The following is a 57671-nucleotide window of genomic DNA, read 5'->3' on the forward strand; positions in this document are numbered from 1 at the left end:
CGGCATGATCACCGCCTTCGCCCGCAAGCAAAAGCGTATCCGCCTGCGCATTGCCCTTCACGCCAGCTGCTGGGCGGACCGCGATCACAGAGCCCGGCTGAGCGCACGCATCGAGACCATGCCGGCACCGGCCCGCAAGTCGCTGCTCGTACGAATCGACGGGCTCACCGACCAACCACAGAGCCAGGCCGAGGCGCTGGCGGAACTGGGAGAGCTGGGGGTCGGTCTGATGGCGGAGATCCCGTTCGGCGAAACCGAGCTTGAGGCCTTCGCGGCCTGCCCGGTCAGCCTCTTTTCCTGCGCCTCACCCGCACCGACCAATGCCAATTCCGAAGGCATGATGGACCATGATGCGAGAGCGCTGAAACAGATGGTCAAGGCGGCAGCAGCCCGCAAGGCCGCGACCTATCTGCATGATGTCCGGGATCTGCTGGTACTCAAGGCCGCCATGGCCAGCGGCGTCCGCTTCTTCTCCGGCCAGAGCGTGGTTCCGGACAGAACCTCACCCGCTCCCGGTCAGGCGCTCTCCATGGTCGACATCTACCGGATGCACAAGGCCGCCTAGACGCGCGGGCCCGGTCTGCCGATAGTGCCGTGATGAGCCAGACCGAAGATCGTAGCGGGATCGATTGGGAAACCCGATTCCTGAATGATGACACGCCCTGGGAACGCCCGGGTCTCCACCCGGCCGCTGAAGCCTGGCTGAAAACCGGCGTCCTGGCGCCCGGCCAATCGGTCATCGTGCCGGGTTGCGGTCGCTGTCCGGAAGTTACCGCCTTTGCACGCGCCGGCCTGACGGTCACCGCAGCCGATTTGTCTGATACCGCGATTGCCTGGCAGGAAGCCGCATTGCGCGAGGCCAAGCTTGCGGGCCAGTGCATCGCAGCCGACATCCTGCGCCCGGGTGACCAGCTCTGGCGTCCCGAGGAACCCGTCGATCTTGTCTATGACCAGACGTTCCTGTGCGCCATCCATCCGCGCCTGCGCAAGGATTACGCTTTCGCCCTCGCGAATCTCTGGCTGAAACCGGGCGGGCAATTCCTCGCCCTTTTCATGCAGAAGGATGAGCGCGGCGGCCCGCCCTTCGGCTGCCCCCTTGAGGCCATGCACGAGCTGTTCAGCGAGACGGCGTGGATCTGGCCGGACCCGGACGAGATCCAGGCCTGGCCGCATCCCAGTTTGAACGGGAAGCCGGAACTCGCCGCCATGCTGACGCTGCGCTAGGGCGCTTCCTCGGTCGCGACAGGATCGACAAGCGGCGCCCGGCGCTTGCGTTGCTTGCCATGTTTCGCCGTCATCGGCGCCCGCGTCAGGACGAAAAGCGCCGTGGCGCCACCCGCGAGAATATTGGCGAAGGCCACACCCCAGATGACACCGCTCGGCGCGCCCATGAGGTGAGCGCCGATGATGACGGCGGGGATCATCAAGCCCAGCGCCCGGGACGCGGTGATCACCATGCCGTGCGCCGGTCGGCCAAGCCCGTTGAAGCCGGCCGACGCGGCAATGGTGATGCCATAGCCGACAATGGTCAGCGGCACGATCCGCCAGTAGGCGATGGCCGTCGACTGGCCGGCTTCACTTGGCAGAAACGCCATCGCCAGCCAGGGCGCCGTCACCCACAAGATGGCGGCAATGGTCAGGCTCCACCCCATGCAGAAGAGGAAGCTCGAGCGGAAGGCTTCGCGGACCCGGTCGAGACGGTCAGCGCCGCCATTCTGGCCTGTCACTGCGCCGATACAGGCCGAGAGCGCAAACAGCGGAACGATGGCAAAGGCCTCGATCCGGCCGGCAACACCGAGCCCGCCGACTGCGGAATCGCCAAAGCGCGCCATGGCAAGACCGGACATGGCCACCGTCATTGCCAGCGGATTGAAGACATTGGACAGGCAGGCCGGCGCTCCGACGCGTGCAATATCCACCCAGTGATGCCAAACCTCGCCGAGATCTTCCGGTTTGAAATCAATAAGTTTTTCCTTCACGCCCAGATACCAGGCGACCATCACGAAGGTCACCGCATTGGCGGCAACCGTTGCCAGCGCGGCGCCGGACACGCCCCAACCCAGGCCGGGAAACAGTCCAAAGACATCGTCGAGGATAAAAATCGGATCGAGTATGAGATTCACGAAGGCGGCCGCGATCATCATCAGGCTTGGCACGACGGCATTGCCGAGCGCGCGCAGGATATTGCTGGCGACCATCGGGCCAACAATCAGCACAATGCCCGAGAACCAGACCGTCATGTAATCGACGACGTGCGGGAGCATCGTCTCGCTCGCCCCCAGGGCGGTAAAGATCGGTTCCACGAAAACAACGCCGAGCAAGGAAACAGCGCCGACGTATATCAGGGCCAGAGCCATTGCATCGGTGGAAATACGGGCAAGGGTCGAGGTTCCGTCATTGCGACCGGCCGCGCGCGAAACCGCCGAAACCGCACCCGCGCCGAGGCCGATGGAAACACTCATTACCAGCATGGTGACCGGGAAGCTCATCTGGACGGCCGCCTGCTGGGCCGTACCGAGCGTGCCGACCCAATAGGTATCGACAATACCGACCAGCATCATGGCCAGAATGCCGAAACTCATCGGCATGATCATGCGCAGGATATGCCCGAAGACCGGGCCTTCCGTCATGTCGCGTGCTGCCCGTCCGGCCATGTCGTCCCCTCTTCACTCGCAGACGACCATAAATAGGTATGGCAGGTCGTGTCTGCAGCACGTGACTGTCAATTCGCTGTGATTTCCGATGACCGGTTCGGCCGGAGAGGCCCCGTAATGGCCAGTCCGGCGCCTCAAGGTCAGTCCGGGACCTTGTTCAGGTCATAGGCCGCGATGCCCGCCAGATTGACGATATCCGTCACATTGGCGCCGAGGCGGGCGATCTGTACCGGTTTTTCGAGGCCAACCAGCATCGGACCGATCACTGTCGCGCCGCCCGCTGCCTTGAGAAGCCGCACCGCGATGGAGGCGGAGTGAATGGCTGGCATGATCAACACATTGGCCGGCTCGGTCAGGCGAGAGAACGGGTAGAGTTTGTGGTGATCCGGATCGAGCGCGACGTCGGCCGCCAGCTCGCCCTCATATTCGAAGTCCGCCCCCTCGGCGTCGAGGATCTCGACCGCCTGCTGGACCTTGGCTGTGCGCTCACCCGGCGGATTGCCGAAGCTGGAATAGGACAGGAAGGCGAGATGCGGCGTAATTCCGAACCGGCGCGCGGCATTCGCCGTCACCACCGCGATCTCGGCCAAGGCCCGGGCGTCCGGGAATTCCGTGACTGACGTATCGCCAATGACCAGGCTGCGCCCACGCGTCACCGCAATGGTCACGCCGACCGGCCGGCTGCCCTCGATCGGGTCGAGGACCAGCTCGACTTCGTTCATGACCACATTGGAGTGTCGCGTCACGCCCGTAACCATGCCGTCGGCATGACCCATTTTCAGCATGCAGGCGGAGAAGACATTTCGGTCGTTGTTCACGCGCCGTTGCACGTCCCGGCGCAGATATCCCTGCCGCTGGAGGCGCTCATAGAGATAGTCTGAATAATCCGCATTATACTCGGAAAGCCGGGCATTGCAGACCTCGAGCGAGCCGGCCGGAATACCCAATTCCTTCATATTGGCAGCCACGACATCCTCACGCGCGACCAGCACCGCCTTGCCCAGTCCCTGGACCTGGAAAGCATGGGCCGCACGGATCACTGCCGGCTCTTCGCCCTCGGCAAACACGATGGTCTTCTGCTCGGCGCGAATGGACGCGGAAATGCGCTGCTGGACGGCCGCGGTAGGGTCCAGACGACGAGCCAGGACCTGTTTGTAGGCGTCATTGTCTTCAAGCGGGCGACGCGCTACGCCGCTATCAATCGCCGCCTGGGCCACAAAGGGGGGCACCCAGGAAATCAGGCGCGGATCAAACGGCGTCGGAATGATGTAGTCGGGACCGTATTGCAGGCGATCGACCTTGTAGGCTTGGGCCACCTCATCCGGCACATCCTCGCGCGCCAAAGCTGCCAGCGCCCGCGCCGCGGCGATCTTCATCTCTTCATTAATGGTTCGCGCCCGCACATCCAGCGCGCCCCGGAAGATATAGGGGAAGCCGAGGACATTATTGACCTGGTTGGGATAATCCGACCGACCGGTCGCCATGATCACGTCATCACGGACCGACTTGACCTCCTCCGGTGTGATCTCCGGGGTCGGGTTGGCCATGGCGAAAATGATCGGATTGGGCGCCAGCGAAGCGACGATGTCCTTGGTGAAGACCCCCGCCGCCGACAGGCCGAGCAGGACATCCGCACCCTGTGCCGCGTCGGCAAGGGTTAGCTTGTCCGTTTTGATGGCATGCCGGTTCAGCCGGTCATGACCGCCCGGGCGGCCCTCATAGACCACGCCATCAATGTCCACGACGATGGTATTCTCGGACTTCACGCCCATCGACTCGATCAGCTCGAGCACGGTAAGCCCGGCCGCACCGGCGCCGCACAGGACGACTTTCAGGTCTTCCATCTTGCGGCCTGTCAGATCGCAGGCATTGATCAGGCCGGCGGCCGCGATGATCGCCGTGCCGTGCTGATCATCATGGAAAACCGGGATGTTGAGCTCCTCGCGCAAGCGCGTTTCGATCTCGAAACATTCCGGTGACTTGATGTCTTCCAGATTGATGCCGCCAAAGGTGTCGCCGAACCCGCGGACACATTCGATGAATTTGTCCGGATCCGTGTAATCCACCTCGATGTCGACCGCGTCGATATCGGCAAAGCGCTTGAACAGCACCGCCTTGCCTTCCATCACCGGCTTGGACGCCGCCGGGCCCAGATTGCCAAGGCCCAGGATTGCCGTCCCGTTCGAGACAACGGCCACCATATTTCCCTTGGAGGTGTAGTCGTAGACGGTTTCGGGATTCTCCGCGATCGCGCGCACAGGCGCTGCCACGCCAGGGCTGTAGGCGAGCGCCAGGTCGCGCTGCGTTGCCATCGGTTTGGTCGCCGCCACGGACAGCTTTCCGGGCGTCGGTTTCATGTGGAAAATAAGCGCGTCAGCATCGAGTTGATTGTCTGCGCGATAGGTCGATTCAGCCATGTTTCACCCCGGGGGAAGGACGTGCAGCGACCCTGCACCGCTCCGCGACAAGTGCCAAGCCCCGCAAACGCTTAGCTTCCATGCGCCAGCAGATGGGTCAGGGCGGACTCGCGCCTGTGACGCGCGATCACGGCCTGCAGCACCTGGGGCAGAATCTCGGGCAGGTCCTCGGCGATCAGGCCCGGACCGAGCCGCCGTCCGGCATCGCCGTGCAGCCACGCCGCGCCGGCAGCAGAATCATGGGGCGAAAGACCGGCGGCAAGCCCCGCCGCAACCATCCCGGCCAGGACATCCCCGCTGCCGGCAGTCGCCAGCCAGGGCGACGCATGCCGGTTGATCCAGGGCAATTGCCCGGGGGTTGCAATCAGCGTCGCCGGTCCCTTGAGCAAAACGGTGCAACCGGCCCGGTCCGCGGCGGCGGCCACCTGGTCCAGCCGGTTCTGCGACGGGTCTTCACGCCCGAAGAGCCGCGCGAACTCGCCGGCATGGGGCGTCAGCACGCAGCGCGCATGGAGGGCTTCGAACAAGGCCTCCGGCGCGCCTTCAAAACTGGTCAGAGCATCAGCATCCAGAACGACGGGCAGGCCCGTCGCAAGTGCCGCGAGAACACTGTCACGAGTCGCCTCTCCCAACCCCATGGCCGGGCCGAGGACGGCGGCCTGGGCGCGTAGATCGGTGAGGACCCGGGCGGTATCTTCGCCGCCGGACCAACGCGTCAGCATGATCGCATCAAGACGGGACGCATTGACGAGGCTGGCTGATGGCGGCGAACACACCGTCACCAGACCTGCTCCGGCGCGCAACGCAGCTCTCGCCGCCAGGCGCGCCGCGCCGCTGGCGCTCGCGCCACCACTGAAGACAGCGACCCGCCCTCGCCTGTGCTTGTGCGCCACCGGATCGGTTTGCGCCCCGGCAGACGGCCAAACCGGTGCCCGGGTCTGGCGCGCAATCGGCGGTACAGAGCTCGCCCAGCCATCGGGTATGCCAATGTCGCAAAGCAAGACTTCGCCGCATTTTTCCGCATAAGGGTCAACGAGATGCGCCAGTTTTCTGCGATGAAATGTGACGGTCAGGTCCGGCGCGACGCAAGGCCCGTCAACCGGGACGGCGTCGCCATTCATGCCACTGGGCAGGTCCACGGAAACCACTGGCACGGATGCCTCATCGACCGCCTTGCACCACGCGGCGGCTTCACCGCTGAGCGGGCGGGACAACCCGGCCCCGAACAGCGCGTCAACAACCAGACCGCCCTTCAGGCGCGTGTCGGGCGAATCCGTGACCAGGCCCGTCTTCCAGACCGACCGCGCCCAGAGCGCGTCGCCGCCCTGCCTGGCCTCATCACCCAGCAGCATGACCCGGACCGGCCAGCCCGCATCGCGCAGCGCGGCAGCGGCGATGAATCCGTCACCGCCATTATTGCCGGGCCCTGCGAGGACCAACACCGGGCGCATCGACCAGCGGGCGCGAATCGCGTCGCTCACAGCCTCCCCGGCCCGCTGCATCAGCGCCTGGGAGCTGAAGCCGTTTTCGACCGCGAACCGGTCACAGCGGCCGCTGTCGGCGGTGCTCAGAATTTCGGTGGCCATGCTCGCTCCATTCTGTAGCAGCTGTGCCTGATTGTGAGGCATATGATCAACCCGCTGCCGAGCAGACCTGTTTCTGTCTTGTCACTGCCTGCGCCACGTCTAGCCTCGACCAGAGATCATGGAGTCCGTGATGAAAAAAATCGAAGCCATCATAAAACCTTTCAAGCTTGATGACGTTAAGGAGGCCCTGCAGGAGATCGGTGTGCAAGGCCTGACGGTCATCGAGGCCAAGGGGTTTGGTCGGCAAAAGGGGCATACCGAACTCTACCGCGGCGCCGAGTACGTCGTCGACTTCCTGCCCAAGATCAAGATCGAACTGGTGCTTCCCGCAGATCGCGTGGACGCCGCTGTCGAAGCCATCCAGACCGCTGCCCAGACCGGCCGCATCGGTGATGGCAAGATTTTCGTAAGCCCGATCGAAAGTGTGATCCGCATCCGGACCGGCGAGACCGGCCGTGATGCTCTCTAATCCAACCTGATCAGTAATCCGGAGCCTGGCCCATGTCAGACGCAATTCTCAAAAAGCTCAAAGACGAAGACATCAATTTTGTCGATCTGCGCTTCACCGACCCGCGCGGCAAGCTGCAGCACGTCACCTTCGACCGTTCGGAAGTCAATGAGGACTTCTTCGAGGACGGCATCATGTTTGACGGCTCCTCGATTGCCGGCTGGAAGGCGATCAATGAGTCCGACATGGTGCTGAAGCCGGACGCTTCTTATTGCGAAGTCGATCCCTTCTACCAGCAACCGACCGCAGTCATTCTGGCCGACATTCTCGAGCCGGGGACGGGCGAAGCCTATAACCGTGACCCGCGCACCACGGCCAAGAAGGCCGAGGCCTTCCTGAAGGCCTCCGGTGTCGGCGACACGGCCTATTTCGGCCCGGAAGCCGAATTCTTCGTGTTTGACGATGTCCGCTATTCGACCAGCCAGCAGGACACGGGCTACAAGCTCGACAGCGAAGAGATGCCCCACAATACCGGCTCGAAGTTCGAGGGCGGCAATATGGGTCATCGCCCGGGTCCCAAGGGCGGCTATTTTCCGGTCAATCCGGTCGATAGCGGCCAGGACATGCGGACCGAAATGCTGACCGTGCTCGATGAACTCGGCCTCAATCCGGAAAAGCATCACCATGAAGTGGCACCGGCCCAGCACGAACTCGGCATGAAATTCTCGTCCCTGACGACGATGGCCGACCGCATGCAGCTGTATAAGTACACGGTGCATATGGTCGCCCATGCCTATGGCAAGACGGCAACCTTCATGCCGAAACCGGTCTGGAACGACAATGGCACCGGCATGCATGTCCACCAGTCAATCTGGAAGGACGGCAAGCCCATGTTCGCAGGCGATCGCTATGCCGACCTGTCGGAAACCTGCCTCCACTATATCGGCGGCATCATCAAGCACGCGCGCTCGATCAACGCCTTCGCCAACGCTTCGACCAATTCCTACAAGCGTCTGGTGCCGGGCTTTGAGGCTCCGGTCCTGCTGGCCTATTCGGCCCGCAACCGGTCCGCTTCAATCCGCATCCCGTGGGTCAACTCGCCGAATGCCAAGCGCCTGGAAACGCGCTTCCCGGATCCGGCTGGCAATCCCTATCTGACCTTCGCCTCGCTGCTGATGGCCGGTCTCGACGGTATCGAGAACCGCATCGATCCGGGCGATCCGATGGACAAGGATCTCTACGACCTGCCGGCCGAAGAGCTCAAGGACATTCCGACCGTCTGCCGCTCGCTCCGCGAGGCCCTGGAATCGCTCGATGGCGATCGCGACTTCCTCAAGAAGGGTGGCGTCATGGATGACGATCAGATCGACGCCTATATCGATCTCAAGATGGAAGAGGTCCTGCGCTTCGAAATGCACCCTCACCCCGTTGAGTTCGACATGTATTATTCCTGCTAAATCAAGCAGTTTCGAACAAATTCCAGGTAAAGTTGGCGGCCGGACACATGTCCGGCCGCTTTCTTTTGCACTCAGCGCACCCGATACGGTCGACGAGCGCGCGGGCTTTCGCTACAAATCGTGTCTCGTTCGACCAACCCCGTTTGGGGAAGTCCTGTCAGGAGTTCGTATGCGTCGCCGTTTCTTGTTCGCCAGCGCCCTTGCCACGCTGACCGTTACAGCTCCTGCCGCTTTCGCAGACCGCGAAATCAACGACGAAATCACATCGCCGATCGCCACCTCCACGGCGGGCGATGGCGGCGTCGCCGACAATATTGTCATCACGGCAGGCGGCCGCGTCACGCTCGTTCCGAACGCGACCGCGGTCACGGTCGACAGCGACAATGACGTGACCAATAGCGGTTCGATCATCATCGAAGGCGATGATGATGGCGGCGTCGGCATTCACGCCATCGGTGGCAATACCGGCAACATCACGAATTCGGGGACCATCCAGGTTGTCGCCGAGACCCGCGCGGCCGACACGGATGATCCCGCCGACGGTATTGTCGATGGCCCGATCGCCATTGGCTCGAACCGCGTTGCGATCCTTGTTGACGGTGCGGCGGTCTTTACCGGTGACATCGTGGCATCCGCTGGCAGCACGATGACCGTGATCGGCAATGATTCGGCGGGCCTGCGCCTTCTGACGGGTCTCGATGGCAATATCAGCACTGCTGGCCTCATCCGCGTGATCGGCGACAATAGTTTCGGCGTCGAGCTGCGCGGCACTGTCACCGGTGATGTCACGCTCGACGGCCGCTTTGAAGCCAATGGCGAAGGCAGTGGCGGCATCCTGATTGCCAGTGACATTGACGGCGCATTGAGCATTGGCGGTACCGTCAATGCCACGGCCTACCGCTTCATCGGTCGGCCGAATGAAGACCTCCGCGACACGCTTGAGGCCGAGGATCGCGCCGATAGCGCCTCACCTGTCCTGGTGAATGGCAATGTCAGCGGCGGCGTCTTCTTCAGCGGCTTCTCGACGGACCGCCCCAGCACACCGTCAGCCAATATCTCCGTTCGCGGTTCTGCACCGGCGGCGCACATCCTGGCCAATGCGAGCTCCGGCGACATTGTCCTCGGCGAAGTCGTCCTGGAAGCGATTGCCGACGATCCTGACACGGCCGATGTCGATGAAAGCGTCGCTGCCGAGCTGATCGGCTACGCGCTCGTCAATCGCGGCAATATCCAGTCCGCCGGCAATCTGGACGGTGTCGATACCGTCTCGCTCTTCGTCAATGGCACGGACGGGCATACGGTCACCCTGACCGGTGGCTTTCTCAATGAGGGCGATATCGGCGGCTCGGCCTGGGCCGCACAATCCACCGGCGTCCTGATGGGCAATGGCGCGATTGTCCCGACATTTGCCAATGCCGGAAACATCCTGATCCGGACGAATAGCGAAGGATCTCACGCGCAAGGCATCTATATCGATACCGGCGCAAATGTTCCGATGCTCGTGAATTCAGGCGTCATCGATGCGACCGCGCTCAATGGCGGCGGCGGGACCGCGCTGACCGATGTCTCCAATTCTCTCACCATGATCGAGAATACCGGTGAAATCGGCGCCTATCACCTCAACACCGTCCCGGGTACCGACCCGCAGGTTGACGATCTGGTTGCCATCGATCTTTCCGCGAACACCGTGGGAACAACTGTTCGCCAATACCGCGCTGACGACGCCGAAGATGATTTCGTCGAAGAGATCATCGGCGAAGTCCGGTTCGGATCCGGCGATGACCGCCTGCAAGTTGAATCCGGCTCCGTGACGGGTGACCTTAGCTTTGGTGATGGCGCTGACGAATTGATCATCACCGGCGGCACGGTCGTGGGTGGCCTGAGTGATTCCGACGGCAATCTCGCGATCGAAGTCGATAATGCCGGTCTCAGCCTCAGCGCCACCACCAGCGCCGACATTGCGACCGCACGCTTCGGCGATGGCTCCGTCATCCGCTTCCAGATTGACGACGACGCCGGCACGGCAGCCAGCCTGACAGCGTCAGGCGACATCACCTTCCAGTCCGGCTCCCGTGTCGCCGCGACACTGGCCAATCTCATTGGCGACGGCGCGACCTATGTCGTGGTGTCGGCGAATAATCTGGTCATCGAGGAAAGCCTCGACATCCTTCAGAACACCGAGGCCCCCTGGCTGTATGAATCCAGCCTCGAATTCGACCCCAATAATGCCAATGCGCTCATCCTGACCCTGCGTCGTCGCACGGCAGAGGAATTGGGCATGAATGCCAATCAGGGCGCTGCCTATGCCGCCGCCCTTGAAGGCTGGCAGGGCAATGAACTCCTCGGCGAGGCGATCGCATCCCTGCTCACCCAGGATGAGTTCTTCTCGGCCTATGACCAGCTACTGCCGGAATATGCCGCCAGCGCGATCCAGTTTGCTCTCGCGGCCAATGACAGCTCGGTCGGCGCCCTCGCCAACCGCCTGGAAGCCGTGCGTCGCAGCCCGGAAGAGACCGGTGGGCTCTGGATCCAGGAATTCGGTTATTTCGCCGATCGCGCCGGCACCGCCTTCGGTCCGGGTTATCGCGGTCACGGTATTGGTGTCGCAGTGGGTTTCGACCGACCTGTCGGCCCCTTCTATGCCGCCGGTCTAAACTTTGTCGGCGCAGCCAGCGAAGTCTCTGAAGTCGACGGCGTCGATGACCCGATGAGTGCGCTGACGGCTCAAATCGGTGCCTATGCCGGCGCTCATACCGACATGTTCGACCTCGATATCTACGCCGCCCTTGGCTATGACAGCTTTGAGCATAATCGCCGCGTTCTAATTGGCGAGTTCGATGCCTCGCCGAGCGCGGAATGGACCGGCTGGCATACCTCGGCGTCAGCCCGGATCGGTCGGGACATCGCCTTCACCGACAATTGGTATTTCCGCCCCGCCTTCTCGGTGGATTATCTGCGCCTCAGCGAGAGCGGTTACACCGAGACCGGTGGCGGTATCGGCGTCGACCTTTCGGTCGGTGATCGCGAGACCACCAGCTTCTCCGGCACAGGCCTCATGACATTGGGTGCCCGCTTCGAGAATGACAATTCCTGGTGGGCTCCGACCGTGCGGGTCGGCTTCCGCAACGAGTTCGGCGATTCCGATGCCGAGACGACTGCGAGCTTCTCGGACTTTGACGACACCTTCACGCTGCGCTCACAGGCGATGCCGGGCACCGGCGCGATCCTGGGTTTCGGCATTGCCGCCGGGTCGGGCTATTCGACCTTCTCCTTCGACTATGACGCTGATGTGCGCGAGGACTTCATTCGCCACACGGCTCGCTTGGTCATGCGGATGATCTTCTGATCCACCGCTCCGGGTTTCAAACAGCCGGCCCGCTGCAATGCAGTCGGGCCGGTTTTTTGTGTGGAACACCCTGAAAACCTCTGTCGACGGCTGCACACACAGGCTATCCGCGCCCGATACGCTGCGTAGAATTCCCCTACCTGCCGCCGACTCGTGCAAAGTGGACCGATGTCGAACCAGAACTCCGATTCCGACCTGTTTGGTGGTGCTCCGGCGCCGACCCCGTCCAAGGCCCCGGCCCCGGGTTACTCGGCGGCCCATATCGAGGTGCTGGAAGGTCTTGAAGCCGTTCGCCGCCGTCCGGGCATGTATATCGGCGGGACTGATGAGCGGGCCTATCATCACCTCTTCGCCGAGATTCTCGACAACTCGATGGATGAAGCCGTGGCCGGCTGGGCCGACCGGATCGAGGTCGCGGTCGACGAGGACGGCTATATTACCGTGACGGACAACGGCCGGGGCATCCCGGTCGACCCTCACCCCAAATATCCGGACAAGTCGGCGCTCGAAGTCGTTCTCACGGTCTTGCATGCCGGCGGCAAATTCTCCGACAGTGCCTACAAGACGTCCGGCGGCCTGCACGGCGTCGGCATTTCAGTGGTCAACGCCCTCTCCGAAGTTCTTGACGTCGAAGTCGCGCGCGAGAAAACGCTGTGGACCCAGTCCTATTCCCGCGGCCTGCCGCTCGGCAAGCTGGTCAATGCCGGCTCCGCACCGAACCGGCGTGGGACCAAGATCCGCTTTTTGCCCGATCGGCAGATATTCGGCGACAAGATGTCGGTCAAACCAGCGCGCATCTATGCGATGGCGCGGTCGAAAGCCTTCCTGCGCCGTGGTGTGAAGATTCAGTGGCGCTGCGCCCCGAGCCTGGTTGAAGGCACGGACATTCCCGCTGACGATATTCTCTGCTTCCCGGGCGGGCTGGCTGACCGGATGACGGAGATGGCCGACAAGCGCGCGCTCATCACGGCTGAAGCCTTCACCGGGCGTGTCGAGCGCGAGGATGGCGCCGGCGGCGTCGAGTGGGCGATCACCTGGTCCGGCAATGGCTATGGCGGCGACGCGGACGGGTTTTGCCAGTCCTATTGCAATACGGTTCCAACACCGCAGGGCGGCACGCACGAGCAGGGTCTCCGCGCCGCGCTCTCCAAGGGCTTGCGCGCCTATGCCGAGCACACCCATGCCAAGAAGGCGGCTCAGATAACGGCTGAGGACGTCTTGGGCGGCGCGGGCGCGCTGGTGTCGGTCTTTATTGGTGACCCTGAATTCCAGGGCCAGACCAAGGAACGTCTGGCGACCCCGGAAGCGACCAAGCTGGTGGAGACCGCTGTCCGCGACCAGTTCGACCACTGGCTCGCCGGCTCACCCAAGGAAGCCGCCAAACTCGTCGAATTCGCCATTGAGCGCGCCGATGACCGGATGCGCCGGCGCAAGGAAAAGAACGTCAAGCGCCAGACCGCCTCGCGTCGCCTTCGCCTGCCGGGAAAATTGGCGGATTGTTCGCGCGCCGACGCCGACGGGACCGAGCTTTTCCTGGTCGAGGGCGACTCGGCCGGCGGCTCTGCCAAACAGGCCCGATCACGCCAGACCCAGGCCATTCTTCCGCTGCGCGGCAAGATCCTCAATGTCGCCTCGGCGACGGCCGACAAGATTTCGGCGAACCAGGAGATAAGCGACCTCCTGCTCGCGCTTGGCTGCCAGACGGGGAGCCGGTTCAAGCTGGAAGAATTGCGCTATGAGCGCGTCGTCATCATGACCGACGCCGATGTTGATGGCGCCCATATCGCGGCTCTACTGATCACGTTCTTCTACCGGTCCATGCCTGAGCTCATTCATTCCGGACGGCTCTTCCTGGCCCAGCCACCGCTGTATCGCCTGACTCAGGGGACGCGCACGCTGTATGCCCGCGATGACGCCCATCGCGAACAATTGATCCGCGACGAGTTCAAGGCCAACAGCAAGATTGATGTCGGCCGATTCAAGGGTCTTGGAGAAATGACTCCGAGCCAGCTCAAGCAGACCACAATGGATCCGGCCGTGCGTACACTCGCGCGTGTTGTGATCGATGAGGATGATCTGCCGAGCCTGGAGGCCCTGGTCGAGACCCTGATGGGCAAGAAGCCGGAAGCGCGTTTCAAATTCATCCAGGACAATGCCAGCTTCGTCACCGAAGAGCTCGACCTCTAGCGATCCCTGGCCGGCCACCCCCGCGGTTGCGTCAAGGCACTGCCCGGCGAGTGGACAAGTCCGCCCGCCGCGCTAGCCTCTCGCGCAAGCACTATCCAGAATCACGAGGGGAAGCCGATGACCTGTACACGCGCACTCAAGAACGCCCTGCTCGGGGCCTGCCTGATGGTCGGTGGCCTGGGCGGCATGGCCCTGGCCGAGCCGGTCGAATTCTTCCAGGTCGAGGGCGTCGACTATGACCCGGACGTGCCCGCGCCGGAGGATGTGATCGGATGGGGGGTCGGCGACCGCCCGGTACGTCATGACCAGCTGGTGGCCTATCTTTCGGAAATCGCCAACGGGTCCGACCGCATCTCGGTCGAGACGATCGGCTACACCCATGAGCGGCGCCCGATCCTGTTCTTTGTCGTCACCTCGCCTGAAAACCATGCGCGTATCGACGACATCCGGGCCCGGCACCTGGCCTCGCTCGAGCCGGGCGCGCCGGTCAGTGATGGCCCCGCCATCCTGTGGCTGAACTATGGTGTCCATGGTGCCGAGTCCGCCGGCATGGATGCATCCATCCCCACACTCTACCACCTCGCCGCTGCGCAAGGCCCCGAGATTGAGTCGACCCTGGACGACAGCGTCATCCTGATCACCGCCATCTTCAATCCGGATGGCCATTCGCGCCGGGTCAATCATGTCGAGACCTTCGGCGGCGATGTTCGGGTGACGGATCCCGATCACGAACAGCACAATTTGTGGACGGCGGCGCGGACCAATCACTACTGGTTTGATCTCAATCGCCAATGGCTGCTGCAAACCCAGCCGGAATCGCAAGCCTGGCTGGAGCAATGGCATGAATGGAAGCCGCAGGTCTCCGCCGACTTCCACGAGATGGGCACGGAAAGCACTTTCTATTTCCATCCCGGCGAGCCCTTGCGCCGCAATCCGCTGATCCCGGAGCGGGCACGCGATCTGACCCTCGGCATCGCCCAGCACCATATCGACTTCCTCGATAGTGAGGCGCGGCTTTATACCTCCGAGGAAGGCTTCGACAACTTCTATGTCGGCAAGGGGTCAACCTATCCGCAGGTCAATGGCTCGCTTGGCATCCTGTTCGAGATCGGCGCGGCGCGCGGCGGGCTGATCGAGGCCGAACGCGGCCTTGTCAGTCATGGCGACAATGTCCGCACCCATTTCCGCACCTCGCTGACCACGATTGAAGGCGGCATTGCCGGACATGACGAGATCGCCGCCTATCAGCGCGACTTCTTTGCCAATTCCGCCGCAGAGGCCGGGCGCGACCGCGATCGCGGCTTCATCTTTACGGCGGACGGTGACCCGGCCCGCGCGAACATGTTTGTCGATTTGCTCAATCGCCATGACATCCGGGTCAATCGACTGGCCCGTGATGTCCGCAGCAATGGCCGCACCTATCGTGCCGGCGAGAGCTTCGTCGTCGATCTGGCCCAGCCCCAATACACGATGATCCGGTCGATGTTCGACCAGCCCACCGAGTTCGAGGAAAACATCTTCTACGACGTTTCGGGCTGGACCCTGCCCCTGGCCTATGACCTCGACTACACGGCTCTGGGTCGCGATTGGTCCACGGATCTGCTCGGCGCGGAAACAGGCCCGGAAGCGCTCGCCCAGCCGGCGCCGCCGCGGTCAAGCTATGGCTATGTCCTGCGTTGGTCGGATTATTATGCACCGCGTGCCCTCTATCGCCTCCTGGATGCCGATATCCGCGTTCGTGTTGCGACCGAGCCGGCAACGATAGCGACCCATAGGGGGGCCACCGAGTTCGGCCCCGGCGCGGTCTTTGTGCCACTGGTCGGACAGGATCCGGATCGCGAGACCATCCATCAGCTCGTCGCATCGATTGCCGAAGATGACGGTGTTGCGGTTCACGCCGTGACATCCGGCTCGACGGCTGCAGGTTCGCCCGATCTGGGCGACGGCAATGGCTTCCGTGCGGTGCGCCGCCCCGAAGTCCTCGTCCTGTTTGACAATGGGCTGACAAGCTATGATGCCGGCGAAGTCTGGCACCAGCTCGATCACCGCATGAATATTCCGGTCACCTTGCGCCGCAAGAATGATCTGGGCGGCCTCGATTGGTCTCGCTACACCCATATGGTGATTGTCGGTGGCGGCAATACCAGCCTGCCCTCGCGCAGCGCCGAGCGGGTCGAACAGTGGATTCGCGAAGATGGCGGCGTGCTGGTCACCATGCGCCAAGCCTCGGTTATGGCACAGTCGACCTTCTTCGACATGGAAGCCGAGGACGACACTGACGAGGACACCGATAGCGAGACACCGGACCGCCGCAATTACGCGGATATCGGGGTCGACGACGCCGAACATGTCATTGGCGGGGCGATCTTCCAGACCGATCTGGACCCCTCCCATCCGATTGGCTTTGGCTATGGTGATCGTCTCCTGCCGGTCCACCGCAATACAACGCTCACCCTGCAACGGCCGGAGGACAACCCCTTCGCCGTGGTTGCCGAGTACGCGGATGATCCGCTGATGTCGGGATATGCCTCTCAGATGCGCCAGGATGAAATCAGCGGCACGCCGGCCGTGATCGCCCAGCGCCTGGGTCGCGGCAGCGTCGTCATGTTCGCCGACAATCCGATGTTCCGGGCCACATTCCGCGGCACGGAGCGGGCCTTCATGAATGCGATCTTCTTCGGTGCCCTGATCGATCGCCCCTTCGGCGACTACAATGATGAGGACCATCACTAGCCAGAAATGCGGGCGCGAGGCCTGACCTCGCGCCCGCCATTTCAACGGGCGATCGCGACCTAGCGGTTATCGCGCAGGACATCCCGCGACATATTGTTGAGCGCCGCCGACCAGACATTCGGCCGGATGTCGCACTGCATGTTGTTCTGACCGATATCATAAGGCCCGTCATAGACCGGGCAGACACATTCGGTCAGGCCATCCTCGTCAGCATCACTGCAAGGCGCCGTCATGCAGCCGGCATAATTGGTGCCGGTGTCCTCACAGCTCGTTGAGCCAAAGTCGAAATCCTGGCTGTATTCGAGCGAGAACGTCGAGATCAGGGTGGCTTCCGGCAAATAGGGGTAGAGGGTCTGCCCCTCGCCCGTTTCCATATCCCCGAGATAGTCGCACACCGGCGCAAACTGGCAGTGTTCGGCCTGGGCGATGTGGGGGTCATCCATGTCGCATCGACCGCTCAGGAGGCTGGCCATATTGAGGCAGTTCGAGCCATCCTCATTGCAGATATCCGTTGTGGCATCGCGCACGACCGGATTCAGGATCGAGCCGACTTCCACAAAATTATAGATCGTCTGCTGCAGGTCGGACGGTTCGGTAAACGCGAAACACTTGCACTCCGCATTGGCGGTCGCACCGTCGGCACTGTCACCGGGCACGCAGGGCAAGCTTTGGCTCGCCCCGTCCGATGTCGCGATGGCGTCACCCGGCCCGGAGTAATAGCACAGCGCATATGGATTGCCGGTACAGGCGAGAAAATTGGACACGTCCTCGAAGGCGTCTGCGCGTGGCGGTTCGTCCGCGGCCGGATCCTCGGTCTCGGCGGAACACGCAGAGACGAGAAAGATGACCGACAGGAAGACGATGGGGTTGAACAATTTCATGGCGCTCTCCCAGCCTGGGGGCCGTGCTCCCGGCCCAAATCTCCATCCAAGATTGCATTAAATCATCACATCACCAATAGTCGCGCCCCGGGCTCGGCGAGCGGTGTGAAGCATCCTTCTGAATATTCACAAATCTTTCCCTCGGCCGACGCATCGGGGTTTGACGACAAGGGCGCGAGGGCGTTCAATTGCACGATCTCGTTCGGCTCCGTTGTGCCGAACGCCAAGTGGGGAATAGACAATGACACGCAAGGCATGGATGCCAGCTCTGGCGGCGACCGCCGCTATGGGTCTGGCGGCGTGCAGCGCCGGCACCGACTCAGACGGTTCCGGTTCTGCTGCGTCGGATTCGGACGTTGTCCGACACAGTCTCGATCCATTTCCATCGACTTATACGGCCCGGGAGAGCGGTACCACGCTCATTCGTGGCGGCACGGTGCTCGATGGAATTGGTGGCGAGATCGAAAATGGTGATGTCCTGATCGAGAACGGCCGCATCAGCGCGGTTGGTACCGGCCTGGAAGCCCCGGACGGCGCGACCGTGATCGATGCCACCGGGCGCTATGTGACGCCGGGTGTGGTCGATATCCACTCCCACCTTGGTGCCTATCCGTCACCGAGTGTCAGCGCACACAGCGATGGCAATGAGGCCACCCAGCCGGTGACCGCGGAAGTCTGGGTCGAGCACAGCGTCTGGCCACAGGATCCCGGCTTTGAAGCGGCACTGGCCGGCGGCGTGACCACGCTGCACATCCTGCCCGGCTCGGCCAATCTGTTTGGCGGACGCGGCGTGACCCTGCGCAATATCTCGGCGCGTACCGTCCAGGAAATGAAGTTCCCGGATGCGCCCTACACGCTGAAAATGGCCTGTGGCGAAAACCCGTCCCGCGTCTACGGCAATCGCGGCCAATCCCCGGCCACCGATATGGGCAATATGGCCGGATACCGCGCCGCCTGGATCCGCGCCTCCGATTACCGCGACAGCTGGCATGACTATTGGGAAGCAGCCGAGAATGGCGAGGATGCCACCGCGCCGACCCGCGATCTCGAGCTGGAGACCCTGATGGGTGTCCTGGACGGCGAAATCCTGATCCAGATGCATTGCTACCGTGCTGACCAGATGGCTCAAGTCATCGATATGTCAGAGGAATTCGGGTATCAGGTCACGACGTTCCACCACGCTGTCGAAGCTTATAAAATCCCTGACCTCCTGGCCGAGAACGGCGCTTGCGCCGCGGTCTGGGCCGATTGGGGCGGCTTCAAGATGGAAGCCTATGACGCCATCCGCGAGAACCTCGCCCTGACCCATGCCAATGGGGCCTGCGCGATGATCCACTCGGATAGCGATATGGGTATCCAGCGCCTAAATCAGGAAGTCGCCAAGGCGCTTGGTGATGGGCGCCGTGCCGGCCTTGAGATTTCCGATGGCGAGGCCTGGGCCTGGCTGTCCTCGAACCCCGCGCAGGCGCTGGGTATCGCGGACGAGACCGGCAGCCTGCAAACCGGCCTGCGGGCCGATGTCGTGCTGTGGTCCGGCAATCCCTATTCCACCTACACACGGGCCGACCAGGTCTGGATCGATGGCGCGCTGAGTTTTGACCGGCGTGACGAAGACCAGCAGCCAGTCCGCGACTTCATGCTCGGCCAACCGGGTGAAGGAGAACAATGATGAAAGCGATCCTTCCCGCGCTCGCCCTGGCACTTGCCAGCACGGCGCCAAGCCTCGCCCAGACCTATGCCGTCACGAATGGCCGCGTGGTCACCAACTCGGCTCAGGGCATCATCGCCGATGGTACCGTTTTGATCCGTGATGGCAGCATTGTTGCCGTTGGTGCTGATGTGACCATCCCCGACGGCACCGAAGTGATCGATGCCGATGGGGGCTGGATAACGCCAGGCCTGTTCGCACCCTTCACACAGATCGGCTTGATTGAAGTCGCTCTCGAAGGCTCCACGACCGATGCGGGCGCGAATGACTCGCCCTATTCCGTCGCCCTTGATGTCACCGACGGGTTCAACCCGGCCGGGACGCACATCGCGTCGACCCGCATGCGCGGCGTGACGCGGGCCGCCATCTATCCCTCGACCGGCCACAATATCTTTGCCGGTCAGGGGGGGCTGGTGAATACGAGCGGCGAATCCGACTCGGTGTTCGAGAATGGCAGCTTTGTCTATGCCGACCTCAGCCAGTCCGGGGCCTCGACGGCCGGCGGCTCCCGCCCGGCTGCCTGGGCTTATCTGGAGGCCGCTTTCAATGATGCACGCGGCTATCCGGGACGTTTCTCGGCCGACCATGAGGGCGATGCACTCAATCGCTTCGACGCCCAGGCCTTTCTGCCTGTGGTGCGGGGACGCGTTCCGCTTGTTCTGAACATTGATCGAGCCGCTGATTTGCGCCGGGCGATCCGCTTCCAGGCGGAAAACACCCCGGTCCAGATCATGATCGAGGGTGGCGCCGAAGCCTGGCTCGTCGCGGACGAGCTGGCCGCGGCCGGAATTCCGATTCTGCTGGACCCGCTGCGCAATCTCCCCGCCTCATTTGATGAGATCGCCGCGACGCTGGACGGTGCCCAGCGCCTGCACGCAGCCGGTGTTACCGTGGCCTACACCACGTTGACCTCGGACGGGTATTACAATGCCCGCCTGATCACCCAGCATGCCGGCAATGCGGTCGCCAATGGCGTGGCCTGGGACCAGGCCTTCCGGTCGATCACCCTTACCCCGGCTCAGATCTATGGCGTGGGCGACCGCTATGGCGCCCTGGCAAATGGCTATGCCGGAGATGTCGTCGTCTGGGATGGGGACCCGCTCGAGGTGATGAGTTCACCGACTGCGGTCCTGATCGATGGCGAAATGACGGAGATGGATTCGCGGCAGACGCGCCTTCTGAACCGTTACATCAATATCACGGACGAGACGCCATTCGCCTATCGGCGTTAGGGGATCAGCCTTGTTGCGTTGACTCGCAGCGGCTCCCCCGTATTTTGCGCTCACCAAGCGGCCGCGCCACTACGGCGCGGCCGTACCGTATTTAGGTCAAACCAAAGGACGCCATGACGTTCGCAGATCTGGGTCTGAGCCCAAAACTCCTCGAAGCCATCCAGAAGGCTGGCTATAGCGAACCGACCCCGATCCAGGCCGGCGCCATTCCTCCCGCGCTTGCCGGGAAAGACGTGCTGGGCATTGCCCAGACGGGCACCGGGAAAACTGCGTCCTTTACCCTGCCCCTTATCGAGCGTCTGTCCCGTGGCCGCGCCAAGGCCCGGATGCCGCGCTCGCTTATCATTGCACCGACCCGCGAACTCGCCGCCCAGTGCGCCGAGAATTTCGAGACTTATTCCGAGGGCCAAAAGCTCTCCATGGCCTTGCTGATCGGTGGCGTTGCCTTTGGTCCGCAAGAGGCCATTCTCAACAAGGGCGCGGATGTCCTGATCGCCACGCCGGGTCGCCTGCTCGACCATTTCGGGCGCGGCAAGCTGCTGATGACCGGTGTTCAGATGCTGGTTGTCGACGAAGCCGACCGTATGCTCGACATGGGTTTCATCCCGGATCTCGAGAAAATCTTCTCGCTGGTGCCGCCGGCACCGCGTCGTCAGACGCTCTTCTTCTCGGCCACCATGCCGAAGGAAATCCAGAGCCTGGTTGATCGCTTCCTGCGCGACCCGGAGCGGGTGGAAGTTTCGCGCCCGGCGACCGCATCCACCAATATCAGCCAGCTCATGATCAAGCTGGATGACAACTCGGCCAAGGCCAAGCGCGCCGCCCTGCGCCTCGCCATGTCCCGTGATGGTGTGAAGAACGGCATCATTTTCTCGAATCGCAAGCGCGACGTCGACATCGTCGCCCGCTCGCTGCAACGCCATGGTTTCTCGGCCGCTCCGATCCACGGCGATCTGGACCAGTCGGCCCGAACCGCAACCCTCGCCAGTTTCAAGTCCGGCGAATTGCGATTCCTGGTCGCCAGTGATGTTGCAGCCCGCGGCCTGGACATTCCGGATGTCAGCCACGTCTTCAATTATGACATGCCACATCATGCCGATGATTATGTGCATCGCATCGGCCGAACCGGGCGCGCCGGCAAATCCGGCGAGTCGATCACGATCTTCGTGCCGGGTGATGAGAAATCCCTGGCTGCCGTCCTCAAGCTGATCCAGGTCGAGATCCCTGAACTGGTTCTCGATGGTATGGGCGAAGCGATGGCTGATGCCGGTGTCTCCAGCGGCAGATCACGACGATCCACGCCAAAGAGTGGTGGCAGTTCTTCCTCATCCAAGGGCGAATCTACTAGCTCAAGCTCGCGCTCGCGCAAGCCGCGCCGCTCCGAAGCGAAGGGCGACGAAGCCCCTACGAGCGCGGCATCCGCGGTTCAAAAAGCCGTCGCAGCGGTGGAAGAAAAGCAAAAAGAACCCGCCAAGCAGGCCGAACCTGAACAGGCTGTCACTGAAAAAGCCGAGCCCAGAAAGCGCGAAACGCAACCGGAAGCTCAGCGTCGAGGAGGCCGGAAGTCGGGCTCCAAGCGGGATCGCAGCCAGGACAATGATCGGTCTGTGGTCGGCTTTGGCGACCATGTTCCAAGCTTCATGAATGCTGATCGCTGACATCGGCCTGACGCAATCGCAACGAATGGCAGCAGAAGTCGTGAAAACAACTCATACGGTATGAGCCATTTTTACTACTTCTTTCCCTTTGCCGGTTACGGTCACTCCAATCCGAAGAGCGAAGTTATTCGCGTCGGCAGGGAAGGACTTTCTGGTGAACGGTCGACTGCTTGGAAATGAAGGTCGTGAGTTCGCGCTCAAGGCGTTGGACCTCATGGATCAGTTCGGCATCGCGCCGACACCCGAAAACTATGCGGTCTGGGTCTGTTTCACCAGTGATACCAATCCGGAACTTTGCGAGACCCTGAAAGGTCACATCCAGTCCGGCGACACCTTCTCCGAAACGATCAATAACGAACTCTTCGAACAGTATTTCCAGTGGAAAGCCCTTCAGGACGCGATTCTGGAGAGCGGCGGCGCGATGTGTCGCGAGCTGGGCGCCGTGCAGCAGACGCTGCAAGCCGCCGAGCGGGACACCGCGGCCTATGGCAAGGCACTTGAGGGCGCCAGCCACGAACTGGTTGCCAGCCCGGATGCCCCGGGCATGAAGAAACTCGTCGAGAGCCTGGTCTCAGCCACGGCTCGGATGCAACGCCGCAGTCAGGCGCTGGAGGATCGTCTTCAGGTGACCTCCAATGAAGTGACGCAACTGCGCTCGAACCTGGAGAAGGTTCGCGAGGAGGCCATGACCGATGCCCTCACCGGTATCGCCAATCGCAAACGCTTCGACGAAAGCCTCCGCCGCGCACGCCGCGATTCGGAGACCAAGAAACAGCCGCTCAGCCTGATCCTCTGCGACATCGATTTCTTCAAGCGTTTCAATGACACTTGGGGCCATCAGACCGGCGACCAGATCATTCGTTTCGTCGCGGGTTGCCTGACCCGTCATGCCGGCGAAGGTCATCTCGTGGCCCGTTATGGCGGCGAGGAATTCGGTATTGTGATGCCGAATACGGCGCCGAATGTTGCCGAACAGGTTGCCGAGAAGATCCGCAAGACCGTCGAATCCAAGAAATTGCTTCGCAAGTCCACCAATGAGGATCTCGGCAATATCACGGTCTCGCTCGGCATTGCGACCTATCAGGACGGCGAGTCGATTGAAGACCTCATCGAGCGGTCCGACTCGAACCTCTACCGCTCCAAGACCGAGGGCCGTAATCGCACGACCGTCGATGATGGCCGGACGAGTTCACGCAGCGCCGCCTGACCGCAGGCCCGTCACATTGTTGAATTTCCGGATCAGGCCGCCTTTCGAGGCGGCCTTGTCATGTCAGCTGTCTGCTGGCGGCGGTGTGGCCTTGAAACTCGGACGTGCTTCCCATGCTTCCAGCAATGCCGCCAGATGCGGCCGCCCGCTCCGCCAATCGCTCTCGGGATAGCGAAAATCCATGTAGGACAGCGCCACAGCCATGGTCAACGGCCCCTGGGCAAGCGGCGCGTCGAGATGCCCAATCAGGGTCTCGATCTCATCGATTGCGCGCATGATTCCGCGCTCGCGGCGCTGGATCCAGAAGTCTGACTGGATCCCCTCATCCCGCACCATTTCCACGCGGCGCGCGACGGTCAGGTCGAGCAGACCATTTCCGAGCGCCTCGAGGCGACGATCAGTCCAGTCCCGCGGCCAGGGCTCACCGGCCCGCTCACACAAATAATCGGCAATCAGTGCGCTTTCAGTGAAGGCCTGCCCGTCATCCAGTACCAGACACGGCACGCGACCGAGCGGATTGGCCTGGATCAAGGCCGGATCATCGTCAAAGGGATGGGATTCCAGCTCTTCCACCTCGTCCGCCAAACCCAGTTCATGCACCATGACGCGGCATTTGCGTGAATAGGGCGAGGTGGTCGAGATGATGAGTTTCATGGTCGGTCAGACTTCCTTGACAGGAATGATCGTCACGCTTTCCCCGCAGCCGCACGCGTCGGTCTGGTTGGGGTTGTTGAACACGAATTTCGCATGAAGCGGGGTAATTTCATAATCGATCTGCGTTCCGAGCAGGAATAGCAGGGCCTTCGACTCCAGCACGATCTCGACGCCATGGTCTTCGACACGCTCGTCCAGCGGGCCAGGTGCCTCGACATAGGCCATCTCGTATTCCATGCCGGCACAACCGCCATTCTTGACGCCCACGCGCAGGAAACCGGCACCGCGCTGGGCCATCAGCCCCTTGACGCGCTCGGCCGCCGCTTCGGTCAGGCTCACCGCCTTGGGTCGTTCACGTACAGCCATTCCGGCCTCCTAGAACATGTTCAGCGCGAGGCGCGCTTCATCGGACATGCGATCGGGCGTCCAGGGTGGTTCGAAAGTGAGATCCACCAGCGCACGGTCGACGCCCTCGACCTTTTCCACCGCTTCCTGGACCCAGCCCGGCATCTCGCCCGCGACCGGACAGCCTGGCGCCGTGAGCGACATCTGGACCTTCAAGGTCCTGTCGTCCTCCAGGTCGACCTTGTAGATCAGGCCAAGTTCGTAGATATCGACCGGAATTTCCGGATCGTAGACGCTCTTGAGGGCTTCGACGACAGCATCGGTGATACGCGCCAGCTCGTCGGCCGGTATGGCACCGGTCCCGTCGGCCGGGCGGCTTTCGGTCGCAATTGCGCTCGCCGCCACCGGCTCGGCGGGGGCAGACAGGTCGATCACGTCACGGTTGATTTGCTCGGTCATGGTCATCCCTAGATGAGGAAGTCGCGGGCCTTTTTCAATGCGTCGACAAACGCATCGGCCTCTTCAATGGTGTTGTAGATGGCGAAACTGGCCCGTGCGGTCGAGCTCACACCCATGCGACGCATCAGGGGTTGGGCACAATGATGCCCGGCCCGCACCGCAACGCCGTACTTGTCGAGGATCTGGGCCACATCATGAGGATGGGCGCCATCGAGGGTGAAGGAGATGATCGCGCCCTTGTCCTGGGCTGTTCCGATCACGCGCAGGCCATCAATATCGGCCAGGCCCGTCATGGCCCTGTCCATTAGCGCCCGCTCGTGCTCCAGCACCGCGATGCGGTCATGACGCTCTACCCAGCGGATCGCCGCGCCCAGCCCGATCGCGTCGGCGATTGCCGGCGTTCCGGCTTCAAACTTGTGTGGCACGTCCGCGAAAGTGACCCGATCCTCGAACACGTCCGCGATCATCTCGCCGCCGGCCATATAAGGCGGCAGACGGTCCAGCCAGTCGCCCTTGGCATAGAGCGCCCCGATGCCGGACGGGCCATAGAGCTTGTGACCGGTAAAGACGAAGAAGTCACAATCAAGCGCCTGGACATCGACCGGCAGGTGCACCGCCGACTGTGAACCATCGAGCATGACCGGCACGTCGTGAGATTTCGCGATCTCGATAATCCGGGCCGCATCATTCACCGTGCCCAGGACATTGGACATATGGGTGATGGCGATCAGCCTGGTCTTTTCATTAACCATGCCTGCCAGGTGTGGATAATCCAGCTCACCGGCTTCCGTTACAGGCGCCCAACGCAGAGTAAGCCCTTTGGAATCAGCGAGAAGGCGCCATGGAACGATATTGGAGTGATGCTCCATCTGTGAGATGATGATCTCATCGCCCGGCTCCAGCATCTGGCCGAAACTGTGGGCAATGAGATTGATCGCCTCGGTCGAGCCGCGGGTAAAGACAATCTCCTCGGTCCGCCTCGCATTGAGAAAACGCCGGACGTCTTCGCGCGATTTCTCGAACTCTTCCGTTGTCTCATTGGCCAGGGTGTGGAGCCCGCGATGCACATTGGCGTAGGAGGCACGATAGACACCGGCCACGCTCTCGATCACGAATTCCGGCTTCTGGGCCGAGGCCGCATTGTCGAGATAACACAGCGGATAGCCATTGATTTCGCGCTGCAGAATCGGGAATTCGCCCCGGATAGCGTCAATATTCAGAGGCGCCGTAATGGTCGATTGAGCGGTCATATCAGCGCTCCAAGGCGCGCGCGAAGACTGGCCTTGAGTCTCTCGCGCAAGGCTTCGTCCTGCACCCGGTCCAGCGGCTCAGCGAGATAACTCTCGATCAGGAGCGCGCGCGCCCTGGCTTTGGGCAAGCCACGCTGGCGCATATAAAAGAGAGCCGTCTCATCGAGCGTACCCAGTGCATTGCCGTGGGCGCACTGGACGTCATCGGCATAGATTTCCAGCTCCGGCTTGGCGTCAATTTCGGCCCTCTCGCCCAGCATGAGCGCCCGGTGCGTCATGCGCGCATCGGTCTGCTGTGCAGCACGGTCGACAATGAACTTGCCCTGGAAGACCCCATGGCCGCCCGAGGCGACAGCCCCCTTCACCAATTGCTGGGTCACGCCGCCCGGGCCGGTGTGATGGACCAGATTGGTTGTGTCGGCGTGGCGCCCGGCGGCAAGGACGTAGGCGCCGCCCATGGTGATGCTGGCGCCCTGCCCCGGATGGGTCACATGGGTTTCATTGCGCGAAAGGCGCGCGCCGGTATCCACCATCGTCTGGTTGAGGGTCGCCGTTTCAGCCAGCTCGATTTCCGCGGAACCGACAAAGACGGCATCGGCGTCATGATCCGTGATCACAACACGGTCGAGCCTGGCACCGGCCTCAAGCCGAATCGTCATGTGCCAGTTGCCAAGCGATCCAGCCGCCCCCTTCAGTGTTTCCACAAGCGTCACGGATGCGCCTGCCGGCACCACCAGGGCAGCATCGGCAGCGCTTGCGCCCGCCGAGGCGGCAACCGCCAGCTCGATACGATCGCCGTCCTTGACGTTGGTGAGGCCATCCAGGCCGGTCACATCAAGGCGGCCGACCCCGCTGACATCATTCGCGGCGCGGCGTAGATCGGACCATTTCCAAAATTCATTGCGGCGTGTCGGCAAGCCGTCACGCTGAGTCGCCTCGCGCAAGTGTGCGCGCCAGCCTGTCGCGCCATCCAGCGCACCAATCAGGGCTTTCTCGGCCTGGGTATGGGTCAGTATCGCGGTCATGCCTCAGGCCGCCTCGCCGATGAATTTGTCATAGCCTTCCGCTTCCAGCTCGTGAGCCAGTTCCGGGCCACCGGATTTGACGATCCGGCCATCGGCCATGACATGGACGACGTCGGGCGTGATGTGATCTAGCAAGCGCTGATAGTGGGTAATCACCAGCATGCCGCGCTCGGGCGAGCGCAGCGCGTTGACGCCATCGGACACGATTTTCAGGGCATCGATGTCGAGGCCGCTATCGGTCTCGTCGAGGATGAGGAATTTCGGTTCGAGGACCAAGGCCTGGAGGATTTCCATCCGCTTCTTCTCGCCGCCGGAAAAGCCGACATTGACCGGGCGTTTGAGCATGTCCATCGAGACATTGAGCTGTTTCGCCTTCTCGCGGATCAGCTTCATGAATTCGGGCGCTGAAACCTCCTCCTCGCCGCGCGTGGCGCGCTGGGCGTTGAGGGCCTCCTTGAGGAAGGTGATGGTCGGTACGCCGGGGATCTCAACCGGATACTGGAAGGACAGGTAAAGGCCCAGCGCGGCCCGTTCTTCCGGAGCAAGCTCGCCGAGCTCTTCACCGAGAAACGCCATCTCGCCATCGGTGACCTCATAACCGTCACGGCCGGTCAGCACATAGGACAGCGTCGACTTGCCGGACCCGTTCGGGCCCATAATGGCATGCACTTCGCCGGCTGGAACTTCGAGCGAGAGGCCCTTCAGAATGGCTTTTTCCTCGCCGTCCTGGGTTTCGACCTTGTTGTGGAGATTGTTGATTTTAAGCATTTTTCTAATCCCAATCCGGCGCATAGGCTGTGCAGGCAATCTCAACGCGCGCGCCGAGCGCCAATTCCTGGACGCCCGCCGTGACGCGGGCCGGGCGTGTCGCGCCCAGCGCTTCGGCATAGGCGGCGTTCATCGCCGCATAATCCATCATGTCGGTCAGATAGACGGTGCAGCGAGTGAGCTGATCGAGCTTGGCCCCGGCCAGCTCCAGCGAGGTGGCGATGTTGGCCATGGTCTGGGTCGTTTCCGGCCCGGCACCGCCCTCGACAATGGTCTCCGTACCCGGCAGGCGGCCGAGATGCCCGGAGACGTAGATCGTTTCGCCGGCGCGCACGACGGAGGAGAACGGCGCCCAATCCGGCAGCCCCTCCACGCGATAGGTCTGGATAGCGTCGTCATCGCCGACATTATAATCGAGATCGACATCGGCCGAGTCGGCAAGGATGACACAGCCTGAGAGGGCGAAGGCGGCCAGGGCGGTCAAGACAATACGGATCATTCGAACACCTCTTCACAGGCACTCAACAAGGCATCCGCATCCAACCCGGCGTCCGGCGCGGGTTCCAATACCAACCGACAGGCCTCCATCTGCATATTAGCGACCATCTCGTAAACCGGCTCGAGCCCGTCCGGGGTCAGCCGGTACGCCGTCTCGTAATGGGTCACAGCACTGCCGCGCGAACCCACCTGGATCAGGCCCGGCACGCGTTCACTCGGCCCAACGCCATAGCCAGACAGTTCGCCAGCCGGCTGGAAAATTCCCGTCGCGCTCTGCTGCCACAGCAGGTAGGACGTGTTCACATTGCCGGTACCGATCGGGATCAGGAGCTCCTCGACCCCATCGGCGTTCAGGTCGATTAGCCGAACAATGCTCCGCGCATGCCAGACCCCCTGAACCGGAAAGCTGACCCAGCCAACCTGCCCATCAACGTGCTGGGTCAAATGCAGGCCATCCTCTTGGTAGTTGAATTGAAGAGTCCCGCCAGGCACTTGAAGCGAGCAATTCTGCATTGCGCCGTCGCCGGACTCCAGCTCGTCGCACCAGATGTCGGTCGCCGACTCTTCCGGTGCCGGATGGACTGACATAGCCCCCAGGGTCAAACCGGTAATTATGGCTGCAATCATCATCAGCCCACACTCCCCTCAAGACTGACTTTCAGAAGCTGCTGGGCTTCCACAGCGAATTCCATCGGCAATTCCTGCAATACCTCGCGGACGAATCCATTGACCAGCAGCGCCGTCGCGGCCTCTTCGTCCAGACCACGCTGGCGGGCATAGAAGAGCTGGTCCTCGGAGAGTTTGGTCGTCGTGGCCTCATGCTCGAGCACCGCCTTCGGCGTCTTGCACTCGACATAGGGAACGGTGTGGGCGCCGCACTGATCACCGATCAGCAGACTGTCGCACTGGGTGAAATTGCGCGCCCCCTCGGCCTTGCCATGAACCGAAACCAGGCCGCGATAGGTCTGATCCGAACGCCCCGCAGAGATGCCCTTAGAGATGACACGACTGGTCGTGCCCTTGCCCAGATGGATCATCTTGGTGCCTGTGTCGGCCTGCTGGCGGCCATTGGTGACGGCGATCGAGTAGAACTCGCCACGCGAATTCTCGCCGCGCAGGATACAGGACGGGTATTTCCATGTGATCGCCGAACCGGTCTCGACCTGGGTCCAGGAGATCTTGGAATTCTTGCCGCGGCAATCGCCGCGCTTGGTGACGAAATTATAGACGCCGCCCTTGCCGTTCTCATCGCCCGGCCACCAGTTCTGAACCGTGGAGTATTTGATCTCGGCATCGTCCAGCGCGACGAGCTCAACCACGGCCGCATGGAGCTGGTTCTCATCGCGCATCGGCGCCGTGCAGCCTTCCAGATAGGAGACGTAGGCGCCCTTGTCGGCGATGATCAGCGTGCGCTCGAACTGACCCGTGCCTTCCGCATTCATGCGGAAATAGGTCGAAAGCTCCATCGGGCAGCGGACACCCGGCGGGACATAGACAAAGGAGCCGTCCGAGAAGACGGCGGTATTGAGCGTGGCGAAATAATTGTCTGATGCCGGTACGACCGAGCCGAGATATTTGCGCACGAGGTCGGGGTGATCCCGCAGCGCTTCGGAGATCGAGCAGAAGATGACACCGGCCTTGGCCAGTTCCGCCTTGAATGTCGTCACCACCGAGACACTGTCGAAAACCGCGTCAACCGCGACGCGATTCTCCGACCCTTTCACGCCCAGCAGAACCTCCTGCTCCTTCAGCGGGATGCCCAGCTTGGCAAAGTCGGCAAGGATTTCCTCGGGGACATCATCAATGCTGTCATACTTCGCGCCGGCCTTGGGCTCGGCATAGTAGTGAATGTCCTGATAGTCGATCTTGGGATAATCGACCTTGGCCCACTCCGGTTCCTTCAGGGCCATGAAGCGCTCAAGGGCTTCCAGGCGCCATTTCAGCATCCAGTCCGGCTCATCCTTCTTGCCCGAGATGAGACGCACGGTCTCCTCGTTCAGCCCCTTGGGAGCGAGGTCTTGCTCGATGTCCGTCGTGAAGCCGTACTTATACTTGTCGGCCTCAAGATTGCGAACGTCTTCAATGGTTTCCTTGACCGCAGCCATGATATCCTACCGCCTCTTCAGGCACTTGCTTTGAGTGTCGGGGAAATACGCGCGCGCGCCGCCGACCAAGCGTCGACGAAGGCGTCTGCATCATCCGGTTTCGAATTCCAACCCAGGCTTACACGCACGAAGCCCTGCGAGGCCGCTTCCGGCAGGCCCAGCGCGGTGCCGATCTTCGAGCCTTTCGACGTGCCCGAGGAACAGGCCGAGCCGGCGCTGATCGCCACACCGGCGAGGTCCAGCGCCATGACCTGGGTTGCGCCGGGCCAGCCAGGCTGGCTCATACCCAGCGTATTGGGCAGGCGCGGTACAGCCGCACCGATCTCGATCAGATCCGGGGACGCAGCCTTCAGCGCCGCAGCCATCCGATCGCGAGCCTCGCTCAGCCCGGCAAAGGCGTCGAGGTCAGAAACCGCCTCCTCGAGCGCGGTCGCAAGACCGACAATGCCAGCGACGTTGAGGGTGCCCGCGCGACGACCCTTCTCCTGGCCGCCGCCATGATGATGCCGCGCCATCGGGGCGTCACAGGATGCCAGCAAGGCACCGACGCCCTGGGGGCCACCGAATTTGTGGGCAGAGATCGCCATATAGTCACAGCCCAAAGCGGCGAAATCGACGGCAATCTTGCCGACCGCCTGGATCGCATCAACCACGCTCAACCCACCGGTCTGGCGGACCCGCGCTGTCGCCTCGGCAACGGGCTGGATCGTTCCGATCTCGTTACTGGCGAGCATCATGGCGAGAAGCGGCTTGCCGTCGGCCGGCGCCCAGCGCGACAGGCGCGCCTCAAGCCAGGACATCTCCACGACGCCCTGATCATTCACCGGCCAAATCTCGACCGAACAACCGGTGACCGCCGCAGTCGCCGCGACGGCTTCATGCTCGATCGCCGTCACGATGATCGTCTCGATCCCGCCAGCGCTGAGGGCCGCATGGATCGCCAGATTCAAGGCCTCGGTACCGCCGGAGGTGAAGACGATATCCTCTGGCCTTGCGCACAGCGCCTTGCCAACCTGACGCCGGGCCGTCTCGACACGCGCCAGCGCAGCTTGCCCGGCGGCGTGTACGGAGGACGGATTGCCGACGCGGGTCATCACATCGGTCATCGCCGACACGACGCTCGGACGCACTGTCGTGGTCGCATTATGGTCAAGATAGATTCGGCTCATGCTTATTCAGCGGCATGAATATCGTTGGTGACGCGCCCGGAGCGCAGGTTCGCGCCCGGACGTTCAATACGCCCGACGGCACCCGAAGCCGCGCCGAAAAGCCGACGTTCCAATACATCTTCCAGCGTGATCGACGACAGGAAGAGATAGATGTGCCGTCCGAGCTCATCCCACAGATCATGCGTGATGCAGCGACGGCCATCACTGAGGCAGCCCTTGGCCTCGGAACACCGGGTGGCCCGCAGGGGCTCGTCAACCGCCAGGATGATGTCCGAAATGCGGATCTCGGTCGGCAAGCGGCTCAGCTTGTAGCCCCCGCCCGGCCCGCGAACCGAAGACACGATATCGGCGCGGCGCAGCTTGGCAAAAAGCTGTTCGAGATAGGAGAGCGAGATGGATTGCCGTGACGCGATATCACTCAGCGTCACCGGACCGCTATCGGCAGCATCCGCCAGGTCGGCCATGGCCATCACCGCGTAGCGCCCTTTTGTGCTCAGCTTCATGCGTTTACCTCCTTAAACACTCGCATCCGGCAGGCCGATCATGCTAAGACCCGCCTTTCCGGAAGGGGGGGCGGCCTCGATACGAGTGTTGCTGGTCCAATATCCGAGTGAATTAGTCAAGAATATGGGCGCGCTCTTGTGCACTTTCAACGGGCGATTTGCCGCATACTCACATGACACTGACGTTAAGACCCAAAAAGGCGAGACTGAATGCCTGATGTGATCATTCCCGGCCCGGCCGGACGGCTTGAGGGGCGTTATAGCCCGAGCGAAGACGCTACAGCCCCGATTGCCCTGATCCTGCACGCCCATCCGCTGGGTGGCGGGAATATGGAAAACCCCTCAGTGGACATGATGTATGACGTGTTCCGCAAGCGGGGGTTCGCAACCCTGCGCTTCAATTTCCGCGGCGTTGGCAGATCCCAGGGCAGCTATGACCAGGGGCTCGGCGAGCTGTCCGACGCCGCCACGGTCCTGGACTGGGTTCAGGGCTATAACCAAGGCGCGCGCTTTTGTTGGGTCGCCGGGCATTCCTTCGGGGCCTGGGTCGGCATGCAGCTCTTGATGCGTCGTCCGGAGATTGCCGGCTTCATCTCCGTCGCCCCGCCGACCAATATGTACGACTTCACTTTCCTGGCACCTTGCCCGGCTTCAGGGATCATCGTTCATGGCTCGGCCGACAAGATTGTGCCGCCGGATGATGTCGAGCGTGTGATGTCAAAGGTCCGTGTGCAGAAGGGTATCGAGATCACGACCGAGGTCGTGCCCGACGCCAATCACCTGTTCTCCGAACACCTGGGAATCCTGGAAAAGCACATCGAGACCTATCTCGATGATCGCCTGCCGCTGGTGGAAAAGGAGCGCTCCGAGCGCACAATCACCGGCAAGCGCTGAGACATCTCCAGAGCGCAGACAAGCAAAAGCCCCGACCCAATCGGTCGGGGCTTTTTTTTTCGGCCATCGGTGTCAATCAGGGCGGGTGATCCGGCCACCGCAGACCGGTTCGCGCGCGCCGGTGGTTGAGGGCAGCGAGGTTGGCAGGTTTTCTGCAACCCTTGCGGCGAGCCAGGCGAAGGCCTCGGCCTCCAGCAAATCCCCGCGCCAGTCGGCCGCCTCGACCGCTTCGGGCCTGACACCCGCCGCATCGCCAATCGCGGCCATCAATACGGGGTTATGTCGACCGCCACCGCCCACCAGAAGCCGCTCCGGACGCCCCAGAGCCTTGATGGCATCAGCCACCGTCCGGGCGGTGAAAGCCGTCAACGTCGCCGCGCCGTCTGCTGCCGACAGGGTCAGAACCGGGTCGAGCGTAAAATCCCACCGGTCGAGCGATTTTGGCGGTGCCAGCTGGAAAAAGGCATGCGTCAGCAGGCTCTCAAGCGCCGACTGGTCCACCTGGCCTCGCGCCGCAAGCTTGCCACCGGCATCATAGGACTGGCCGATCATGCGCTGGCACCACGCATCGATCAGGCCATTGGCCGGCCCGGTATCAAAGGCAATCGGATCCGCATCGGGCGCCAGCCAGGTAACGTTGGCAACGCCGCCCAGATTGAGGATTGCGAGCGGTCTCTCCAGCCCCGACTGGCGGGCCAGAGCGTCGTGATAGAGCGGCGCCAACGGCGCGCCCTGCCCACCTGCCGCCATGTCCGCTGACCGGAAGTCGTGCACCACGGCAATGCCGGTGGCCCGCGCGAGGGCCGCCCCATCCCCGATTTGCAGGGTCTGCCCGTTGCAACCGGCCTGAGGGGCCCGATGCAGCACGGTCTGCCCGTGAAAGCCGATCAGGTCGATGTCGGTACTGGCAAGGCCGGCGGCATCCAGCACCCGCTGGACAGCCAGGCCATGCCTGAGCGTAAGCACGCGCTCCGCGGCCTCAAAACCCGGTGCCGCGCCGTCGAATCCCCAGGCCAGGGCGCGATCGACAGCGTCCTGTAAAATGGCACGATCACTGGTGGAATATGATTGGGTTTCACCTGGCCCGAAACGCGTGACGCGCTCGCCATCGGTTTCGATCAGGGCAGCATCAATACCGTCGAGCGATGTCCCGCTCATCAGACCGATGATCCGTTTCATGCAAGCCCCCTCTTTTCCCCGCCCGCCACTCGACCTAGAAGCGTCTTATCAGGAGAGACCTTCATGAGTGATTACAAGTCCGATCTCGTGCGCACGCTGGTCGAGCGCGGCTATTACAACGACGCGACCAATCTGGACGGCCTGGACAAGGCGGCCCAGGAACGTGTTGTTACGGCTTATATCGGATTTGATGCGACGGCCTCCAGCCTGCATGTCGGATCGCTGGTCCAGATCATGATGCTGCGCCGTATTCAGCAGGCGGGCCACAAGCCGATCATCCTGATGGGGGGTGGCACGACCAAGATCGGTGACCCGTCGGGCAAGGACAAGACGCGCTCCATGCTCGATGATGCGGCGATCGCGGCCAATATCGACGGCATTCTCAAGCCTTTCCGGCCGCTGATGTCGATCGGAGACGGACCAACCGACGCCCTGGTCGTCAATAATGACGAATGGCTGTCGGATTTCGGCTATCTGGAATTCCTGCGCAAATTCGGACCGCACTTCACGATCAATCGCATGATGACATTCGACTCGGTGAAGCTGAGGCTCGAGCGCGAGCAGCCGCTGACCTTTCTCGAATTCAACTACATGCTCCTCCAGGCCGTTGATTTCCTGGAGCTCAATCGACGCTATGGCTGCACGCTTCAGCTCGGCGGCGGCGATCAGTGGGGCAATATCGTCAATGGTGTCGAGCTCTGTCGCCGGGTCGACCAGAAAGAGGTCTTCGGCTTCACGACGCCCCTGATCACAACCGCTTCCGGCGCCAAGATGGGCAAGACCGCCGAGGGCGCCGTCTGGCTCAATGCTAATCTGAAGAGCCCGTATGAGTACTGGCAGTTCTGGCGCAATACGGAGGACGCCGATGTCGGGCGCTTCCTGCGCCTCTTCACCGATGTGGAGCTGGACGAGATCGCCCGCCTAGAAGCCCTTGAGGGCGCCGAGATCAACCAGGCCAAAATCCGTCTGGCCAATGAGGCCACCACCTTGCTGCATGGCGCCGAGGCTGCCCGAGCGGCCGAGCAGACCGCTCAACAGACCTTCGCCCTGGGTGGGGCGGGTGCAGCCTTGCCGACCATCACCTTTGACGGGCTGGAAACAGGTGAAGTGACGCTGATGAGTCTTTTCATCGCCGCCGAGCTGGCGGCCTCGAACGGCGAGTTGCGGCGTCATGTCAAGGCCGGGGCAGCCAAGGTCAACGACCAGCCCCTGACCGATCCCTTCGCCAAGGCCAGCGCCGACGATCTGGTTGATGGTGCGATCAAGCTGTCGATCGGCAAAAAACGTCACGCCCTCGCCAAGCCGAGCTAATTCTCGTTATCCGCCCCGGCATCATCGATCGGTTCGGGGCCTGGTTGCGGCTCGGTCACGACCGTGTCTGCGGGCCCCTCTTCGGCCGGCTCCGTTTCGGGTACCGCGGGCGCATTCTCCCGCTCGCGGGCGGCCCGCTCGGCGGCCGTGCCCTCGAACATCCGGCGCAAAACGCCCGGCGCAAGGGCGGAAAGCGGGTTGGCAAAGACGGTCAGGCTGTCGAAGGGCCCTTCGACCGAATAGGTAATCCCGATTACCCCTTCACCCGGGCGCGAGACCAGAACCTCACCAATCAATGGCACGCCGCCAAACAGTGAGTTGATGACGTAGGACGGTGCCAGATTGCCGTCGATCGCAGCGAGGCTGCCGGCAAAATCGACTGTGCCGGAGGCGGTCACACCCAGGGCGCTGCCCCGCGCCCGGGCATCGCCAATCGTCAGCAGACCTGATTCCCAGGCAATATCCGCATCGACCGCGTCGAAACTGATCCCCTCGCCATTCAGCAAGGCGCCCAATCCCTGGAAGGATCCCGCGGCCAGGATGCGCGCGAGCACTGGCACCTGGACCAGCGTCAGGTCACGAATTTCGACCCGGGCCGTCAACGGCCCCTGTATTCCCAGGGGGGGCGCGCTACCCAGGACTGAAACAAGCCCGCCTCGCGCATAGCCCTCAATGCCGATCAGGGCGGACAGGCGCTCCAGAGACTGGGCCTCGATACGGAAGTCGCGCGGCCCGCCGGGCTCGGTCGCGCCGAAGAACGCCTGGAAGGGCCCGTCCATCGCATTGCCGGATATCGAAACCGCCCGAATCCCGGCTTCCTCGCTGCGCCAGATCAGATTGAACTGATCGAGCACGCTGTTCTCCGACAGTATGAGGCGCCCGACATCGACCTGGAGCGAAAGCGGCAGCGTGATCCCGCCTTCGCCGCCCATTGAGGTAATGTGCGGCACGATCGAGCTGATATCGGCATACTGGCCGGTCAGACGCATGCGGAGTGGTTCGCCAACCTCATCAGCCGGCCGGATCTGGCCAGCAATATCCATCAGGTCCGCGACGAAGATCCGGTCGGCTTCAATCTCGCGCAGGGCTCCGTTCGCGGCGATACGGGCCGAGGCCTCAAGGGCCGCGCCCTCCGCCTCCAGCCGAATGGCGTCGAGATCGAAGCCGCCATCATCGGTCTGGGTGAGGCTGAGCGTGGCCCGACCGGGCGCCCCTGCTTCCTTTGTCCAGACACCACCCGGCGCCTCGATCAGGGCATCGACCAGATCCGCCTCGATATCGACTGACCGGAATTCGAGACCATCTGAAACCGCTTCGGCCGCGATACGGATCGATCCGTCCAGATAGCGGCGTGCCGGCATGTTGAACCGGTCCAGCGTGCGGGCATTGATCGTGGCTTCCAGTCCGATCCGTGTCGAGGGTTCGGCATCGGGCAGGCCAAAGGTCTCGCGCCAATTGATCTGAACCGGGGCATCGAAGAGCCGCGCTGTCCCCCTCGCCTCCAGGCCCTCCTGGCTGGCAGTAATGACGACATCACCATCGCTCAGCGCATAGTCGGTGCCGGGAATATCAAGCGACGCATCGGTAAAGCGCCCCTCGATGAAGAAGGGGATGTCCTCGGGGTCGACCTCGGTAAGCATGGCGCGGCGGATCTCGAAACGCATCTCGCCCTGACCACCGACCAGTGTCGGATCGAGGCCGTAGTCGGACACGAGAAAGAGCGGATCCTCATCGATCAATGCAAGCAGGTCCGCCGCCTCACCGCGCGCCACGCCGCCATATCCTGCGATGGCACCCTTGGGGTTGAGGCGGGGCATGTCGACGAAACCCTCACTGAGGGCGATATCGCCGATCATCCCGCTTTCCATGGCGACTTCGAAGGCATTGCCATGCAGGACCGCCGAACCGCGCCCTTCGGTGATCGGCGTCATGGTCGAGATATAGCGCACATGCGCATCTTCAAAATCGAAGCTCAACCGCATGCGGTCATTGTCCATCCGCCCGGCCTCGATCGCGGCTGCGGGAAGATCGAGGTCGAATCGCGCGTTGTAGAAACGCCCGCCGAGAATGCCCTCGCTCACCCATTCACGGGCGCCATCCGCGAGCTCCACCGGCCAGTAGGCAAGCACGGTCTGCGGCTGGATATCGCCGGCGATTGGTCCGGCCAGCTGAAGGTTTGGCAACCAGTTGCCGTCTTCGCCTTGCTGCAGCTGGAGCCCCCCACTCAATTCGGCGCGAATGGTATCGACGACGACATCAAGCCGATCGAGGGTCAGCGCGAATTCGTCGAGGCGCACATCGCCAGACGCAGCCAGCAATTCCCATTGCGGCGCGCGCTCGAAGACCGGCCCCATATCGATGAAGCCCTCGCCGATGGCCAGTTCAAACCGAGCCCGCGTCGGCAACACGCCGTCATACCGGCCTATCTCGGTCAGGCGCCCTTCGACCGAGGCCGCAAAAAGGTCGGAACGGACACGCCCGCTGTGCAGGGTCATCACCGCCTCGACCGGGTCGAAGCTGGCATAGAGATTGGCACCCTCGAAGGCGTGGGTCTGGCCATCCACAAGGATTTGACCTTGGCCCACATCCATCTGCATGGATGCCGTGCGAATGCCGCTGTCACGGGTCGCATCCACAACCAGGTTCAGATTGATCGGCGCATCCAGTGCCCGAAGCGAGGCAGCCGGGCCGCTATCCGGCAGAATTCCGGCGGGAGACAAGCCCTCGAACCGCGCTTCCAGAAGAAGGCTTTCGAGATTGTTTCCGGCCCGCAGGCGCAGCGAGACAGGTGCGAATCCCGATGGTGTCGCCAGGCGCCCCTCGATCTCCGCGAGGATGCGCGCATCATCACGCTCGAAAACAACGCCCGCCGAATCAACAAACCAGGCGAGGCCGACAACGTCATCGACCACACGGACCGCGGCATTGGCGACATTCACCCGCCGCAGTCGTCCCAGCTGCGCAGGCGCATCCGGACCTGACAGGATTTCGAAAAGCGAGGCACTGTCATCACCGCCACGCTCCGGCAGGCGGGCGCTCGCCGCAACCCGCTCCACGCCGCCCAGTCCTGCACCAACGGCGCCATCGGCCCGGCGTACGATAGAGACGGATCCGCCATCAATTGTGAGTTCAACCGGCTCGACCCGTCCAAAAATGAGGGCATCGACGGCCAGGCCAGCCTCGATTCGCGGCGCGCGGGTCACCACTTCACCCGAGGCCTCGGCCACAGTCACATCGGTCGCCATCATGACGATAGCGCGGGTCGAGGGATCAAAGCGGGCTTCCAGCGTTCCCAGGGCCACGACCTCGCCCTCGAACGCCGACGCCAGCATGGCCTGGGCGTCCTCGCGCAGAAAATCGAGCTCGACTGGACCTGAGGACAGGCGCCAGAGGACGAATCCGATCGCAAAAATGGTCAGCGCCAGCAAGGCCGCGACGGCCTCTAGCAGGTAGATCAACGTCCATTTGACGGATTTGCGCAGCATTCAGACCGGCCTTCCCGCAGTCCGAGCACTGGACGTGTCGGCCCGGAGACGCACATTACACGCCGAGACCGGCCTTGCAGTCGAAACCAGACGGGGAAATGACATGAGTGAACTCAAAACCGGCGACCTTGCTCCGACTTTCAAACTGCCCGCCGATGGCGGAGAGACTATCGATCTGGCCGAGCTGCGCGGTCAGATCGTCGTGCTTTACATGTACCCCAAGGACAATACACCGGGTTGCACCACTGAGGCCCTCGATTTTACCGCTGCGGCAGACGCCTTTTCCGATGCTGGCGCCATTGTTATCGGCCTGTCCAAGGATAGCGTCAAAAAGCATGACAATTTCAAGGCCAAACATGGGTTGCAGGTGCGTCTCGCCTCCGACGAGGACAACGTCGTCATCGAAGCCTACGGGTCCTGGGTCCTCAAGAAGCTCTATGGGCGCGAATATATGGGCATTGATCGCTCGACATTCGTGATCGATCGCGAAGGCCGCATCGCTCGCATCTGGCACAAGGTGAGAGTGAAAGGTCATGTCGACGAGGTCCTCGACGCCGTGCGCGCCCTTGGCTGACATCCAGGATATCACCGCTCTGGCCCGCAGCGTCCTGGCGACCGGCGATCCGGTGGCCAAGACCGAGCGGGCCCATGAGGTTGCGCAGCGATGGCGCGCAGGTAAGAGCCCCGTGCCGGAAACGGCGCCCGCGCCGGATGATCAGCCCGCGCGGCCGGCTCACCCGGTGCTGGTCGCGCCGGTCGATGTGCCACGCCGTCGACTGAACACGGTTCCGGGTCGGATCGCCTTGCTGCATGCGGTCGCCCATATCGAGTTCAACGCCATCGACCTGGCCTTCGACATGGTGGCGCGCTTTGCCTGCGACATGGCGCTGGCGCAGGACGCCCGGCAAACCTTCATTGATGACTGGATCAGCGTCGGCGATGACGAGGCCCGCCATTTCCGCCTGATCACGGACAGGCTCGCCGAGCTTGATGCGCGCTATGGGGACTTGCCGGCACATAATGGCCTGTGGGACGCAGCCATGGCGACCCGCGATTCCCTGCCGGCCCGCCTCGCCGTCGCCCCGCTCGTGCTGGAAGCGCGCGGGCTTGATGTGACACCCGGCATGATCAACCGGCTGGTCTCTGCCGGCGATACCATCAGTGCCGACTGTCTTCGCGTCATCTATGCAGAAGAAGTCGGCCATGTCGCAGCCGGCGCACGCTGGTTCAAGCATGTCGCTGCCCGCGCCGGACGCGATCCGGTAGACTGGTTCAAAACCCTTGTGCGGCATCACTTCAGTGGCGGTCTGAAACCACCCTTCAATGCCGAAGCACGACTGCGGGCTGACTTGCCCCCGGAATTTTACCAAGACCTAACCTAGTCCGGCGCATCTCTTGCATCGCACTTGTTGATATTGCCCCCGGTTTTGTGTCACATGCTCGGCTTGGGGCCCGGGGCAATCGGAACAGAGCGGCGTACTGAATGTTCACTAGAGTTAAAGAAGCTGTTTGGGGAACGGCTCAGCGTTGGTTTCCGGACCGACAGATCTACCATCGCTCCGATGGGCAGGTCCGCTATTTTGCGATCTCCACGACAATCCAGATTTCCGCGCTTCTGAGCGCGTCGGTACTGGCTGGCTGGCTTTGTTTCTCAACCGTTTCGGTGGCCTTCCATGGCCAGGCGATGGCGGCGAAGGAAGACGAGATTGAGCGTGAGCGCCTCGAGTCGCACCGCCTCGTCGCCGAAGCACGCGCCACCGAGGCGACCGCCATATCGCTGATGGAATCGCGGATGGAGGAGTTTGACCGGACCGCCTACGAATTCCAGATGCGCCACGAGACCCTGCGTCAGCTCGTCGAGTTTGCCGAGCAATTGACCGGTCAGGAAATGGAACCCTCCCCGGCGCTCGCCGATGGACGGGTGCTGATGGCCGCGACGCCCGCTGACCCGACACCACGTGAAGGACGTGACCCGCTGGTCGCCATCGCCGCCACCGCGTCCGGTGAGCCGGAGGACCAGATCACCTTCCTCATGGGAGAACAGGACAGTGTCCTGGCCCAGGCCGAGGATGCGACCGAAGCCCGGCTGCAAAACCTGCGCGCGGTCCTGCGCCTCACCGGGTTGAACCTGGAAGATGTGATCGCGGACAATCGTGACACCACCGAGACGGGCGGCCCTTTCATTCCGATAACCGAGTCCGGCGCCTTCGCCTCGTCCTCGGTCAATATCGACCAGGCCTTCTCCAGCCGCATCGCCCGCATCGCGTCGCGCCTCCTGGAGGTGGAAGAGCTGGAAGACTTCGTCGAAGCGGGCCCGTTGGGCGAGCCGGTCGGCGACACCTATCGTCAAACCAGTGATTTCGGCGTGCGGATTGATCCGTTCAATGGTCGACCGACTTCGCATCGCGGAATGGATTTCGCCGCCTACCGTCGCGCCCCGATCGAAGCAACGGGTCCGGGACGGGTCATTTACGCCGGCTGGCGGGGCGGCTATGGTCGCACGGTGGAGATTGATCATGGCTACGGCTTCGTGACGCGCTATGGGCATCTTCATGAAATCGACGTGCGGCGTGGTGATACAGTCGAACGCGGTCAGCGTATCGGGGGGATGGGGTCCACGGGACGCAGTACGGCCACGCACCTGCACTATGAAATCTGGTATAACGGATCGGCTATCGATCCTGAGCGTTTATTGAGAGCTGGCCAATATGTTCAACAAGGGTAACAAAGACTCTTCGTCTCCCGACACCGGTGCGTTCAGCGCCGCCCCGAAAAGGACCGCCATGAAATCGAAAGCCCCCTCCATTCTTTCCGGTGACCTCGTTCTGACCGGTACGATCGTTTCCGACGGTGAAATCCAGCTGGATGGCACGGTTGAGGGCGATGTGCGTGCGGGCTCGCTGATTATTGGCGAAGACGCCACCGTATCCGGCGAAGTCCAGGCAGAGACCGTGGTCATTCGTGGCCGCGTGAGCGGCAGCGTTCGCGCTCGCCAGGTTCAACTGGCGTCGACGGCTCGCATCGAGGGCGATATCGTCCACGCTGCCCTGTCGGTGGAAAGCGGCGCCTTCTTTGATGGTCATTGCCGTCACTCGTCCGACCCGCTCAAGGATGGCGGCTCATCGAGCAAGCCGGCCACGGCCAAGGATAATGGTTCCAAGTCCGAGCCGTCCGCGAAAGCCGACAGCAAACCCCCGGCCCCGTCCAAGGGACAGGACCCGCTGGGTTCGCTTGAGCCGCCGGTCGCGAGCAAGTCAGGCTTCTAGCCGACTGCGACATCAATCAGAAAAACCGGCGCTCCGTTCGAGCGCCGGTTTTTTTGTGCCCGAGCCTCACCGATCGCGCGTCCCTGGGCAGTCGATTCGCAACAAACTGATATCATTCCGGGATTCCGCACCCGTGCGCCACATGGTCAGCTCGAGACCGAGCCTTGGTAGACAGGTTTGTATTTTAAACTTGTCTATGCTAAATGATCGGCAACACACAAATGGAGCCCTTCATGTCCCTTCCACCATCACCACGGATCCATGCGCTTGATGCGGTCCGCGCCTCAGCCCTGTTTCTCGGTGTCGTGCTGCACGCATCAATGTCTTTCATCCCCGGAATACCGATCTGGATCGTCCAGGACAGCCAGGCGAGCGCCGGCTTCAGCCTAGGTTTCTTCGTCCCCCATATCTTTCGGATGGTGTTGTTCTTCATGATCGCCGGATATTTCGCGCGCATGGCACTCGGCAGACGCGGCGTGCTCGGCCTCGCGCTCGACCGGGCCAAACGCATCGCCCTGCCGCTGGTCACTTTATGGATGCCGATCTTTGCCTTGATCGTGACCGTCGCCATCTGGGGTGCGATCAAGGCCAATGGAGGCGAAGCGCCGCAGCAGGAAACCCCACCCCTGACCGCGCAAAACTTCCCGCTGACCCATTTGTGGTTCCTCTACCTCCTGGTGATCTTCTACGCTGTCAGCCTGCCCCTCGCCGCGCTGATCCGGCTTGTGGACCGGTCTGACAGAAGCGGCCGTCTGATAGATGCGGTGACAGGCCTTCTGGCCCGCTCCCCGCTAGGCACACTGGTGCTGGCAGCGCCCATCGCGGCCTCGTTTGTGACAACGCCGATGTGGATGAGCTGGTTTGGCATTCCGACGCCAGACACCGGCCTCATCCCCAATACCGGTGCCCTGATCGCTTATGGCACTGCTTTCGCAGTTGGCTGGGCCGCCCATCGCTGCAGCGATCTGGTCCTCACGGCATGGAAGCGCGCCTGGCATGTCAATCTCGTGATCGCTGTCGGGCTGACGATCTGGCTCGTCATGGAGCTTGGTGTGACGCCGAACTTCATGCCGGTCGCAGCCGGGCTCGACCGTTTGCCGGTTGCCGCCGCCTATACACTGGCGATCTGGACCTGGACCTTCGGTTTGACCGGGGCGGCTCTCGTGGTCTTCACGCGCGAAAACAAGATCTGGCGCTATCTCGCGGATTCCTCCTACTGGGTGTATCTCCTGCACCTGCCGCTGGTGATGGCCTTCCAGGTCGCCCTGTCAGATGTCGCCCTGCCCGGCGCGATCAAGCTGGCAATCGTGCTCGCAGCCAGTTTTGCCATCCTGCTCGGCAGCTATCACCTCATCGTCCGCAAGACCTGGATTGGTGGCTGGCTGAACGGGCGGCGACTGGGGAAAGCCGCTCAGGACACGCCCGGTTTAACGGCTGATACGCCCGGATGAATCAAGTCATAATGCCGGCGCGCCCCTCTCGGGCGCGCCGGACCTTATCCGAGGACACTCCATGACTGATGAACTCGCCAACGCCCGAGCCGATCTTGCATTCCTGCGCACGCTCGCCGAAGGCGACCCCCGGCCCTCGGCCGGTACAGGCCTGTTATTGATGGCCGCTGGCTCCCTTTACGGGCTTGAAACCCTGATCCACTGGCTCGGTGTCAGCGAATTCATTCCCGTGCCCGGCTGGGTCCATATGGCAGCCGCCATCGGCGCGACCGGCGGTTTCCTCCTCTTCCTCGTCTTCGTGCTCTGGTGGGATCGAAACCAGCCAACCGGCACGGCGATGCGCAAGGCCTATGAGACCGCTTTCCAGGCCGTCGGACTGGCAAATTTGGCCATGGTTTTCGTATTTGGATTCAATGCACTAAAAACCAACGACTTCATGCTCTGGCTCTATTATGTGCCGGTTGTCTTCGCCATGCAGGGCGCGGCCTGGTTTGTCGCTGCCCGGGTCCAGAAACGGATCTGGTTCGGTGCGGTGGCGTTGGGCTGGTTCCTGTCCGCCGCAGCCCTGGGCCTGACCATGGGCCAGCCGGCATTCAATCTCGTCACGTCGGTCTCATTGCTGGGCTTGATGGCCTTGCCGGGATTTGTGCTGTGGCGACAGGCCCGCGCGGCCGATTGACCGACCCGCGATGAGCACGCCCCCCATCGGACAGATTGACGAGATCATTCACGGCCGCCTCAGGCTCGGAGTGATGACCTATCTCGCGCAAGCCGAAGCCGCCGATTTCAACGAGTTGAAGACCGCCCTGGAAGCGACCCAGGGCAATCTCTCGGTTCATCTGCGGAAGTTGGAAGAAGCCGGCTATGTCACGATCGAGAAAAGCTTCCTCGATCGCAAACCCCTCACCCGTGTCAGACTCTCGGCGTCTGGACGCGCTGCCTTCCGCGGCTATGTGGAAGCCATGGCGGCCCTGTTGGGCAAGCTGGACAATGAGGGTGGCGGCGCCGAAGGCTAGGCCTCGTCGTCATCGCCGCCGACGCGGGCCGCCAGGGCCGCAGCCATGAATTCATCCAGGTCACCGTCGAGGACACCGCCCGTATTGGACGTTTCCACATTGGTACGCAGATCCTTGACCATCTGGTAGGGCTGCAGGACGTAGGAGCGGATCTGATGCCCCCAGCCAATCTCGCTCTTGCTGTCGGCCTCGGCCTGGGCCGCGGCTTCGCGGCGCTGAAGCTCGATCTCGTAGACACGGGCGCGCAACATGTCCCAGGCCTGGGACCGGTTCTTGTGCTGGGACCGGTCATTCTGGCACTGCACGACGACCGCTTTTTCCTCGCCCGGCATGTCGTAGGTCAGGCGGACGGCTGAGTCGGTCTTGTTGATGTGCTGACCGCCGGCGCCGGAGGCGCGATAGGTATCGGTGCGCACTTTCGAGACATCGATATCCACGTCGATCGCATCATCGATCTGCGGATAGACGCCGACCGAGGAGAAGCTGGTATGGCGGCGGGCGCTGGAATCAAAGGGTGAGATCCGCACCAGTCGATGCACCCCGGTCTCGGTTTTCAGCCAGCCATAGGCGTTCTCGCCCTTGACCAGGATGGTCGTCGATTTGAGACCCGCTTCCTCGCCGGCCTGCTCTTCCATGATCTCGACCTTGTGGCCATGCGCATTGGCCCAGCGCGAATACATGCGCGCGAGCATGGCAGCCCAGTCCTGGCTCTCGGTGCCGCCGGCACCGGAATGGATCTCCACGAAGGCATCATTGCCGTCAGCCTCGCCGGAGAGCAGCGTCTCCAACTGGGCCCGGCGCATGCGATCGGCAAGCCGGTTGAGACCGGCGACAGCCTCCTCGACCATCTCCCCGTCATCTTCCATCTCGGCGAGCTCGATGATTTCGAGACTGTCGGAGAGTTCCTGTTCGGATTCGACGACCGTATTGATGGCGCTGTCCAGCCGATTGCGCTCGCGCATCAGCGCTTGCGCCTGCTGCGGCTGGTTCCAGAAGTCGGGATCTTCCGACTTCGCATTCAATTCATCGAGACGTTTCTGGGCCGTATCCCAGTCAAAGACGCCTCCTCAGCAGGCCAACTGCCTGCTGGATTTCGTCGGACAGGGTCTGGATGTCAGCACGCATGGGCGTTCAATCCTGCGATTCTTGAAAAAGCATGTCGTGGAAACGGGATAATCAGAGCGGCCTGCCGAGACAAGTCATCGCATGCAGGCCGAGGTGCCGATGCGATCAGTACAGACCACCCAGCTCGTCATCCTCTTCCTCTTCTTCCCCGTCATCCTCCTCAGCGAGCAGGAAGGCGAGCGGGTCATCACTGACCGAGGACCGGGCGAAGCTGAGACCGCTTTCTTCCTCATCCGTCTGACGCGACGGCTCGGTGCCCGGACGGAAGGCTTCAAGAATGATACCGGACTGACCCAGCACACCGGGCTCGCCATCGACCCGATTGACCGGGGCCAAACGGACCCCCGGCGGAACGCGGAAAGGCGCGACCGGATACCCTTCAAGGGCCACTGCCAGGAAATCACGCGCAATCGGCGCCGCGACACGGCCGCCAGCCTCACCGCTACCCAGCTGGAAGGGCGTATCAAAGCCGACATAGACACCGACCACGAGGTCGGGGCCAAATCCCATGAACCAGGCATCGCGGAAGTCATTGGTGGTGCCGGTCTTGCCAGCCAGCGTCCAGGGAAGCGGGCGCAAGGCGGTGCCGGTACCGCGCTGAACAGCGCCTTCCAGCATGTTCACAACCTGATACGCCGTCACGGGATCGATCACTTCTTCACGGGTCTCCGGGAAGAGCGGTTCCAGTACCTCACCGCGCTCCCACGCGGTCACATCACAGGTCTCGCACGGCAGGACCTCATGAGCGAAAATCGTGGCACCGGAGCGATCCTGGACACGGTCAATAATGGTCGGCTCAACGCGGCGCCCCCCATTGACCATCGTCGCATAGGCGGAGACCAGGCGATAAAGCGTGGTTTCCCCGGCACCCAGCGACATCGCAAGAACCGGTTCCAGCTCGTCGTAAATCCCGAAGCGCGTGCCATAGTCGACGATCGGTGACATGCCCATTTCCTGGGCCAGGCGGACCGTCATCACATTGCGCGACAATTCCAGGCCCAGACGCAGGGTCGACATGCCGTAATAGCGTTCGGAATAGTTGGATGGCATGTAGAAACGCTCATCCGGACCGCCCGTGGCGATGAAGGGAGCATCGAGGATCAAACTGGCCGGCGTATAGCCATTATCCAGCGCCGATGCATAGACAAAGGGCTTGAAGGCCGAGCCGGGCTGACGACGGGCCTGCGTCGCCCGGTTAAACTGGCTGTGCTGGAAGGAATAGCCGCCCACCATCGCCAGAACCCGGCCGGTATGCGGATCCATGGCCATGATGCCGCCATTGATCGCGGGCACCTGGCGCAGGCCGTACTGGCCATCCTCAAAGCCTTCCTCGTCGGCCAGGCTCTCCACCAGGATGACATCACCGGCCGTGAGAACTTCGGACGGCCGCGAAACGACCGGCCCGATCTCGCCATCAGGGAGAGTCTCGCGCGCCCATTCCAGCGCCGCCATCGGGATCGAGCCTTCCTCGCCATTGAGGAAGCCGATGCGGGCCGCACCAGCGCTGGTCTCGAGGACCACCGCCTGCAGCCAGCCGTCATCAAGATCACGCGGGATGTCTGCTTCCGCCAGGCGCTCGGCCCAGCCCTCACCCAGCTCGATGGTCGACAAGGCCCCGCGATAGCCGTGACGGCGATCATAGGTTTCCAGCCCGCCGCGCAACGCGTCCCGCGCCGCCAGCTGCATGCGCGTATCCAGTGTTGTGCGGATCGACAGACCGCCGTCGTAAAGCTCGTCCTCGCCATAGAGCGAGAAGACTTCCCGCCGCACATTCTCGACGAAATATTCGGCGGCGGTGTAAGTCGCACCGGACAGTCGATCGACCGTCTCAAGAGGTTGCGCCATCGCTTCGCGGGCCGCTTCCTCGGTCACAAAGCCATTCTCGGCCATGCGCGAGAGCACCCAATTGCGACGCTCGATCGCGGCGTCATGATACCGGTCCGGGTGGTAATTTGCCGGACCTTTCGGCAGGGCTGCGAGATAGGCGATTTCATGCAGGTCAAGCTCGTCGAGCGACTTGCCGAAATAGTTCAACGCGGCCGCGGCCACGCCATAGGCGCGATTGCCGAGATAAATTTCGTTGAGATAGAGTTCGAGGATCTGGTCCTTGGTAAAAGCGCGCTCGATCCGGCGCGACAACACCATCTCCTGCACCTTGCGTTCAAGGCGCTGCTCACTGGAGAGCAGGAAATTCTTGGCGACCTGTTGGGTAATGGTCGACGCCCCCTCGAGGCGACGCCCATTGATCACATTGCTGATATTGGACAGTCCGGCGCGGATGATGCCGCGAAAATCGAGCCCGCCATGTTCGTAGAAATTCTTGTCCTCGGCAGAAATGAAGGCGTGAACCACATTTTGCGGGATATTCGCGATCGGCACGAAGACCCGGTGTTCACGGGCGTATTCGGCGATCAGCAGGCCATCGCCGGCATGAACCCGGCTCATGATGGGCGGCTCGTATTCCGCCAGCTGCTGGTAGTCCGGCAGATCATCGGTGACGCGCACCACATAGACAGCCACGGCGATGAATCCGATGACGGCCAACACGACAGCAGCGATCCCGCCCCAAAGGGCTGTCCGCAAGACGTTACGCAAGGTGAAGATCTTCATTGTGCCCTCTGGCCACTCTACCCGCAGGTCAGGCTGTTTGGTTGAGCATGACTCCGAGGCGCCATTATGGCCGCGCTCGGTCCGGGTTTAAAGGGAGTCAGCGGGCCGGAAGTGCAATCGTCTCACGATCGGCAAACATCTCATCGCCGCGATTGGCGAAATAGTCGTCGATACCGCGGACAATCGAGGTCATCTGGCGACGGCGATAACTCGCCGACGTCAGATTGCCATGATCGGCCCGATTGGTCAGGAAACCCATTTCCACCAGAACCGCCGGAACCCGGGAATCGAGCAGAACGAAGAGATTGGCCTGACGATGCGGATTGGCCAGAAGCGGACCGGCGCTGTCGAGATGCTCCAGCAGGACTTCCGCGAAGGCCGATGACTGGTTGCGCTTCTCGCGCAGCTCAAGCTCGACAAGGATATTGTTCACATCCGCGTGCGAGGTGTGGTTCGCGCCCTCACGGGCCCGTTGACGCGCCCGGTTTTCTGCCCGGTCATTGAGCGTATAGACCGCCGCGCCACGCACACCGGAATTCTGCGACGAGTCCGAATGCAGCGAGATAAACAGGTCCGCGCGGGATTCCGCCATCACGCCGACACGCTGTTCCCAGGACGGATAGACGTCCCGATCACGGGTCAGAAGCACTTCATAACGCCCGGTCGCCTCGAGTTGACGCCGCAGCTCGCGCGCGGCTTCCAGGGCGATATCGGCTTCCTGGGTGCCATGCAGGCCGATCGAGCCGGGATCGCGTCCGCCATGGCCGGGGTCGACAACGACGACACGACGCTCGCGCTGCGGCGGCACGTAAACGGCCTCGACGCGTTCGGCGATCAGCGAATCGAGCGAGTCGGCCCGGGTGTGTTCGAAGCCGGATGCGCTCTGGAAACTGTCGGAACTGGACCGTTCCACATCGATGACCAAACGGTGATTGCCGCCCGGCGTCGCCGGGTCGAGCGCGAACTGGTTCACGATGACGGCAGGATGTTCGAGTTCGAAAACCACGCGAGAGCTGGATGCGGAATTGTCGAAAAAGCGGAAAGCATCCACCAGACCATGCCCGACACCCTCGCCTGATGCGAGATTGGCGACAGACCAGCGTGACGACGGCAGGTCCACGACCAGTCGATCAGCCAGACCGTCCAGCGTAAAGGCCCGGAAGTCGGCAGGCTCGGATGTCTCGATGACAACCCGCGTCGTGGAGACATCCACGCCGAAACGCACATCGCGCACTTCCTGGTCGGCCAGACCCGGTCCGCAAAGCGTCAAGGCGCCTGTCAACGCCACTAAAAACTGTTGAACCCGCATCACTACACCATCGCACACACCGTGATTCTGTCCACGGCTTTTGCGTAACGCTAGCGCATGGAACTTGACGTTTCGTTGATGCCGGAACGGAATTTTGCCGTGCAATTCACCGACGGCGCGAAAGCCTTTTCATCCGCATTCGAATGTTGCATGTTGCCAAGGCCTTGACGACGCACCACCGGATTGCCGGTCGAGTGCGGAAGCGAGGCGCGAAGCGGTCGACCCAAGCTGTCGGCCAAAACGCTAATCGTCGCCCCGGTCCGACCGAAGATTATTCCGGGGCCCCGACCGCCGCGTCCTCCCAATCATGGTGCGGGACGCTTATGGTAACTGCCGATGCGCGGGGAGCGCCTGATGCCTAGAGCACTGAAAACAGGCCGCACCCCGTCCATCTCGCCCCCGCCGCCTCTTCCGTCCCTGTCTCGCCGACTGGCGAGCAGCAGATATTCGAGCGCGCGCGCAGGAGACGACTTTAATGTCCAAGAAAATGTTGATCGATGCGGGTCATCCAGAAGAGACCCGCGTCGTCGTGCTCGACGGTTCGAAAGTTGAGGATTTTGACTTCGAAGCGGCCGCCCGCCGCCCCATTCGCGGAAATATCTATCTCGCCAAGGTAACCCGGGTTGAGCCCTCCTTGCAGGCGGCTTTTGTGGAGTATGGCGGCAATCGCCACGGCTTCCTGGCCTTCAACGAGATTCATCCCGACTATTATCAGATCCCCTATGAGGACCGTGTCGCCCTCGCCGAGGAAGAAGCATCCGCGGCTGACGAGGACGAGGACGAGCCGGAAGACGCCAAGGCCGAATCCGCCCCGAAATCCGACAACGCCTCCGCCGATGCGGACCCGGACGGTGATGCTGACGGTGAGTCCGAAGCACCCGAAACCATCGGTGATGACAGCGAAGACGACGATATCAGCGACCAGCAGGCCGCGCGTCGCCGTCGCCAGATGCTGCGCCGGTACAAGATCCAGGAAGTCATCAAGCGCCGCCAGATCCTTCTGGTCCAGGTCGCCAAGGAAGAGCGCGGCAATAAGGGCGCGGCCCTGACGACCTATCTCTCGCTGGCCGGTCGCTATTGCGTGCTGATGCCGAACACGCCGCGTGGTGGCGGGATCTCCCGCAAGATCTCCAACGCGTCCGACCGCAAGCGTCTGAAGTCCGTTGTTTCGGAGCTGGAATTGCCCAAGGGCGTCGGTCTGATCATTCGGACCGCCGGTGCCTCACGGACCAAGACCGAGATCAAGCGCGATGCCGATTATCTGCTTCGCCTGTGGACCAATATCCGCGAGCTGACGCTGAACTCCGTGGCGCCGTCGCTGATCTATGAGGAAGGCAATCTGGTCAAGCGCGTGATCCGCGATCTCTATGACAAGGAGATCGACAGCGTACAGGTGGAGGGCGAAGAGGCCTACAAGGAGGCGAAAGCCTTCATGAAGATGCTGATGCCCAGCCACGCCAAGAAGGTGCAGCACTACAAGGAAACCGTGCCGCTCTTCCTGCGTCACCAATGCGAATCCCAGCTCGAGGCGATCTATTCCGACGTCGCTCCGCTCAAGTCCGGCGGTTATCTGGTCATCAATCCGACCGAAGCCCTGGTCTCGATCGACGTCAATTCGGGCCGCTCGACGCGTGAACGCAACATTGAGGCGACCGCGCTCAAGACCAATCTCGAGGCGGCTGCGGAAGCGGCTCGCCAAATGCGTCTGCGCGACCTCGCCGGCCTGATTGTCATCGACTTCATCGATATGGACGAGAACAAGAATAATCGTGCCGTCGAGAAGAAGATGAAGGACATGCTGAAGCGCGACCGGGCCCGCCTGCAGGTGGGTCGGATCTCGCAATTCGGCTTGATGGAAATCTCCCGCCAGCGGCGCCGCTCGAGCCTGCTGGAAGGGTCGACCACTACTTGTCCCACCTGTAAGGGCACCGGACATTTGCGCTCCACCGAGTCGAGCGCCCTCGTCGCTCTGCGCGGCCTGGAGAAGGAAGGCACGCGTGGTCGCGCGAAGCGGATCCGTATTTCGGTCCCGACCGCGGTTGCGATCTACCTGCTCAACGAGAAGCGTGATCACCTGCTGATGATCGAACAGCGTTTCTCGATGCGTATCTCCGTGGAAGCCGACGATTCGATCCTGGCACCGGAATTCTCGATCGAAGCCCTCGAGAACCGTGAGCCGGGCGAAGAATTGACGATGGCACCGCTGTCTGTGGAGTCGATTGAAGAGATCGAGATCCCGGACACGCCGGAAGAGGAAAGCGCCGAGAGCGAAGACGAGAACCGCGAAGGTGGCGGTCGTCGCCGTCGTCGTCGCCGGCGTCGCAAATCCTCCTCCGAGGACAGCAACGCCGCCATGGAAGTGGTCAATGTCGAAGGTTCGGATGATGAGGCCGCAGAGGCTTCAGGTGAGGAATCCGGCAATCGCGACGCCCAGGGTGAAGATGGCGAGGACCAGCCGCGCCGTCGCCGTCGCCGCGGGCGCCGGGGTGGACGGGGACGTCGTCGTACCGAAGGCGAAGCATCGACTGAGGACAATGCCGCATCGGCTGAAACTGGCGAGTCCGAGACGGCAGAGACCGCGGCGGACGCCGTGAGCGAAGCCACGACTGACGCACCAAAGGACGCACCAGAGAACACACCGGCAGACACACCGGCAGACGTACCGGCAGACGCGGCACCCGCCGAAGAAAAGCCGAAGCGCAAGCGTGCCCCGCGTCGCAAGAAGACCGAGACCGAAGCGCCTGTCGAAGCTGGCGCGGAAGAGACTGCCGACGTCACGGCCGACGCGCCGGACGAGGCGCCGGCAGCGGCCGAGGAAGCGCCCAAGAAGCGGACACGTCGGCCGCGCAAGAAGGCCGCGGAACCTGCTGCTGATGCCGCGACCGACACGCCGGAGGCCGAAACAGCCAAATCGGTCGAGGACGAAGCGCCGAAGCCGAAGCGGCGGACACGTCGCAAGAAAGCGGACGAGCCAGAAGCGGAGGCAGCAAAGCCTGCTCCCAAGCCTGCTCCCAAGGCCGCCCCGAAGGCCGCCGCCAAAACGGCTCCCAAGGCTGCCGCAAAACCGGCCGCTGCTGCAGAAACCGAGAAGGCAGCGACGGAATCCGACGACACACCGCGTGAAACCGAAGCTGCCGACGCCGGCACGGCCGAGAGTGATGACGGCAAGCCGAAGCGTCGTGGCTGGTGGAACCGGACGGGCTTGTTCGGGAACTGACCAGGATAAGGGTTGCCCGGCGCGTCCGGGCAACCCATCTTGGTTCTTGTGGTGTCATGGGGTGATGCTGCTATCATAGGCCGAGCGGGGGCCGATCAGTGGAGGCAGGATGTCTGTCCTGAAAACCGTCGCTACAGCCTGCATGCTTGCTGTGGCCGCACATGCGCCGAGCCTGAGTCAGTCTCTGATTCGGGACACGGAAATCGAGCATATGTTGCGCGATTACGCTGACCCGATACTTGATGCTGCCGGCCTGGAGTCGGCCGATGTCGATCTCTACATCGTAGCGGATCCCTCGCTGAACGCCTTCGTTACCGGGGGCCAGAACATATTTCTGCACACCGGTATCATTCTGGAATCCGAGACACCGAACCAGCTGATTGGTGTCATTGCCCACGAGGCCGGACATATTTCCGGCGCCCATCTGGCTCGAATTGGCGATGGCATTACCGCAGCCCAGGCGCCGATGTTCATCAGTCTTGGTCTGGGCGTTCTCGCTGCCCTGGCGGGCGAAGGCGGAGCAGCCGGCGCTCTGCTGGCCTCCTCACAGCAATTCGGTGCCCTCTCCTTCATGACCTATAGCCGGGCCCAGGAAGCGTCCGCCGATCAGGCCGGGCTGCAATTCCTCGAAGCCAGCGGACAATCAGCCGAAGGTCTCGTGCAATTCTTCGAACGCTTTCGCTATCAGGAAGTGATGTCGAATGCCCGGCGCTTCCCCTATTTCCGCTCCCACCCGTTGTCATCGGAGCGGATCGCCAATCTGCGGGGTGGCGCGACCGAGTCGCCTTATTACGAGACTGAGGACAGCGCTGGGGAAATGGCCCGCCTGGCCCGGATCCAGGCCAAGATCTACGGCTTCCTCGCCGAACCGCAATTCGTTTTCTACCGGTATCCCGAGAGCGATCAGTCGCTGCCGGCGCGGTATGCGCGTGCGGTGGCCTACTATCATGACGCACGGCTCGACCGTGCACTCGAGGAGATTTTGAGCTTGCTCGAGGAAGAGCCGGAGAACCCGTATTTCCACGAATTGCACGGGCAGATGCTGTTCGAAAGCGGCCACGTGGAAGACGCGATCATACCCCATCGGCAATCTGTCGACCTGGAGCCCACGGCGCCCTTGCTGCGAGTCAATCTGGCCATCGCGATGATCGCGACCGAGGACGCGGCCTATCAGGATGAGGCGGCCCGGCATTTGCGCGTCGCGCTCGATATCGAGCCCGACAATGGCTTTGCCTGGTATCAGCTCTCCATCATCCACGAGCGCAATGGCGACACGGCCCTGGCCCAACTGGCGATCGCCGAACAGTCCTACGCCGCCGGCAATCGGCCTCGTGCGCACCAGTTTGCAACGCGCGCCCGCGCCGAGCTGGAAGTCGGGACACCGGCCTGGGTTCGGGCGACCGAGATTGAAGCTGTTTCCCTGCCCACCGCAGCGGAATTGCGTCAGATCCGGCGCCAGCAACGTCGCAACTGACCGGGGATTGAATGGCGCCTCCACCGGCTGATGACGGCGAGACCGGGTCGCCGCCGATCACCGTACAGGCGATCGAGGGCCTGAGCGCTTTGTCACGAGACGCTTGGGACGCACTGGCCAATCCGGCCAATGCCGAGTTCGACCCTTTCCTGAGCTGGGATTTCCTTGAAGCGCTCGAAGCCAGCGGCTGTGTCGGTGAGGAAAGTGGTTGGTTGCCCCGGCATCTTGTGGCCACCGGCCCGGATGGCAAATTGGTCGGCGCCCTCCCGCTCTACGCAAAGACCCATTCGATGGGCGAATATGTCTTTGATCACGCCTGGGCCGACGCTTATGACCGCGCCGGCGGACAGTATTATCCCAAACTCCTGAGCGCGATTCCCTTCACCCCGGCGACCGGACGCCGCGTACTGGCCGACAGCGCCGCCATGCGCCGCGCGCTGGCGCAAACAGCCTGCGAACTGACCGAACGCTGGGGCTGTTCCGGATGGCACGTGAATTTCCCCGATGCCCCAACCGCGAGCGAGCTCGATGAGAGCGGCCTGCTGGCCCGGATCGACCGGCAATTCATATGGTCCAATCGGGACTATGCCGATTATGACGCCTTTCTCGCCGATCTCAGCTCCCGCAAGCGCAAGGCCCTGCGCAAGGAGCGCGCCGCCGCGCAGGACGGTATCGAGATCGAGCACCTGACCGGCGCGGCCTTGCAGCCAGAGCATTGGGACGTCTTCTACGCCTGCTACCAGGAAACCGGGTCGCGCAAATGGGGTTACCCCTATCTCAATCGCGCCTTCTTCGACCTCATCCATCAGCGCATGCCCGATCGCGTCTTGCTGGTCATGGCCAAGAAGGCGGGCCGCTATATCGCCGCGGCGCTCAACCTGATCGGCTCGCACGCGCTCTATGGCCGCTATTGGGGCAAGCTCGACGATCATCCTTACCTGCATTTCGAGCTCTGCTATCACCAGGCCATCGACGCCGCGATTGCCCGCGGGCTGAGCCGCGTCGAGGCGGGTGCCCAAGGCGAGCACAAGCTGGCCCGCGGCTATCGCCCGCGAGAGGTTCGTTCGGCTCATTTCATCGCCAATCCCGGATTTCGCGACGCCGTCGCGCAATATCTGGATCAGGAACGCGCAGCCGTACGGACTGACATCCGGCTCCAGGACGCGGAGAGCCCGTTTCGGCGGGACCAGACGTCGTGAGCACGCGGAACGCCTACTCACCTTGGCAGAACGAGGCCGCGGTCCTCGCCTGCACATTGCGCGCCGGTGGCTTCCCGGCGGAGGTGGCTGACTGGCACTTCATCTCAATCAAACCATCACTGGAGTTCGGGTATAATCGACCGCGCATGCTTGTCCCGCCGAGCTGCCGGAGGGAGGCCGAAGCCTGGCTGGAAAGCCTTGAGCCCGCGAGTACAGAGCCGATTTTTCCTTGCCCGAGCTGTGGCGGCGAAACTCGTCGGGTCCGTCGGCTGCTCCTGATGGCGATCCTCACATCGCTTGGAACCTTTCATCCCTTTTTCTCGCGTCACCGCCGATGCGGCAGCTGCAAGAAGACCTTCAAAGCCGAACCACCGGAGCCTTTCACAGTGGAGGAGCTGGGTTATGCGCCTCACTCCCCGCTCGGTCTCCGCGGCTGGCTCTCAAGCCTTCGCACGGTCGGGCAGACGCTCCACGAAGACCGGTAAACCGGCCGATCGGTGGACGGACCCGGGCGCAACAGGCTAGGCAGGATATCCAGCTCACACGAAGCGGAGAGACATAATGAGCCTCGACGGCGCCTACGATCCCGAGAATATCTTCGCCAAGATCCTGCGCGGCGAACTGCCCTGTGTGAAGGTCTATGAGGACGAGCATGTCCTGTCCTTCATGGACATCTTTCCGCAGGCGCCGGGACATGTCCTCGTGGTGCCGCGCGAACCGGCGCGCAATGCGCTCGAGATGACCGATGGCGCACTGCAGGCCGCCATGGTGCGGGTCAAGCGGATCGCGCTGGCGGTAAAGACCGCCCTCGCCCCGGGCGGGATCGTGCTGACGCAATTCAACGGTGCGCCGGCCGGGCAGACCGTCTTCCACGTCCATTTTCACATCATTCCGCGAACAGAGGGCGAAGCGATGAGTGCCCATGGTGGTGGCCAGGCGGACATGGATGAACTGGCTGACCAGGCCGCCAGGATAGCAGCAGCGATCGAAATGCCCTGAGCGGCCGTTGCGGCTCGGTATCAGCGCAAGCGGCCCTCGAAAGTGAGATAGACCAGCAATGCCATGATCCCTCCTTGCAGGGTGAAGGAGAAGAGCGCCCAGGCGTCGGCATCCACCATGTTTGAAAACAGGTTATTGCCGCCCATGATGATCCAGTCGGCCCGGTCGAGCAGGAAGGACAGGATAAAGACCGGTAGCGCCAGGCGCCGTTCCATCAAGGCCAGGGCCAGTGCCACCCCATTCATGACCACGTGTGAAAAGAAGAAAACTTCCTGCAGCACGGTCAGGCTTTGGACGAAGGCGGCGGCAAGCAGAGGGTCGGGCCATAACCCCATCCGGGCCGTTATGTCATTGACTGCCCAGAACAAACCATAGGCGACCTGCACAGACAGCAGGCCGATCAGGATGTAAAAGGGGGCGTCGCGACGGGGCATGTCTCTTCCTGCTGGGCCGCGCCATGACGTCATGATTTGCCGCAAATGTCATCCGGCTTGCACGTCATGCCCACGGTCCGGCCCTAGGTTTTCAGCAAGTTCAGGAAGTCCGTTCCGAAGGTTTCGAGCTTTTTGGGTCCGACGCCGTTGACGGCAGCCATCTGCTCCAGGGTTTGAGGCTTGAGATGCGCCATGTCGATCAGGGTCGCGTCGGAAAACACGACATAGGCCGGGACATTGCGCTGCGCTGCCAGCTCTCGGCGCAAGGCCTTCAATGCACCGAGGAGCTCGACATCCACTCCGTCGGCCTCGGCCGCGATCGTCGCCCGGCTGCGCTTGGATGCCGCATTCGGTTTCGCCTTGATTTCGCGAATCTCCACGGATTGCTCGCCCTTCAGCACCGCACGGGCGG

General features: G+C 62.4%; 46 protein-coding genes (1 of these 46 running past the window's edge). 24 read left to right on the plus strand and 22 right to left on the minus strand.

Annotation, left to right across the window (positions count from 1 at the left end):
• Together QZ266_RS05565 and QZ266_RS05570 are read left to right on the plus strand one after the other, a co-directional pair.
• Positions 1-565 (plus strand): hypothetical protein (locus QZ266_RS05565; RefSeq protein ID WP_295692411.1); only part of this gene is annotated, 565 nt, incomplete at its 5' end.
• Positions 566-597: 32 nt separating this feature from the next.
• On the plus strand, positions 598-1224 hold the full coding sequence (locus QZ266_RS05570) for a methyltransferase domain-containing protein (RefSeq protein ID WP_295692413.1): 627 nt from the start codon (positions 598-600) through the stop codon (positions 1222-1224).
• On the opposite strand, the gene QZ266_RS05575 is transcribed toward QZ266_RS05570, so the two are convergent.
• From QZ266_RS05575 to QZ266_RS05585, 3 genes are all read right to left on the minus strand, one after another.
• The gene (locus QZ266_RS05575) at positions 1221-2654 is read right to left on the minus strand and encodes an MATE family efflux transporter (protein WP_295692416.1); all 1434 of its coding nucleotides are present in this window, start codon (positions 2652-2654) and stop codon (positions 1221-1223) included. The genes QZ266_RS05570 and QZ266_RS05575 overlap by 4 nt on opposite strands.
• A gap of 140 nt (positions 2655-2794) precedes the next feature.
• On the minus strand, positions 2795-5071 hold the full coding sequence (locus QZ266_RS05580) for an NADP-dependent malic enzyme (protein ID WP_295692419.1): 2277 nt from the start codon (positions 5069-5071) through the stop codon (positions 2795-2797).
• A 71-nt stretch (positions 5072-5142) separates the two neighbouring features.
• Positions 5143-6657, minus strand: coding sequence for an NAD(P)H-hydrate dehydratase (locus QZ266_RS05585; protein ID WP_295692422.1), 1515 nt, complete (start codon positions 6655-6657; stop codon positions 5143-5145).
• A gap of 130 nt (positions 6658-6787) precedes the next feature.
• On the opposite strand from QZ266_RS05585, the gene QZ266_RS05590 reads away from it, so the two are divergent.
• The 5 genes from QZ266_RS05590 to QZ266_RS05610 all read left to right on the plus strand — a co-directional run bounded on the left by QZ266_RS05590 (position 6788) and on the right by QZ266_RS05610 (position 16828).
• Complete coding sequence (locus QZ266_RS05590; RefSeq protein ID WP_295692425.1) at positions 6788-7126, plus strand: P-II family nitrogen regulator; 339 nt, start codon at positions 6788-6790, stop codon at positions 7124-7126.
• A 32-nt stretch (positions 7127-7158) separates the two neighbouring features.
• Entirely contained in the window at positions 7159-8562 is a 1404-nt protein-coding gene (gene glnA / locus QZ266_RS05595) for a type I glutamate--ammonia ligase (RefSeq protein WP_295692428.1), read from the plus strand.
• 169 nt (positions 8563-8731) lie between these two features.
• Positions 8732-11908, plus strand: coding sequence for an autotransporter outer membrane beta-barrel domain-containing protein (locus QZ266_RS05600; protein ID WP_295692431.1), 3177 nt, complete (start codon positions 8732-8734; stop codon positions 11906-11908).
• A 168-nt stretch (positions 11909-12076) separates the two neighbouring features.
• Positions 12077-14095, plus strand: coding sequence for a DNA topoisomerase IV subunit B (gene parE / locus QZ266_RS05605; RefSeq protein WP_295692433.1), 2019 nt, complete (start codon positions 12077-12079; stop codon positions 14093-14095).
• 117 nt (positions 14096-14212) lie between these two features.
• A complete protein-coding gene (locus QZ266_RS05610) occupies positions 14213-16828 on the plus strand; it encodes a M14 family zinc carboxypeptidase (protein WP_295692436.1) in 2616 nt (871 codons plus the stop codon).
• 59 nt (positions 16829-16887) lie between these two features.
• Here the strand turns inward: QZ266_RS05610 and QZ266_RS05615 are convergent, their stop codons facing one another.
• Entirely contained in the window at positions 16888-17709 is an 822-nt protein-coding gene (locus QZ266_RS05615) for a hypothetical protein (protein WP_295692438.1), read from the minus strand.
• A 241-nt stretch (positions 17710-17950) separates the two neighbouring features.
• On the opposite strand from QZ266_RS05615, the gene QZ266_RS05620 reads away from it, so the two are divergent.
• The 4 genes from QZ266_RS05620 to QZ266_RS05635 all read left to right on the plus strand — a co-directional run bounded on the left by QZ266_RS05620 (position 17951) and on the right by QZ266_RS05635 (position 23514).
• Positions 17951-19378, plus strand: coding sequence for an amidohydrolase (locus QZ266_RS05620; RefSeq protein ID WP_295692440.1), 1428 nt, complete (start codon positions 17951-17953; stop codon positions 19376-19378).
• On the plus strand, positions 19378-20649 hold the full coding sequence (locus QZ266_RS05625; RefSeq protein WP_295692445.1) for an amidohydrolase family protein: 1272 nt from the start codon (positions 19378-19380) through the stop codon (positions 20647-20649). Before QZ266_RS05620 ends, QZ266_RS05625 begins: the two co-directional genes overlap by 1 nt.
• A 113-nt stretch (positions 20650-20762) precedes the next feature.
• Entirely contained in the window at positions 20763-22307 is a 1545-nt protein-coding gene (locus tag QZ266_RS05630; RefSeq protein WP_295692447.1) for a DEAD/DEAH box helicase, read from the plus strand.
• Positions 22308-22461: 154 nt separating this feature from the next.
• Entirely contained in the window at positions 22462-23514 is a 1053-nt protein-coding gene (locus tag QZ266_RS05635) for a GGDEF domain-containing protein (protein WP_295692449.1), read from the plus strand.
• 63 nt (positions 23515-23577) lie between these two features.
• Here QZ266_RS05635 and QZ266_RS05640 read toward each other — a convergent pair whose 3' ends face one another.
• The 11 genes from QZ266_RS05640 to QZ266_RS05690 are packed head-to-tail and all read right to left on the minus strand — an operon-like array spanning position 23578 to position 32290.
• Positions 23578-24168 (minus strand): glutathione S-transferase N-terminal domain-containing protein, encoded by a 591-nt coding sequence (locus tag QZ266_RS05640; RefSeq protein WP_295692451.1) that lies wholly within the window; start codon positions 24166-24168, stop codon positions 23578-23580.
• Positions 24169-24174: 6 nt separating this feature from the next.
• On the minus strand, positions 24175-24534 hold the full coding sequence (locus tag QZ266_RS05645; protein WP_295692453.1) for an iron-sulfur cluster assembly accessory protein: 360 nt from the start codon (positions 24532-24534) through the stop codon (positions 24175-24177).
• Between the two features lie 9 nt (positions 24535-24543).
• Positions 24544-24972: an SUF system Fe-S cluster assembly protein gene (locus tag QZ266_RS05650; RefSeq protein ID WP_295692456.1), complete on the minus strand. Its 429-nt coding sequence runs from the start codon at positions 24970-24972 to the stop codon at positions 24544-24546.
• Positions 24973-24980: 8 nt separating this feature from the next.
• The gene (locus tag QZ266_RS05655; protein ID WP_295692459.1) at positions 24981-26222 is read right to left on the minus strand and encodes a cysteine desulfurase; all 1242 of its coding nucleotides are present in this window, start codon (positions 26220-26222) and stop codon (positions 24981-24983) included.
• A complete protein-coding gene (sufD, locus tag QZ266_RS05660) occupies positions 26219-27247 on the minus strand; it encodes a Fe-S cluster assembly protein SufD (protein WP_295692463.1) in 1029 nt (342 codons plus the stop codon). The genes QZ266_RS05655 and sufD overlap by 4 nt, the downstream gene beginning before the upstream one ends.
• A 3-nt stretch (positions 27248-27250) precedes the next feature.
• Entirely contained in the window at positions 27251-28015 is a 765-nt protein-coding gene (gene sufC / locus QZ266_RS05665) for a Fe-S cluster assembly ATPase SufC (RefSeq protein ID WP_295692465.1), read from the minus strand.
• A gap of 4 nt (positions 28016-28019) precedes the next feature.
• Positions 28020-28514, minus strand: coding sequence for a RidA family protein (locus QZ266_RS05670; protein WP_295692468.1), 495 nt, complete (start codon positions 28512-28514; stop codon positions 28020-28022).
• Positions 28511-29143 carry a hypothetical protein gene (locus tag QZ266_RS05675; protein WP_295692471.1) on the minus strand — a complete coding sequence of 211 codons (633 nt, stop codon included), beginning with the start codon at positions 29141-29143 and terminating at the stop codon, positions 28511-28513. The genes QZ266_RS05670 and QZ266_RS05675 overlap by 4 nt, the downstream gene beginning before the upstream one ends.
• Entirely contained in the window at positions 29143-30618 is a 1476-nt protein-coding gene (gene sufB / locus QZ266_RS05680; protein WP_295692473.1) for a Fe-S cluster assembly protein SufB, read from the minus strand. The genes QZ266_RS05675 and sufB overlap by 1 nt, the downstream gene beginning before the upstream one ends.
• A gap of 17 nt (positions 30619-30635) precedes the next feature.
• The gene (locus QZ266_RS05685) at positions 30636-31787 is read right to left on the minus strand and encodes a cysteine desulfurase family protein (RefSeq protein ID WP_295692476.1); all 1152 of its coding nucleotides are present in this window, start codon (positions 31785-31787) and stop codon (positions 30636-30638) included.
• Positions 31788-31789: 2 nt separating this feature from the next.
• Positions 31790-32290, minus strand: coding sequence for an Rrf2 family transcriptional regulator (locus QZ266_RS05690; protein WP_295692479.1), 501 nt, complete (start codon positions 32288-32290; stop codon positions 31790-31792).
• A 210-nt stretch (positions 32291-32500) separates the two neighbouring features.
• Here QZ266_RS05690 and QZ266_RS05695 point away from each other — a divergent pair, with 210 nt between their 5' ends.
• Complete coding sequence (locus QZ266_RS05695; protein WP_295692482.1) at positions 32501-33184, plus strand: alpha/beta hydrolase; 684 nt, start codon at positions 32501-32503, stop codon at positions 33182-33184.
• A gap of 72 nt (positions 33185-33256) precedes the next feature.
• On the opposite strand, the gene QZ266_RS05700 is transcribed toward QZ266_RS05695, so the two are convergent.
• Positions 33257-34363, minus strand: coding sequence for an anhydro-N-acetylmuramic acid kinase (locus QZ266_RS05700; RefSeq protein WP_295692485.1), 1107 nt, complete (start codon positions 34361-34363; stop codon positions 33257-33259).
• A gap of 63 nt (positions 34364-34426) precedes the next feature.
• On the opposite strand from QZ266_RS05700, the gene tyrS reads away from it, so the two are divergent.
• Positions 34427-35674 (plus strand): tyrosine--tRNA ligase, encoded by a 1248-nt coding sequence (tyrS, locus tag QZ266_RS05705; protein ID WP_295692487.1) that lies wholly within the window; start codon positions 34427-34429, stop codon positions 35672-35674.
• On the opposite strand, the gene QZ266_RS05710 is transcribed toward tyrS, so the two are convergent.
• Positions 35671-39159 (minus strand): AsmA-like C-terminal region-containing protein, encoded by a 3489-nt coding sequence (locus QZ266_RS05710; RefSeq protein ID WP_295692490.1) that lies wholly within the window; start codon positions 39157-39159, stop codon positions 35671-35673. The two genes, tyrS and QZ266_RS05710, sit on opposite strands and share 4 nt — an antisense overlap.
• Positions 39160-39262: 103 nt before the next feature.
• Between QZ266_RS05710 and QZ266_RS05715 the strand changes: the two genes are divergently transcribed.
• The 7 genes from QZ266_RS05715 to QZ266_RS05745 all read left to right on the plus strand — a co-directional run bounded on the left by QZ266_RS05715 (position 39263) and on the right by QZ266_RS05745 (position 44892).
• Positions 39263-39733 (plus strand): peroxiredoxin, encoded by a 471-nt coding sequence (locus QZ266_RS05715; protein ID WP_295692493.1) that lies wholly within the window; start codon positions 39263-39265, stop codon positions 39731-39733.
• The gene (locus QZ266_RS05720) at positions 39693-40541 is read left to right on the plus strand and encodes a ferritin-like domain-containing protein (protein ID WP_295692495.1); all 849 of its coding nucleotides are present in this window, start codon (positions 39693-39695) and stop codon (positions 40539-40541) included. Before QZ266_RS05715 ends, QZ266_RS05720 begins: the two co-directional genes overlap by 41 nt.
• A 101-nt stretch (positions 40542-40642) precedes the next feature.
• On the plus strand, positions 40643-41884 hold the full coding sequence (locus QZ266_RS05725) for a M23 family metallopeptidase (RefSeq protein WP_295692498.1): 1242 nt from the start codon (positions 40643-40645) through the stop codon (positions 41882-41884).
• Positions 41885-41942: 58 nt separating this feature from the next.
• A complete protein-coding gene (locus QZ266_RS05730) occupies positions 41943-42425 on the plus strand; it encodes a polymer-forming cytoskeletal protein (RefSeq protein ID WP_295692501.1) in 483 nt (160 codons plus the stop codon).
• 233 nt (positions 42426-42658) lie between these two features.
• Positions 42659-43876 (plus strand): acyltransferase family protein, encoded by a 1218-nt coding sequence (locus tag QZ266_RS05735; RefSeq protein ID WP_295692504.1) that lies wholly within the window; start codon positions 42659-42661, stop codon positions 43874-43876.
• Between the two features lie 61 nt (positions 43877-43937).
• A complete protein-coding gene (locus QZ266_RS05740; protein WP_295692508.1) occupies positions 43938-44555 on the plus strand; it encodes a hypothetical protein in 618 nt (205 codons plus the stop codon).
• A 10-nt stretch (positions 44556-44565) separates the two neighbouring features.
• Positions 44566-44892 (plus strand): transcriptional regulator, encoded by a 327-nt coding sequence (locus tag QZ266_RS05745; RefSeq protein WP_295692511.1) that lies wholly within the window; start codon positions 44566-44568, stop codon positions 44890-44892.
• Here the strand turns inward: QZ266_RS05745 and prfB are convergent.
• From prfB to QZ266_RS05760, 3 genes are all read right to left on the minus strand, one after another.
• A protein-coding gene (prfB, locus tag QZ266_RS05750) for a peptide chain release factor 2 (protein WP_295692512.1) occupies positions 44889-46017 on the minus strand; the annotation gives its coding sequence in 2 pieces (ribosomal slippage) (positions 44889-45947 and positions 45949-46017; 1128 coding nt in all). The two genes, QZ266_RS05745 and prfB, sit on opposite strands and share 4 nt — an antisense overlap.
• Before the next feature lie 105 nt (positions 46018-46122).
• Positions 46123-48627, minus strand: a complete 2505-nt coding sequence (locus tag QZ266_RS05755; protein WP_295692515.1) for a penicillin-binding protein 1A — start codon at positions 48625-48627, stop codon at positions 46123-46125.
• 97 nt (positions 48628-48724) lie between these two features.
• Positions 48725-49915: an N-acetylmuramoyl-L-alanine amidase gene (locus QZ266_RS05760; protein ID WP_295692518.1), complete on the minus strand. Its 1191-nt coding sequence runs from the start codon at positions 49913-49915 to the stop codon at positions 48725-48727.
• Positions 49916-50411: 496 nt separating this feature from the next.
• Between QZ266_RS05760 and QZ266_RS05765 the strand changes: the two genes are divergently transcribed.
• From QZ266_RS05765 to QZ266_RS05780, 4 genes are all read left to right on the plus strand, one after another.
• Positions 50412-53153 (plus strand): Rne/Rng family ribonuclease, encoded by a 2742-nt coding sequence (locus QZ266_RS05765; protein ID WP_295692520.1) that lies wholly within the window; start codon positions 50412-50414, stop codon positions 53151-53153.
• 142 nt (positions 53154-53295) lie between these two features.
• A complete protein-coding gene (locus QZ266_RS05770) occupies positions 53296-54627 on the plus strand; it encodes a M48 family metalloprotease (RefSeq protein ID WP_367178207.1) in 1332 nt (443 codons plus the stop codon).
• Between the two features lie 11 nt (positions 54628-54638).
• Complete coding sequence (locus QZ266_RS05775; protein WP_295692526.1) at positions 54639-55826, plus strand: GNAT family N-acetyltransferase; 1188 nt, start codon at positions 54639-54641, stop codon at positions 55824-55826.
• 561 nt (positions 55827-56387) lie between these two features.
• Positions 56388-56825 carry an HIT family protein gene (locus QZ266_RS05780; protein WP_295692528.1) on the plus strand — a complete coding sequence of 146 codons (438 nt, stop codon included), beginning with the start codon at positions 56388-56390 and terminating at the stop codon, positions 56823-56825.
• A 20-nt stretch (positions 56826-56845) separates the two neighbouring features.
• Here QZ266_RS05780 and QZ266_RS05785 read toward each other — a convergent pair whose 3' ends face one another.
• Both QZ266_RS05785 and recQ read right to left on the minus strand, forming a co-directional pair.
• A complete protein-coding gene (locus QZ266_RS05785) occupies positions 56846-57259 on the minus strand; it encodes a hypothetical protein (RefSeq protein WP_295692531.1) in 414 nt (137 codons plus the stop codon).
• A gap of 83 nt (positions 57260-57342) precedes the next feature.
• Positions 57343-57671, minus strand: the 3' end of a protein-coding gene (recQ, locus tag QZ266_RS05790; RefSeq protein WP_295692533.1) for a DNA helicase RecQ. It continues 1471 nt past the right edge of the window; the window shows 329 of its 1800 coding nt (coding positions 1472-1800); its start codon lies beyond the right edge, outside the window; the stop codon is at positions 57343-57345.

It is taken from the genome of uncultured Maricaulis sp. (assembly GCF_905480005.1).
In the GTDB taxonomy this organism is placed as follows: Bacteria; Pseudomonadota; Alphaproteobacteria; order Caulobacterales; family Maricaulaceae; genus Maricaulis.

What these genes read in the sequence shown, in the direction of transcription:
- QZ266_RS05570 (WP_295692413.1), top strand. Translation starts at nt 598, where the DNA reads ATGAGCCAGACCGAAGATCGTAGCGGGATCGATTGGGAAACCCGATTC.
- QZ266_RS05575 (WP_295692416.1), bottom strand. Translation starts at nt 2,654, where the DNA reads ATGGCCGGACGGGCAGCACGCGACATGACGGAAGGCCCGGTCTTCGGG.
- QZ266_RS05580 (WP_295692419.1), bottom strand. Translation starts at nt 5,071, where the DNA reads ATGGCTGAATCGACCTATCGCGCAGACAATCAACTCGATGCTGACGCG.
- QZ266_RS05585 (WP_295692422.1), bottom strand. Translation starts at nt 6,657, where the DNA reads ATGGCCACCGAAATTCTGAGCACCGCCGACAGCGGCCGCTGTGACCGG.
- QZ266_RS05590 (WP_295692425.1), top strand. Translation starts at nt 6,788, where the DNA reads ATGAAAAAAATCGAAGCCATCATAAAACCTTTCAAGCTTGATGACGTT.
- glnA (WP_295692428.1), top strand. Translation starts at nt 7,159, where the DNA reads ATGTCAGACGCAATTCTCAAAAAGCTCAAAGACGAAGACATCAATTTT.
- QZ266_RS05600 (WP_295692431.1), top strand. Translation starts at nt 8,732, where the DNA reads ATGCGTCGCCGTTTCTTGTTCGCCAGCGCCCTTGCCACGCTGACCGTT.
- parE (WP_295692433.1), top strand. Translation starts at nt 12,077, where the DNA reads ATGTCGAACCAGAACTCCGATTCCGACCTGTTTGGTGGTGCTCCGGCG.
- QZ266_RS05610 (WP_295692436.1), top strand. Translation starts at nt 14,213, where the DNA reads ATGACCTGTACACGCGCACTCAAGAACGCCCTGCTCGGGGCCTGCCTG.
- QZ266_RS05615 (WP_295692438.1), bottom strand. Translation starts at nt 17,709, where the DNA reads ATGAAATTGTTCAACCCCATCGTCTTCCTGTCGGTCATCTTTCTCGTC.
- QZ266_RS05620 (WP_295692440.1), top strand. Translation starts at nt 17,951, where the DNA reads ATGACACGCAAGGCATGGATGCCAGCTCTGGCGGCGACCGCCGCTATG.
- QZ266_RS05625 (WP_295692445.1), top strand. Translation starts at nt 19,378, where the DNA reads ATGAAAGCGATCCTTCCCGCGCTCGCCCTGGCACTTGCCAGCACGGCG.
- QZ266_RS05630 (WP_295692447.1), top strand. Translation starts at nt 20,763, where the DNA reads ATGACGTTCGCAGATCTGGGTCTGAGCCCAAAACTCCTCGAAGCCATC.
- QZ266_RS05640 (WP_295692451.1), bottom strand. Translation starts at nt 24,168, where the DNA reads ATGAAACTCATCATCTCGACCACCTCGCCCTATTCACGCAAATGCCGC.
- QZ266_RS05645 (WP_295692453.1), bottom strand. Translation starts at nt 24,534, where the DNA reads ATGGCTGTACGTGAACGACCCAAGGCGGTGAGCCTGACCGAAGCGGCG.
- QZ266_RS05650 (WP_295692456.1), bottom strand. Translation starts at nt 24,972, where the DNA reads ATGACCGAGCAAATCAACCGTGACGTGATCGACCTGTCTGCCCCCGCC.
- QZ266_RS05655 (WP_295692459.1), bottom strand. Translation starts at nt 26,222, where the DNA reads ATGACCGCTCAATCGACCATTACGGCGCCTCTGAATATTGACGCTATC.
- sufD (WP_295692463.1), bottom strand. Translation starts at nt 27,247, where the DNA reads ATGACCGCGATACTGACCCATACCCAGGCCGAGAAAGCCCTGATTGGT.
- sufC (WP_295692465.1), bottom strand. Translation starts at nt 28,015, where the DNA reads ATGCTTAAAATCAACAATCTCCACAACAAGGTCGAAACCCAGGACGGC.
- QZ266_RS05670 (WP_295692468.1), bottom strand. Translation starts at nt 28,514, where the DNA reads ATGATCCGTATTGTCTTGACCGCCCTGGCCGCCTTCGCCCTCTCAGGC.
- QZ266_RS05675 (WP_295692471.1), bottom strand. Translation starts at nt 29,143, where the DNA reads ATGATGATTGCAGCCATAATTACCGGTTTGACCCTGGGGGCTATGTCA.
- sufB (WP_295692473.1), bottom strand. Translation starts at nt 30,618, where the DNA reads ATGGCTGCGGTCAAGGAAACCATTGAAGACGTTCGCAATCTTGAGGCC.
- QZ266_RS05685 (WP_295692476.1), bottom strand. Translation starts at nt 31,787, where the DNA reads ATGAGCCGAATCTATCTTGACCATAATGCGACCACGACAGTGCGTCCG.
- QZ266_RS05690 (WP_295692479.1), bottom strand. Translation starts at nt 32,290, where the DNA reads ATGAAGCTGAGCACAAAAGGGCGCTACGCGGTGATGGCCATGGCCGAC.
- QZ266_RS05695 (WP_295692482.1), top strand. Translation starts at nt 32,501, where the DNA reads ATGCCTGATGTGATCATTCCCGGCCCGGCCGGACGGCTTGAGGGGCGT.
- QZ266_RS05700 (WP_295692485.1), bottom strand. Translation starts at nt 34,363, where the DNA reads ATGAAACGGATCATCGGTCTGATGAGCGGGACATCGCTCGACGGTATT.
- tyrS (WP_295692487.1), top strand. Translation starts at nt 34,427, where the DNA reads ATGAGTGATTACAAGTCCGATCTCGTGCGCACGCTGGTCGAGCGCGGC.
- QZ266_RS05710 (WP_295692490.1), bottom strand. Translation starts at nt 39,159, where the DNA reads ATGCTGCGCAAATCCGTCAAATGGACGTTGATCTACCTGCTAGAGGCC.
- QZ266_RS05715 (WP_295692493.1), top strand. Translation starts at nt 39,263, where the DNA reads ATGAGTGAACTCAAAACCGGCGACCTTGCTCCGACTTTCAAACTGCCC.
- QZ266_RS05720 (WP_295692495.1), top strand. Translation starts at nt 39,693, where the DNA reads ATGTCGACGAGGTCCTCGACGCCGTGCGCGCCCTTGGCTGACATCCAG.
- QZ266_RS05725 (WP_295692498.1), top strand. Translation starts at nt 40,643, where the DNA reads ATGTTCACTAGAGTTAAAGAAGCTGTTTGGGGAACGGCTCAGCGTTGG.
- QZ266_RS05730 (WP_295692501.1), top strand. Translation starts at nt 41,943, where the DNA reads ATGAAATCGAAAGCCCCCTCCATTCTTTCCGGTGACCTCGTTCTGACC.
- QZ266_RS05735 (WP_295692504.1), top strand. Translation starts at nt 42,659, where the DNA reads ATGTCCCTTCCACCATCACCACGGATCCATGCGCTTGATGCGGTCCGC.
- QZ266_RS05740 (WP_295692508.1), top strand. Translation starts at nt 43,938, where the DNA reads ATGACTGATGAACTCGCCAACGCCCGAGCCGATCTTGCATTCCTGCGC.
- QZ266_RS05745 (WP_295692511.1), top strand. Translation starts at nt 44,566, where the DNA reads ATGAGCACGCCCCCCATCGGACAGATTGACGAGATCATTCACGGCCGC.
- QZ266_RS05755 (WP_295692515.1), bottom strand. Translation starts at nt 48,627, where the DNA reads ATGAAGATCTTCACCTTGCGTAACGTCTTGCGGACAGCCCTTTGGGGC.
- QZ266_RS05765 (WP_295692520.1), top strand. Translation starts at nt 50,412, where the DNA reads ATGTCCAAGAAAATGTTGATCGATGCGGGTCATCCAGAAGAGACCCGC.
- QZ266_RS05770 (WP_367178207.1), top strand. Translation starts at nt 53,296, where the DNA reads ATGCTTGCTGTGGCCGCACATGCGCCGAGCCTGAGTCAGTCTCTGATT.
- QZ266_RS05775 (WP_295692526.1), top strand. Translation starts at nt 54,639, where the DNA reads ATGGCGCCTCCACCGGCTGATGACGGCGAGACCGGGTCGCCGCCGATC.
- QZ266_RS05780 (WP_295692528.1), top strand. Translation starts at nt 56,388, where the DNA reads ATGAGCCTCGACGGCGCCTACGATCCCGAGAATATCTTCGCCAAGATC.
- QZ266_RS05785 (WP_295692531.1), bottom strand. Translation starts at nt 57,259, where the DNA reads ATGCCCCGTCGCGACGCCCCCTTTTACATCCTGATCGGCCTGCTGTCT.